Here is a 57,671-nt window from a genome sequence, read left to right as displayed (position 1 = left end):
GCCGGACTCACCGTCGCGAGCGCCCTGCTCGTCGACTACGTCCTCACCGTCGCCGTCTCGATCTCCTCGGGCATCGAGAACCTCGGCTCCGCCGTCCCCTTCGTCGTCGAGCACAAGGTCGCCTCGGCCGTCGCCGTGATCGTCCTCCTCACCCTGATGAACCTCCGGGGCGTGAAGGAGTCCGGCAGCCTCTTCGCCATCCCGACGTACGTCTTCGTCTTCGGCGTCTTCTGCATGATCGCCTGGGGCGCCTGGCGCGGGCTCGTCCTCGACGACACCATGAAGGCCCCCACCGCCGACTTCGAGATCAAGCCGGAGCACCCGGGGCTCGCGGGCTTCGCCCTGATCTTCCTGCTGCTGCGCGCCTTCTCCTCCGGCTGTGCCGCCCTCACCGGCGTCGAGGCCATCTCCAACGGCGTCCCCGCCTTCCGCAAGCCGAAGTCGAGGAACGCCGCCACCACCCTCGCGCTCATGGGCGGCCTCGCCGTCACCATGTTCTGCGGCATCATCTTCCTCGCCCAGGCCACCGACGTCCGGATGGCCGAGAAGCCCGCCGAGGACCTGCTCCAGAACGGCGTCCCGGTCGGCGAGGGCTACGTCCAGGACCCGGTCATCTCGCAGGTCGCGGCCGCTGTCTTCGGCGACGGAACGTTCTTCTTCATCCTGCTGGCCGCCGCCACCGCGCTCGTCCTCTTCCTGGCCGCCAACACGGCGTACAACGGCTTCCCGCTCCTCGGCTCGATCCTCGCCCAGGACCGCTACCTGCCGCGCCAGCTGCACACCCGCGGCGACCGGCTCGCCTTCTCCAACGGCATCGTGCTGCTCGCCGGCGCCGCCGCCCTGCTCGTCGTCGTCTACGGAGCCGACTCCACCCGCCTCATCCAGCTCTACATCGTCGGCGTCTTCGTCTCCTTCACGCTCAGCCAGATCGGCATGGTCCGGCACTGGAACCGGCACCTGCGGACCGAGCGCGACCCGGCCAAGCGCCGGCACATGGTCCGCTCGCGCGCGATCAACGCCTTCGGCGCCTTCTTCACCGGCCTCGTCCTCGTCGTCGTCCTCGCCACCAAGTTCACCCACGGCGCCTGGGTCGCCCTGCTCGGCATGGTGATCTTCTACGTGACGATGACCGCGATCCGCCGCCACTACGACTCCGTCTCGGCGGAGATCGCCGCCGCCGAGGAGCGCCCCGACGAGTACGTCCGCCCCTCCCGGGTCCGCTCGATCGTCCTCGTCTCCAAGCTCCACAAGCCCACCCTCCGGGCGCTGGCGTACGCGAAGCTGCTGCACGCCAACCAGCTGGAGGCGCTGACCGTCAACGTCGACCCGGCGGAGACCAAGGCGCTCAAGGAGGAGTGGGAGCGGCGCGGCATCAACGTGCCGCTGAAGATCCTCGACTCGCCGTACCGCGAGATCACCCGGCCGGTCATCGAGTACGTGAAGAACCTCCGCAAGGAGAGCCCGCGCGACGCCGTCTCGGTCTACATCCCCGAGTACGTCGTCGGCCACTGGTACGAGCACCTGCTCCACAACCAGTCCGCGCTCCGCCTCAAGGGCCGGCTCCTCTTCACCCCCGGTGTGATGGTCACCTCCGTCCCCTACCAGCTCCAGTCCTCCGAGGCGGCGAAGCGGCGGGCACGGAAGCGGCAGGACTGGAACGCGCCGGGAGCGGTCCGCCGCGGTCCGGTCGAGAAGGCCAAGAAGGAACCGACGGGGAAGAGCAACTAGACTGGTGGGCTGCTGTGCGAACAGCGGCCCCCTTCTCCTCCCTTCCCTCCCCTACTCGCCTACGGAGTCCCCGATCATGCAGAACACCCCTGTGAAGTCCCTGATCGGGGAGGAGTACGAGGTCGAGGTCGGCCCGGTGGCCCACGGCGGCCACTGCATCGCGCGTACGGAGGAGGGCCGCGTCCTCTTCGTCCGCCACGGACTGCCGGGCGAGCGCGTCCGGGCCCGCGTCACGGAGGGCGACGAGACCAGCCGCTTCCTGCGCGCCGACGCCGTCGAGATCCTGGACGCGTCCAAGGACCGCATCGAGGCCCCGTGCCCCTTCGCCGGCCCCGGCAAGTGCGGCGGCTGCGACTGGCAGCACGCCAAGCCGGGCGCCCAGCGCCGCCTCAAGGGCGAGGTCATCGCCGAGCAGCTGCAGCGGCTCGCGGGCCTCACCCCGGAGGAGGCCGGCTGGGACGGCACGGTCGTCCCCGCCGAGGGCGACAAGCTGCCGGCGGGCGAGGTCCCGCAGTGGCGCACCCGCGTCCAGTACGCGATCGACGCCGAGGGCCACGCGGGCCTGCGCAAGCACCGCTCGCACGAGGTCGAGGTCATCGACCACTGCATGATCGCGGCGCAGGGCGTCTCCGAGCTCGGCATCGAGGCCCGCACCTGGGAGGGCATGGCCGCCGTCGAGGCGATCGCCGCCTCCGGTTCGAACGACCGCCAGGTCATCCTCACCCCCCGCCCCGGCGGCCGCCTCCCGCTCGTCGAGCTGGACAAGCCGGTCTCCGTCATGCGCGTCGACGAGAAGGACGGCGGAGTCCACCGCGTCCACGGCCGCGCCTTCGTCCGCGAGCGCGCCGACGAGCGCACCCACCGCGTCGGCAGCGGCGGCTTCTGGCAGATCCACCCGAAGGCCGCCGACACCCTCATGAAGGCCGTCATGCAGGGCCTCCTCCCGCGCAAGGGCGACACCGCCCTCGACCTCTACTGCGGCGTCGGCCTCTTCGCCGGCGCCCTCGCGGACCGCGTCGGCGAGGCGGGCGCCGTCCTCGGCATCGAGTCCGGCAAGCGCGCCGTCGAGGACGCCCGCCACAACCTGGCCGCCTTCCCGCGCGTCCGCATCGAACAGGGCAAGGTCGAGTCGGTCCTCCCGCGCACCGGCATCACCGAGGTCGACCTCATCGTCCTGGACCCCCCGCGCGCCGGCGCCGGCAAGCAGACCGTCCGCCACCTCGCCGGCCTCGGCGCCCGCCGCATCGCCTACGTCGCCTGCGACCCGGCCGCCCTCGCCCGAGACCTCGGCTACTTCCGCGAGGCCGGCTACCGCGTCCGCACCCTGCGGGCCTTCGACCTGTTCCCGATGACCCACCATGTCGAGTGCGTCGCGATCCTTGAGCCCGCCGAAAAGGGCCGCTGACCTGCAAGTTTGACGAGTGTGCATTATGGGCGTTACGTGCGTTACGGGCGATATCTTGACGTATATCTGACGCACGTGACGCACGTTTGACGCACGGCTGACGCACGCCCCGCTCGTCCGCTGACGTCCTGTCAGCAGCGGAAAGCCGCCCTTCCAACCGGTGTAACAGTCCGGTCGGAAGGGCGGCTTTCTGCTGTACGCGCCCCAGAGCCCCATCTCCCTCGCCGCGTTTGCCTGCATCGGCGGTCGAGCACGCTCCGTAGCGGCACAACGGGCTGGAAATATGCCTGCAGCTTCATGTGTTGGAGGCGACCACGGAATGGGGAGGTGTCGGAACTGCGGTTGTTCCAGACCATGGACAGGGGCGTGAGCGAGCTCGCACCCCGGCTTGCCACGGCCGAAGCGGACGTGCAGCGCGTTGTCGAGGCAGACATGGAGGCGTTGTTGGGGGTCCGGTTCCTGGCATCCGAATACAGCACGGGCCCTGTTCACGCTGGCCGAATCGATTCGCTGGGGCTCGACGCGAACGGGGCGCCCGTCGTGGTTGAGTACAAGCGCGGCACGGATCCGGGTGTGATCAACCAGGGGCTCTTCTATCTGAGCTGGCTGGTAGATCACCGCAGCGAGTTCGAGCACCTGGTCCGTGACAAGCTCGGGGCGACCGTCGCGGCCCAGGTGCTCTGGAGCGGACCCCGATTGATCTGTGTGGCCGGCGACTACACCCGCTACGACCTCCACGCCGTACGTGAGCATCGGCGCAGCATCGATCTGGTCCGCTACCGCTTTTTCGGCAGGGACCTTATTGGCCTTGAGACTGTAGCCACGGCCGCAGGACGGCCAATGCGCGGCAGGCGGGTGCAGCACACCGGACTGGCTGGCATGGGACCGGAGCGTCTTGTGGAGCTGGCGGCAGCGGCGGATGAGGTGCTCCTCCGCCTTGGCGATGGCATCACCAAGGTGCAGCGCAAGCACTACAGCGCCTACCGGCGGCTGCAGAATTTCGCGAGCATCTGTCCTCCCCAGCGGACCAAGGTCCACGTGTACCTGTCGCTTGACCCGGCCAATATCGACCTTGTCCCGGACTTCACCAGGAACGTGACGGGCTTGGGGCACCATGGCACGGGCGATCTGGAGGTACGGCTGCGCACAGAAAGGGACCTTGAGCGTGCGCAAGACCTATTTCGCGCCAGCTACACGGCGGCGTGATAGTCCAGGCCACGTGCAAGCGAATCTGCAGTCGGATGGGCGTCATTCGGGGGCGTAGTCGTGAGTGTGCCTCTCGATGGGCGGGCAGATGGTGGCGGTGGAGATATCCATCTTCCGGAGATTCCCCGGTTAGGCTAACCGGGGAATCTCGGCTACATTTCGCCGCGCATGCCGTTCCGGCACCGTCTATCCGTACATCCAGGTCAGCCGTTTTCCGCGGGGACACCGTCCCGAGGCCGGTCGCGGGCTGCGGGTGGCGACCCGGCTTCAGCGGGAGTAAGCGTGGGGCGCGGGCGTGCGATCGAGGGCGGGATCAACCACCGGCTGCCGGTGTCGGCCTCTGCCAGTACCTGTGCGGATGAGGCGAGGTCTCGCCTACGGGGGATACGGCGAGACCTCGCAAAACGACGCTACGTCGTAGGCATTCTTCCGGTCCAGCTCTCCGAGGCGACGCTGTTCTCTGCTCGCAGAGCGGCGGGCAGCCAGGTGGGGGCCAGGCCGCGCCGTCGGTCGACAGGCGGGATCCGAGGCCGCCAGCGCGACCACCTCGTCCATGGGGTGGCCGAATCTGCACCTGACCAGTAGGAACCCGGTGATCACGCTAGAAGGGCAAAGACCTCCAGGATGCCCAGTTTGCCTCTTGCTGTCAGTCCTGCCCACTAAGATTCATTCAGCGGGGGCAGCCCGACGTTCCTGCGAACGGCGGCAGGATCGCGGTACGCGCAAATACGTGCAAATGGACACAGGTGGGGAGTCGCATGCTGGAAGGTCGGTGGACGACGGTCACCGAGTCCGAGCACGAGCACGAGCGCCGCGGCCTGGAAGCGATCCGCAGGCGTCTGCCGGACGAAGAGCCGTGGCGCGCCTGGTCGAATTTCACGTTCACCGCGAACAGCGGCCATGTCCGCGAGATCGATCTTCTGGTGACAGCACCGGCCGGGGTGTTCCTCCTCGAGCTAAAGGACTGGCATGGATCGGTACACGGCGGCGGTAACGACTGGGTGCAGACCACGCCCGGCGGGACCCAGCGGCGGCACGGCAACCCCCTGCACCTGGCGAACCGGAAGGCCAAGGAGCTGTCCGGCCTGATCAACGACATCTCCGGCCAGCCCGGAGGCCGGCCGAAGATCTGGGTGGGCGAGGCGGTCTGCTTCACCGATGACAAGCTCCGGGTGAACCTTCCGGCCACCGATCTGAACGGCGTTTTCACGGTCAAGCAGCTCGTGGACATGTTGGCCGAGCCGCCGGCAGACGCCCGGCGCCGGATAACGGCCGAGACGTCTCGCCGCGTCGACGTGGCCCTGAAGAAGCTCGGCATCGCACCGATCCGCCGCCAGCATGAGGTGGGCTCCTATCTCCTGGATGCGAAGGCGTTCGACTCCGGCCCCACCTGGGCCGACTACCTGGGCCGTCACTCCCAGCTGCACGATCTGGCACGAGTGCGGGTCTTCCTCAGCGAGCGCGGTGCTTCAGACGCCGAGCGGCGTTCCGTAGAGCAGGCCGCTGCTCGCGAGGCACTCGTGCTCAGCCGGTTCCGGCATCCGGGTGCGGTGCAGCTGAAGAGTTATCTGCCGTCGGGGCATCCGGCCGGGCCGACGATTCTGTTCAACTACCACCCGGAGACTCTGCGCCTGGACGACTTTCTGGTGCAGCACGGGAAGCAGCTGGACCTGCGGGGCCGCCTCGCGCTCGTACGGCAGCTCGCGGAGACGGTGCGCTCCGCGCACTCGCGCCGTGTCCATCACCGCACGCTGTCGGCGCACGCGGTGCACATCATTCCGCGTGATCGCGGCCCGCGCGGGCGGGAGCTCAGCGAGGAGCAGCGCTGGCTGGGTCCTTGGCCGCAGATCGCGGATTGGCAGATCGCTACAGGACAGAGCGCCAGCCGTGGCCGGCCCCTGACCCTGGCTCCTACAAATGTGTCCGGGTTCCACGTCTCGGAGCAGGCTGATCCGTATCTGGCGCCGGAGCTGAGGATCCCGAAGGCCGACCCGGTGCGTCTCGATGTGTACGGGCTCGGTGTCCTTACGTATCTGCTGGTCACCGGGCAGGCGCCAGGCGCAAGCCAGAGCGAGGTCATGGCCCGCCTGGAAGCCGGTGAGAGCCTGCGACCGAGTGCCTTGGTCGACGGACTCAACCCGGACATCGACGACCTGGTGGAGGCGTCCACCGCGTACGAACCGGGTCGGCGCCTGTCCACGGTCGACGACTTCCTGGAGATGCTGGAGTACGTCGAGCAGGCATTCACCGAGAAGGACTCCGTCGGCCCGGCCGCAGGCGCGGGCGGGGACGGCGGGTCGGGGTCGGAAGCGGACGAGGATCGGGGCGAGCCGGACAAGGACCCGCTGGAGGCCGTGGCCGGGGATGTACTGGCCGGGCGCTGGGAGGTTGTTCGCCGGCTTGGCACGGGTTCGACCTCTCGGGCGTTCCTGGTGAGGGATCTCGCGGGCGAGCCGCGGCGTAGCGGCACCCTGCCGGTGGCTGTGCTGAAAGTCGCGCTGAGCGAGGCCAAGCACGCGGTCCTGGATCGGGAGGCCCAGATCTTGGGCCGCATCCACCGGGATTCCAGCATCATCGCGCTGTACGAGCGGGAGCCGATCACTCTCGCGGGACGTCGGGTGCTCGCTCTCGAATACGTCGGCGACAGCCGAGAGCTGAAGGAGCAGGACCGTGGTGACGGGAAGGGACCGAGGCGGCGTGAGGACACCGTCGCGCGTCAGCTGCGGGACAACGGCCGCCTGGGCATGGACCAGCTGGAGGCGTACGGGAAGTACCTCTTCGGCGCGGTGGAGCACTTGGAGGCGGAAGGAATCTGGCATCGGGACCTGAAGCCGGACAACATCGCCATCCGGATCCGTCCCAACGGCACCCGACAGTTGGTGCTGATCGACTTCTCGCTCGCCGGGTACCCGGCGAAGGAGATCGATGCGGGCACCGAGGGCTATCTCGACCCGTTCGTGGGAGTCATCACGCGCGGCTCGTACGACGGTCATGCCGAGCGGTACGCGCTCGCGGCGACATTGCACGAGATGGCGTCGAACGAGTTGCCCCGATGGGGTGACGGTGCCGTCACAGCCCGGCAGACCGATCCGAAGGAGTGGCCGTACCCGCAGCTCGCCGCCGATGCCTTCGAGCCGGCAGTTCGCGACGGCCTGGTCGCCTTCTTCCGCAAGGCTTTGGCGCGGGACGTGAAGGACCGGTTCTCGGACCTGAAGCCGATGGAGCGTGCCTGGCAGGCACTCTTCCTGGATGCGCAGCGGACAACGGCTCCGAGCTCCGGGCACGGTACGGCGGAAAGCGCAGGGACCACGCAGGAAGCCCGGCCGCAGATCGGCCGCGAGGACGACGATGCCTCCGTCGAGCAGGTTCGTGACCAGCAGGCGGCCAGGGCTGACCGTACGACGCCTCTGTCCGTGGCAGGGCTGACGCTTTCCGCGCAGTCCCAGCTGTTCGCCATGGGTCTGAACACCGTTGGGGACGTACTGGATTACTCGGCGAGGAAGTTCCTCACTGCGCCGGGCATGGGCTCGCGTACTCGGGAGGAGATCCAGCGCCGGCAGAAGGAGTGGAACCTCCGACTCGGCAAAGCGGCCCCCGCACCACTCAGCGCGGAAGCCCGCAAGGCAGCCGGTCAGGAAATCACCGAGCTGGAGCAGGCGGTAGCCGAGTCGGTCGCTGCAGGCGGCGGAAATGTCACTGACCCGCAGCTTCTGGGCGCACTGAGCCTGGACGCGCTGGCTGCTCGCCTGGTCCCGAAGCCATCCAGCGGCAATGCCCGCTCCAACGCCAAGGAGCGCGAAGCGGTCCGGTTGCTACTGCGGCTGCCCAACGAGACCGGCAAGCTGCCTGAGGGCCTGGCGTGGGTTCGGCAGCGGGACGTCGCTGACGCGGTGGGCCTGACCGCGGGCCGTATCCCGCAGATCGTGAAGAAGGCGCGCGAGCGATGGTACGAGGACGCCGCCTTTGGACTGCTGCGCGAGGAGGTGGTGGAGCTTCTTGCCGAGCGCGGACGGGTGGCCCCGGTGATCGAGCTCGCCGACGCGCTGATCGCCCGGCGCGGCACCCAGCACGTGGAGCGTCGCGACCGGCGCGCGCTCGCACTGTCGCTCGTGCGCGCGGTGGTCGAGCGAGAGAGCTACAACAACGAGTCCCCGCCGCTCTTCCGCTACTTCCATGCCCGGATGCCCAAGGGCGCCGATCCGGTGCTCGGCCTGCTCGCCATCGATGTCCGGGAGGGCGTGGACGGCCCGGATACCCCGACGCTGCCCGCTCTACAGGAATACGCGCTCAACCTGGGCGCGCGAGCCGACCGACTCGCGGACCTGGGATCCCTGCCGACGGCCAGCACCGTCCTTACCGAGCTGGACGCGGTGCGACGGCCGCCGGGAAACCTGGGCTGGGACGAGCGGCGCACCGCCGAGATCGCGGTGGCTGCTTCCAACCGAGCCGCTCTCACCCCCCGACTGGAGATCTACCCGCGCGACCTGGACCTGGTTCGCGCGCTAAGGATCACCCAGGCCGGTGTGGTGGCCGTCCAGCCGGGCGTCGAGGAGGAGCGACTGCCGGGTCTCACGGTTGACGCCCTGCACAAGCGAGTTACGACCCGCTTCCCCGACCTGGGCACAGACCCGCTGGTGCCACGCGAATTGCCCACCGGCAGCGCACTGGTCCGTTACCTGAAGCAGGCCGGCTTCGAGCTGAAGCTGGCCACGCGTTACGACAAGGTGCTCCGCCTCATCCCGGACCGGCCGGCCGGGGACGCCACCGCCGGCCTGACCTCGGCGAGCTGGGGAGCCTCGGCGGCCCGTCGATCGGCCCCCACCCAGTACGACGCGGACGCGGCCGTCGCCGCCGCGGTCAAGGCCGAACAGCGGCTCAGGCACTCGGCGCGGCAGGACGGCTTCCGGGTCCTGACCGTGCCCCACCGGGGTGCTGAGGACGCGGTGCGGCACCTGGCGGACGAGCCGTACGGTGTGCGGCCGGTGTCATTGACCGGGCTCTTCGTGAAGGAACTGCGCGATGTGATCGGCGAGGCGGCCAGACCGACCTGGGAGACCGTCCTCAAGGCGGACGCCGCCGAACCCGGAAGCCGGGCCCACCAGCAGCTGCGCATCCGCACAGACAAGGCGTGGGGGCGCATCGAGCCGCAGCTGCGAGAGCGACTGAGGCAGGCGCAGGGACCGCTGCTCCTTACCGACACTGCGGTGCTCGCCCGGTACGACGCGCTGGACCTGCTCGTAAGACTCGCGGAGGAAGCGCGGCAAGGTGGCAGCCCGCTGTGGCTGCTCGTCGCCCAGTCCGACCCAGCGAAAGCACCACGGCTGGCCGGGCAGAGCGTGCCGTACCAGGCAGGGTTCGACGAGTGGATCGTCGTGCCCGATGCCTGGGTCGCGCGCAAACACCTCGCACCGGACGCCTGACCCTCTTCCTCTCCTGAACCGGCCTTCTTCCGCCCACTCCGTTTTCTCTACAGGAGCCGTTCCGTGATCGACCGCAAGAGCCTCCTCGCCGACCTGCAGAAGCAGGTCAAGGCGGCAGAGACCGACCTTGAACAGCAGGTCAAAGCTGTCCCCGAGGTAGGGACGCGGCTGCGCGGTGAGTATGAGCAGGCCCGGAAGCTGGGCCGTACGGCGGCGACGTGGAACGCCTGGGTCGGGGAGCGGATCACCCAGGTTGCGGTGGCCTGGGTGCTGGGCACCGTCTTCGTCCGCTTCAGTGAGGACAACCGGCTGATCGCTGAGCCGTACATCACCGCGCCGGATGTGGCTGGGCGCGAGACCGCGCAGGCGCGGTACGAGGAGTACCTGGAGAAGGACACCGACCCGACGTACCGAGGCTGGCTGGAGACGGCGTTCGCAGAGCTGGGCGCTGGGCAGGCCGGTCGACTGCTCTTCGACCGCGACCACAACCCGCTCTACCAGATCCCGCTTTCGCACGACGGGGCCGGCGCGCTGCTCGCGTTCTGGCGGGAGCAGCGTGCTGGCGAGGGAGAGCTCAGCGGCGACGGCGATGGCGGTGTCGGCGGCCCTGTTCTCGTACACGACTTCAGCGACCCGCTGAGCGAGGATGGCACCGAGGGCTGGGACACCCGGTTCCTCGGCGATCTGTACCAGGATCTGAGCGAGGCGGCCCGCAAGACGTACGCGCTGCTGCAAACCCCGGAGTTCGTGGAGGAGTTCATCCTCGACCGGACTATGACCCCGGCAGTGCGGGAGTTCGGCTTCGAAGAACTGAAGATGATCGATCCGACATGTGGGTCGGGGCACTTTGTACTCGGCGCGTTCCGGCGGCTGGTGCGGATGTGGGCATCGCAGCGACCCGAAGTCGGCCCGTACGAACGGGTGCGGGCGGCTTTGGAGTCTGTGCATGGAGTGGACCTCAACCCGTTCGCGGTTGCGGTGGCCCGCTTCCGACTGCTGGTCGCGGCGATGGCTTCGAGCGGCATGCGGACTTTCGCAGAGGCGCGGCAGTACGAGTGGCCGGTCCAGCTCGCAGTGGGTGACTCGCTGCTGCCGACGGAGCACCGACAGGAGGGACTCTTCGGCGACGAGCAGCTGAGCCTTGGTGACAGTGTGGAATCGGGCGATGCCGAAGACCCGTACTACGCCCTGAGCACGGAGGACGTGTTCGAGTACCCGCAGATCCTGAACCGGGGCCGTTACCACGTGGTCGTGGGGAATCCTCCGTACATCACGGTCAAGGACAAAACGCTCAACGAGCTGTATCGCAAGCTGTACAGCGCGTGCGCGGGTACGTACGCGCTGTCGGTCCCATTCGCGCAGCGCTTCTTCGAGCTCGCGGTTCGGGGCGACGGAAAGTCCGGGCTCGGCTACGGCATGGTCGGCCAGATCACGGCGAACTCCTTCATGAAGAGGGAGTTCGGTGCGAAGCTGATCGAGAGCTTCTTCCGGGATCAGGTCGAACTGACGGAGGTCATCGATACGTCGGGGGCGTACATCCCGGGGCATGGAACTCCGACGGTTATCCTTGTCGGCCGCCCGCTGGATTACACGGGCGCTCGCCGGGCCACCATCCGCACCGTCCGCAGCGTTCAGGGGGAGCCAGCGGCGCCGGAGAAGGCGGAGGATGGACTCGTCTGGCGGGCTATCACTCAACAGACCGACTCCCCGGGCTCCGAGAGTAACTGGATCAGCGTTCGCGACACGCGACGGGACGACCTGTCAAAGCACCCATGGAGTCTGACAGGAGGTGCCGCACCAGACATCCTGAATATCATCGAAAGTGCGGGAACGCGGCTGCGAACTGCGTCTAAAGAGCTCGGCTTGTCTATCGTTACTGGCGAGGACAACGCTTTCGGCTCGGTGAACACTGCTGCCGCCCGCCAGCGAGGTGCCAGGCCCACCGCTGTCGCTAATGGCGATGAGGTTCGGGATTGGGGTCTCGCCGGCGCGACCTGGCTCACCAGCCCGTACGACCAGGATATGAAGCTCCTTGAAGGCGCGGAGATCGAGGACTTGCTGCGCTTCATGTGGCCACTGCGTCACGTATTGGAACTTCGAAAGCGCTTCAGTATCACGATGCTAGACAGGGGAATCCCTTGGATTTCATGGCGTGAGGTTTACGGCTCCCGTGTCAAGGCGCGACAGTTGATCGTCTACGCAAAAGTGACGACGCACAATCACTTCTACCTGCAGACCGGCCGGGTTCCCGTGAAGGACTCGGCGCAGGTAATCAAGCTCCGTGAGGACGCCACAGCGGAAGAGCACCTGGCGCTGCTTGGGTTGCTCAACAGCTCCACGGCGGGATTCTGGCTCAAGATGGTTAGCCATGACAAGGGCATTCGTGGAGAGGGGGGCGGATTTACCAGCGATGATTGGGAGCGCTTCTATGAGTTCACCGGGACCAAGCTCCAGGAATTCCCCCTACCCTCCCGATACCCCACTGCCCTCGCCACCGAGCTTGACGCCCTCGCCCAGCAGCTCTCCGCGACGACCCCCGGCGCCCTCGCTACCGAGGGCGTCCCAACCGCTACGGCCCTCCGCGAAGCTCAAACCCACTACAACTCCACTCGCGCCCGCATGATCGCTCTCCAGGAGGAGCTGGACTGGCAGGTGTACTCCCTGTACGACTTGCACTCCGAAGATTTGCGCCTGCCCGAGCCCTCAGCTGTGCCCAAACTCGCCCTCGGCGAGCGGGCTTTCGAGATCGTCCTAGCGCGACAGGTTGCGGCTGGCGAGGCCAGTGGCGAATGGTTCAAGCGGCACGGCTCGACGCCAATCACGGAGATCCCCACGCACTGGCCCGCCGACTACCAGGCACTTGTCCAGAGGCGGATCGACGTCATCCATTCGAACCGCGCTATCGGCATGGTGGAGCGGCCGGAGTACAAGCGGCGCTGGGCCACCGAGGGCTGGGACGCGATGCGGCAGAAGGCGCTGAAGTCCTGGCTGCTCGACCGAGTTGAGGACCGCGCGCACTGGTTCGACGCCAGCGGCAACCCGACTGTCATCACCCTCGCTCGTCTCGCCGAAAACCTGTCCGCAAACGAGGACTTTGTGTCCGTCGCCGAGCTGTACGCGCCCCGGCAGGACCTGGCGAAGACCGTACGGGAGCTGCTGTCCGAGGAGCACGTGCCGTTCGTCTCCGCGCTGCGGTACAAGCCGACGGGGCTCAAGAAGCGCGCCGACTGGGAGTATGTGTGGAGGAAGCAGCGCGAGGAGGACGCCGCTCCTGACGAGCCGACCAAGCGGCAGATCCGCAAGGGGACGCCCGTGCCGCCGAAGTACACCTCGGCGGACTTCCTGAAGCCGAGCTACTGGCGAGCGCGTGGCAAGCTCGACGTGCCCAAGGAGCGCTTCGTGTCGTATGGCGCGGTCAACGCGCAGTCGCCGGAGCTGTACGGCTGGGCTGGCTGGGACCACTTGGAGCAGGGACTGGCTCTTGCCTCGCACATCCAGCAGGCGGGGCTCGGCGACGACGAGATCGTGCCGTACCTGGCCGGGCTGCTTGAGCTGCAGCCGTGGCTGGAGCAGTGGCATGGCGAGTACGACCCGGAGTTCGGGGCGTCGCCGGCCGGCGAGATCCTGGCATTCCGGCAGCAGAAGCAGGGCGAGCTCGGGCTGACTGACGACGCGCTACGGGCCTGGCGCCCGGTTGCGGCCACCCGCGGTGGCGCGAAGAAGGCAGCCGCGCCCAAGAGGCGAACGAGCACGAGGGCCGCCGTGCAGATGTCCGTCACGGACAACGTCACCGATGCCGTCGCCGGCGCAGAGTCCGACTGATCAGGGCGAGGAGCTTAAACACCATGGCGTTCATGAGTAGGAACAACTCTCGCCCTGAGGACCGGCCGCTTCTGCGGGAGCTGATCGACATCCCGGAGTCGGTGTCCACCTCCGACTTCGTGCTGAAGCTGAACGAGGCGGTCACCCCCGAGGGGGCTGAGGCGGCCCTGAAGGACTACGTCGTCACCGACCGGCTGCTGGGCAACTTCGACGAGGCCCTGGACCTGATCAAGTCGGCGCTCGACAGTCACTCGTCGAAGGCGGCATATCTGCACGGTTCGTTCGGTTCCGGTAAGTCGCACTTCATGGCGGTGCTTTACGCGCTGCTCTCGCGCAACCAGGCCGCTCGGAACCGTAGCGAGCTCGATCAGGTTCGGGCCCGGCACTCCTGGCTGGACGCGGACGATCGCAAGTTCCTGCTGGTGCCGTACCACATGCTCGGCGCCAAGTCTTTGGAGCAGCGGGTGCTCGGCAAGTACGTGGAGCACGTACGCAAGCTGCACGAGGATTGCCCGCTGCCGCAGGTCTACCGGACCGACGGGATCTTCGAGGACTTTGCCGAGCAGCGCCGCCGTAACGGCGACGACTGGGTGATCGCGCAGCTCGCCGATGCCGGTGGTCAGGAGGACGAATGGGGTGATTCTTTCTCCTGGACCAGCAGCCTTCTCGACGAGGCCATGGACGCGGTGGAGGAACACGAGAACACCAAGAGCCTCGATCTGGACAATCCCTCCACGCCGAGGGAACTGCGTGCCCGCCTCGTGCAGGACCTCACAAGAACGCTGTTCCCCGCCTTCGCGCGCAATGCTTCCGAGGACGTCAGCGGCTTCATCTCCCTCGACAGGGGGCTCAGCGTCATCGCGGCGCACGCCAAGGCGCTGGGCTACGACGGGCTCATCCTGTTCATGGACGAGCTGATCCTGTGGCTGGCCACTCTCATCCACGACCAGAAGGTGCTGGGCAGGGAATCCAGCAAGGTGACGAACTTCGTGGAGGGCGGTGACGAGCGGCGTGCCATTCCGGTGGTGTCGTTCATCGCCCGTCAGCGCGATCTGCGTGAGCTCGTCGGTGAGGAAATGTCGGGTGCCGCCGAGGCGGCAGTGCAGGACACCCTGAAGCTCAACGGCGGGCGTTACGACGAGATTGTCTTGGAGGACCGCAACCTTCCTCAGATCGCGCAGGCTCGTCTGCTCAAGCCCGTGCCGGGTGCCGAGGCGAAGGTGGACGCGGCGTTCGCCGAGGCCAAGAAGCTCGGTCCGGACGTGTGGGACACCCTGCTGGGTCACGACAAGTCCACCACCGGCGCGGACGAGGACGCTTTTAGGCGGACCTACCCGTTCCCGCCGGCGTTCATGGACACCCTGGTGCACATCTCTGCCGCGCTGCAGCGCTCCCGCACTGGCCTGAAGTTGATGAGCCAGCTGCTCGTCGACCATCGTGACGACTGGCGGCTCGGACAGCTCGTGCCGCTCGGCGATCTGTATCCGGCGATCGCGGGCGGCGGCGACAAGGCGTTCAGTGGGGAGACCAATGTCCACTTCGAGGCTGCCGACAAGCTGTACCGGGACAAGCTGCGCCCGTACTTGTTGAAGACCAACCAGGTCACCGAGGACCAGGTCGAGGCGTACCGACGCTCTCCCGAGAGCTTGGGCGACCCGCAGCTCGCGGCCCGTTGCCGCGACTTCACCGGCGACAGCCGGCTCCTGCAGACCCTCTTGCTGTCGGCGCTCGCGCCCAGTGTGCCCGCGCTCGCCGACCTCACGTTGGCGCGGCTGCACGCTCTCAACCACGGTTCCATCACCACCCGCATCGCGGGGACGGAGGTTGGCCGGCTGGAGCAGAAGGTGAAGGAGTGGGCGGCGACCTTCCCTGAGATCAAGGTCGCCGGTACCGGGCCGGGGTCGGTGGTCCGTCTGGAGCTCACCGGCGTCGACTTGGACGCCGTCCTCGCCAACGCACAGGTTCACAACAACCTGGGCAACCGGCGTGCCAAGATGCGCAGCCTGCTCAAGGACGCGCTCGGGGTTGGTGACGGGCCCGGCGGCTTTGACGCATACGACGTGCTGGACCTTGTGTGGAAGGGCACGGAACGACAGATCGAGGTGGTCTTTGGCCACGTCGCCGACGTCGACTCGCTGTCCGAGGCGACTTTGCGGCCCAGCCAGGACGACGCTTGGCGGCTCGTCGTCGATTTCCCTTATGACGAGGGCGAGTTCGGTCCGATGGACGACCTGCAGCGGCTGCGTGCCCTGCGGGAGAAGCCGGGCGGCGACTCGCGCACCCTGGCCTGGCTGCCCACGCACCTGACCGACGCCTCCCGCAGTGACTTCGAGCGTCTCGTCGTCATCGACAAGGCCCTCGCCGACGAGGCACGATTCGACTCCGAATTCGCACGCAGCCTCAACGCTGACGACAAGGCGCGCGCCAAGAGCATGCTGCAGTCACAGCGCAACATCCTCACCGAGCGCGTCACCCAGGCGCTGCGGCAGGCGTACGGGCTCGCACAAAAGCAGGAAGGGGTCGTCGACCTCGGCTTCGACACCCACTTGGTCGCCCAGCAGGATGTACCTGAGCTTCGGCTTCCGCTCGGTGCAGCGCTGGACGCTGCTGCCCGCGACCTGGCTGGCAGGCTGCTTGCCCACCAGTACCCTGCCCACCCCGACCTGGACCCCGATGGGGCCGGCAAGTCTGTGAAGCCTGCCGAGATCAGGACCGTCTTCGAGTACGTGCGCAAGGCTGCCGAGGACCGCGATGGACAGGTCGAGGTCGATGGCAAGGACCGCAAGATCATGGCGCGGATCGCAGGCGGCCTCGGGCTCGGCACCATGCGGGAGGCGTACTACCGGCAGTCCACCACCTGGCCTGACCACTTCACCAGCCAGGCCCGCCGGGACGGTACGGCCGAGCCGACTCTGGTGAAGCTCTCCGACTGGAGCGACCTTCCCGAGCCGCGCGGACTGTCCGAGCCGCTTCGCCGGCTGCTCGCCGCCGCCTACGCGGAGACGACCGACCGGGTGTGGGTTCGCGGGGGTGTCCCCGTCGAACCGGCGCCCGCACCACATGAGTTGAAGCGGGACTACGCCCTGCGTGAGCAGGCTCTGCCCAGCGAGGAGGACTGGACCGAGGCGCGCAAGAGGTACGAGACCGTGCTCGGGGACCGGGCGCCGCAACTGCGTCGCGGGCGGATCGTCAACCAGTTCGCCGGACAGATCAAGCAGGCCGCCACCGCGCTTGCCCAGGACGCAGGACGGCTCGTCGGGGAGCTGGAGAAGCACCGTTCCTTCCTGCGCCTCGATGACGCCTCGCCTCGCCTCGTCCTCGCCCGGCGGGCGCAGGAGCTGGTGAAGTCGGTGACGGAGGGCGGCATAGACGCCAAGAGCGTCGTTGACCGGCTCGCACGCTTCGACCTTGGCGACTTCACCGCACACCGCTACGCCATGTCCCTCAAGGGCGCGGGGAAGGTTGCTGCCGCGCTGCAGAACACCAGCTGGGACCAGCTGGGCCTGGCCGACACCCTCGGTGTGGACGGCGCGGCTGTCCTGGAGCGGGTGCGAGATGCCGCCGTCGGCGATCCGGGGGATTACCCCGACCTGCCGGGCGTGTTGCAGGCCAGTGGCCGGGAGGTGTTGTCCCTGCTGAGGTCCCGACAGACCACGGCCGAGCAGCCTCAAACCCCCGTTATCCCGTCGCCGAGTTCGGACGACGTGGACCTGATCGGCGGCTCCTCCCACCCACAGGTGCTGCCGGAGCCGGTGGCGCAGCCGGGGTCCCGCACGCCGTCTCGGTCCGTTGTCCGCTCCGGCGGTGGGCGGACCACCGCCGCCAGGGCTGCCGCCGAGTTGCAGGCGGAGATCGCGGCGCTCGCGGCCGAGAACCCCAACGCCACCGTCGAGGTCGTCTGGAAGGTTATCGACTGATGTCCGAGACCGTCACCACAGCGCCCGCGTCCGCTGGTCTTGCCCGGCTGCCGACGGGTACCGTGCGCCAGTACCTGGCCGCGCGCAGCCGGCTCGGTGACGGCACGGTCCGCGTCCTGCTGCTGCGGGCCGATCCGGTCTGGGACGGGCCCGCCGTGCTACAGACTGCGGGCGTGCTGCGGGCGCGCGTGGCCGTCGGTCCCTCGGTATTGGCCGTACATGAGCAGATCCTGGGCCACCTCGACGCGGCAACTGCCCCCGACCCCAAGGTCCTGGTCGTCCTCACCGACCGCGAGGACACCGACCTCGACCCCGGGCTGCTTGCCCGCGTCTACGGCGGCAGGATCCGGTCCGTCGACAACTGGGAAGTCGTGCAAGAGGCGTTCGACGCACGCGGCCTCGACGGGCGACTGCGCAGCGAGACCTGGGCGGCCGAAGCGCTCCTGGACGCGGCGGCCACCCGCGGCTGGCCCTCGTTGGGCAAGGGAGTGCTCTCCCGAGACGAGGCACTCACCCGACTGGCCAGGCGCCGTCTCAGGCTCGGCCGCCACGACACGGATGCGCTGGGCGGGCCGGCCGCACACGACGACGGAGACCGCATCGACCCCGTCGCCCTGTTCCGATGGGCCCTTACCCCTGGCGGCCCCGACCTCCTGCGCGAACTGCGCGGACCGGAACGGGCAGGCTTGGCCCGCTTCCTCGCCGAACCCGAACAAGGCGGCTCGACCGGAAAGATCATCACCGCCTTGGTGAACGCCGAACACGGGGCCGACGCAGCCGCCTACGCGGTCGTCTGCGCCGCCTTGTGGGGGCACGCGGAGGCCGACCACGACTTGTACCGGGCGCGAGGGCGCGCTGAGCGGTGGCTCGGTGAACAGCCTCCCGCCCAGGGTGACGACCTCGACAGACTTCTGGCCTCCTTCGGATCCAGTGGCGAGGTGTTCGTCCGCGGGCTTGTCGACCGAGGCGAGCACCGGCTCGCCGACCCGGTCCTGACTCGGGCCGCACAGCTCGTGGCACAGTTCGGGGCACAGGCTGCCGCGACTGCCAGCCCGCTGCTCGCGGCCGGACTCGATGCCCGCTTCACTGCGGCTGGTCGTGCCCTCGCGGACGGCGGCACCGACACGATCACCGCTGCCGTCACCGCGCTGGCGGACCATGCTCTGGCCGCCGACGGCGCTACCCGGGCCCGTATCGAGCGGGTGAGGATGGCGGCGCGGTTGCGGCAGTGGCTTGCCGGCTCGCCTGAGGCCGATATCGCCTCGGTAGCTGACGGCACCGCCCGTCAGATCTGTGAACTCGGCTGGGTGGACCGGGCCTTGGAACACCTCGAAGCGGGCGGCGACCCGGACGGCGTACTCGCCGGCGCGTACAGCCGGATTGGTGTGCAGGTGCGGGACAAGCGCCGCGAGCTGGACCGTGCATTCTCCGAGCGGCTTGCGGTGTGGACCGCGGATGGAACTGCTCCCGGCGCCATGCTCACCGTGGAGAGCTTGCTGGGCCGGGTTGTCGCGCCCGTCGTGGCCAGCCCCGGTCGACGGGTTCTGCTCCTGCTCGTGGATGGGATGAGCGCGGCGATAGCGGCGGAGCTTGGTGAAGAACTTCGCGGGCAGTGGGCGGAGTTCGACCCGCTGCCTGCTGCGACCGGAGCGCCTGTTCGGCGTGCCATGGCTGCCGCGCTGCCCACCCTCACGGCCGTATCCCGGACCTCGTTGTTCGCGGGCACCCTGATGAAGGGCGACCAGAGCGACGAGAAGCGGCTCTTCCCCCAGCACTCCTGCTGGAGCGGGGCTCCGGCGGTCGTCTTCCACAAGGATGACCTGCGCGGCCCTGACACCGGCTCGCCCTTCTCCACCGCTCTCACCGAAGCCCTCGCCGACGAGCGCACCCATGTCGCGGTCGTGCTGAACACGGTCGACGACCGCCTCGGCAAGGAGCAGAAGCTCGGCGACGGCGCGTGGCAGGCCAAGGAAATTGGCGGGCTGGAGCCGTTGCTGCGGGCTGCCCGCGCGTTCGGCATGACCGTGCTACTCACCTCCGACCACGGACACGTAGTCGAGCGGCGGGGCACCAAGCTCGATGCGGCCGGCGGCACGATCGGTTCGGCCCGCCACCGCACTCCTGGTGGCCCCGTCGCCCCGGCTGAGATCGGGCTGTCAGGACCTCGGGTGGTCTGGCCGGAGCCCGGATCGCAGATCGTCGCGCTGCGGGACCACGACACCCGGTACACCGCGCTAAAGGCGGGCTACCACGGTGGGGCGACTCTCGCAGAGTTCACCATCCCCCTCCTCGCCCTCCTTCCCTTCGGCGCTGAGCCGCCGATCGGGTGGCGGGAGCTGGGCGACCCGACACCCTCCTGGTGGACGGAGGACGCCGAGGACGGTGTCGTCGTCGAGGCAGGCACCAAGAACGAAGCGGGCACAGGTGGCGTGTCCGATGCCGCCGTGGCGAGCCCGCGCCGCAAGCAGAACAGGAAGGCTGCCCCGCCCGCCCCCGAGGGCGTCATCAGCCTGTTCGGCGAAGAGGAGGTGGCTCCCCCCGTACCGCAGGAACCCGCCGAGCTGGCGGCCGAGCCCGAGCCCGCACCCACCTCCAACCAGTCCGAAGACCCTGCTGTTGCCCTGGTCGAGCGGCTCATGGCGACCGAGCTGTACCAGGCACAGCTGGACCTGCTCGCCCGTAAGCCACGCGACAAGACCGTCCTCCCGAAGGCACTGGTCGCGCTTGTCGAGGCCGGCACCCTGCCGATGACCGCTCTTGCCGAGCGAGCGGGCCAGCCCGCCACGCGTGCACCCGGCTTCGCAGCGACCCTCGCCCAGCTCCTCAATTACGACGGGGCCCAGATCCTGGAGATCCTCCCTGACAACCGCACCCTTCGCCTCCACCGCGCCCAGCTGATCGAGCAGTTCGGGCTGTGAACCGGCGCAGCGCGCCTGCATCGGGCGGGCCGGTCTCCCGGCCCGCCCGGTCCGCGTGCTGGATGCCAGGCTTTGGCGTCGGAATCCGGCCAGGTGGGCGGCCGGATGGGAGACTGTTCGGGTGAACGCGTTTGGATCTTCAGCATCAGGGGCCGCCACCCCGATCGGCGTCGTGCGACGGCGCGCCGTGGTGGATGCGCTGCGGCGCGGCGCTGTCCCCGAAAGCGGCCTCGACCTGCTCGCGACCGGCCTGGGCCGCTTCGAAGGGGCAATCGACGAGGAACTGGACGCCGTCGCCGGCGGCGGCTCGGTGTTCAAGGCCGTGCGTGGCGAGTACGGATCCGGCAAGACCTTCTTCACCCGCTGGCTCGGCGAACGCGCCAAACGACGTACCTTCGCTGTGGCCGAAGTACAGGTGTCGGAGACCGAGACCCCCCTACACAAGCTGGAGACCGTCTACCGTCGGCTCACCGAACGCCTGACCACCGTGAGCTTCCCGCCGAGCGCACTGCGGCCGGTCGTCGACGCGTGGTTCTACGCGCTGGAGGAGGACGCACTCGCCGACGGCGCGAGCGAGACCGAGCTGCCGCAGGCCGTGGACCGGCTTCTCACTGCCCGGCTTGCCGAGGTCTCCCGGCATGCCCCCGCCTTCGCCACCGCCCTACGTGGATACAAGCAGTCCCTGGACGCCGGAGACGAGGCCACCGCCGCCGCGGTCATGGCCTGGCTCGGTGGCCAGCCGCACGTCGCCGCAGCCGCCCGGCGCAGCGCAGGCGTCCGCGGCGACCTGGACCACTTCGGTGCCTTCGGCTTCTTGCAGGGCCTGCTCACCGTGCTCCGGGACGCCGGGCACGCCGGACTCGTTCTCGTGCTGGACGAGGTGGAAACCCTCCAGCGGGTTCGTTCCGACGCACGCGACAAGGCACTCAACGCACTGCGGCAGCTCATCGACGAGGTTCACTCCGGCCGCTTCCCTGGCCTCTACCTCGTCATCACGGGAACGCCCGCCTTCTACGACGGACAACAGGGCGTACAGCGACTCGCGCCACTCGCCCAGCGCCTCGCCACCGACTTCACCACCGACCCCCGCTTCGACAACCCACGGGCCGTCCAGATTCGGCTGCCCGGATTTACCGAGCAGTCACTGACCGGCCTGGGCGCCACCATCCGCGACCTGTACGCGGACGGCTCCCAGTCCCCGGACCGGATCAAGCAGCTCGCCGACGACGCGTACCTCACCGACCTGGCACGGGCCGTGGGAGGTGCTCTTGGCGGAAGGGTCGGAGTAGCACCCCGGCTGTACCTGAAGAAACTGGTCGGGGACGTGTTGGACCGGATCGACCAGTTCCCCGACTTCGACCCGCGCACGCACTACAAGCTCACGGTCTCCAGCGGCGACCTCACCGCCACCGAACGGAATTTCGCCGCGCCCACGCCAGCCGCCTCCGCGGACGATCTCGACCTCGAGCTCTGAAGAGCCATTCCTCGAAGCCCCGACCTCTGACGACCAGCGCAGGAGCCATAGACGTGCAGGATCAGCCGCGCGCCACCGACCCGGTGGAACGCCTCGACCCGGTAGTCCTGCACCACATCGTCAACACACTCGGGTGGCCGGATCTGCGCCCCCTGCAGAAGGAGGCCGTACACCCGCTGATGGACGGCGAGGACGCGATCCTGCTCGCGCCGACCGCCGGAGGGAAGACGGAGGCAGCCACCTTCCCGATGCTGTCCGCAATGCGGGAGAAGCACTGGACCGGCACCTCCGTCCTCTACCTTGCACCGCTCAAGGCACTCCTGAACAACCTGGTGCATCGGGTCGACAGCTACGCCCAGTGGCTGGGCCGCCGAGCCGCGCTCTGGCATGGCGACACCCCGGAGTCCGTGCGCCGCCGCATCCGCACAGAGTCCCCCGACTTCCTGCTGACGACGCCCGAGTCCCTCGAAGCGATGCTCATCAGCGTCAAGACCGACCACACGCACATGTTGGGCCGCGTACGCGCCGTCGTCGTCGACGAGGTGCACGCCTTCGCGGGGGACGACCGCGGCTGGCACCTGCTCGCCGTACTCGAACGCCTGGAGCGACTGACCGGCCAACGGATCCAACGCATCGGCCTCTCCGCCACCGTCGGCAACCCCGACACCCTGCTCACCTGGCTCCAGGGCGCCAGCCCCGCCGACCGCCCCGGCCGAGTCGTCGCCCCCGGAGTGACCCTGCCCGCCAGCGGGACCGCATCGGCCGGCGCCGAAAATCTCCCGCGCCCCGCTGGAGAGGTGGAACTCGACTACGTCGGATCTCTCGCCAACGCTGCCAAAGTGATCTCCGCCCTGCACAAGGGCGAAAAACGGCTCGTCTTCTGTGACTCGCGCAAGCAGGTGGAAGAGCTCGGCGCGGCACTACGGGCGCGCGACGTCACCGTGTTCCTCTCCCATGCCTCCCTCGCCGCTGACGAACGTGCTCGCTCCGAGCAGGCATTCGCTGAAGCACGCGACTGTGTCATCGTCTCCACCTCAACCCTCGAACTCGGCATCGACGTGGGCGACCTCGACCGCGTCATCCAGATCGACTCACCCAGCACGGTGGCCTCTTTCCTGCAACGCATCGGCCGTACCGGACGCCGTGCTGGCACCTCCCGTAACTGCCTGTTCCTCGCCACCCGGCCCGACGCCCTCCTCCAAGCCGCTGGCCTCCTCACCCTGTGGACCCGAGGTTGGGTTGAACCCGTCACCCCGCCTCCCTCGCCTCGCCATCTCGTCGCGCAACAACTCCTCGCTGTCACCCTGCAGGAACACCGCCTCGGCGACCGCCTATGGCCCGAACAATGGAACGGTTTGGCTCCCTTCGACCGCTCCGCCGGCCCTCTCTTGTCCCACCTCGTCGAAGGCGGCTTCCTCGACAGCGACGGCGGCATGCTGTTCATTGGCACCGAAGCCGAGAAACACTTCGGCCGACGCCACTTCATGGAGCTGACCGCTTCCTTCACGGCACCGCCTGAGTTCACCGTGCTTGCCGGACGCAAGGAGATCGGGACCACCGACCCCACCGTCCTCACCGAGGAACGCACAGGCCCGCGACGCCTGCTCCTGGCCGGCCGCAGCTGGCAGGTCACCTTTATTGACTGGGCTCGACGTCGCGCCTTCGTCGAACCCGTCGAAAACGGGGGCATCGCCAAATGGCAGGGAAGCGAAGCCCGCGGTCTCTCCTACGCCCTCACCCGCGCCATGCGCGACGTCCTCCTCGGCACCGACCCCGACGTGCGCCTCACGCGCCGCGCCACCGCTACCCTCGCCGAACTCCGCATGGACCGCGCACCCCACGAAGTGCACCCTGCAGGCACCCTCCTCGTCCGCGACGCAGACGCCACCCGCTGGTGGACTTGGGCCGGCTACCGCGCCAACGCCACTCTCACAGCTTCCCTCGGAAACCTTGCTGACCCCGTTCAGCGCCCAACAGACACCCACGTCCGCCTGCGCCAGGACCTCAGTTCGAAGGACTGGAAGGTCGCCCGCTCCGAATTGGCCGAGTCCCTCACCCTGCCCACCGTTGATCCGCGTGCCGTCCGCGGCCTCAAGTTCTCCGCTGCACTCCCACCCCGACTCGCCTCCGCCACGCTCGCTGAACGTCTAGCCGACTTCGACGGCGCGCTTGGCACCGCCCGTGAGCCTGTACGAGTGGAATGGGGCAGCTGAACACCCCGGCGTTTGCGCCGCTGCGGTTAGCAACTGACCGAAGGAGCAGTCCGCACGCCACCCCCTCCGCGATCGAGCAGTCTGCGACAGCTCTGCGTGGGGTGTCTTGCTCTCGCTGCCAGGGCCGTTGAGGCTGGCGAAGGTCAAGGTCTCCGCCATCCCTCACGCCCCCTCATGGATCGGGGAGTCGACGACGGAGACGATGGCCTCCGTGTTCGTGGCGATGAACTCGGCCAGCTCGGGCGGCATCAGGTTCAGCTCGCGCACGGCCTCGGCGGTGAACGGTACCCGGACCACCTGGGTCTGCTGCAAAGTTGGGTGACAGGTTCGGTCACGCGGCCAGGGTGGCCGGTGTGGTCATGACGGTTTCGTATTCGACGGGGGTCAGTCGGCCGAGTGAGGTCTGTCTGCGGCGCCGGTGATAGGTCCGTTCGATCCAGGTCACGATCGCGATCCGCAGTTCCTCACGGGTGGCCCAGGTGCGACGGTTGAGAACGTTCTTCTGCAGCAGGCTGAAGAACGACTCCATGGCGGCGTTGTCGCTGGCCGCTCCGACTCTCCCTATCGAGCCGGACATCTGATGCCGTCCGAGCGTCCGGACGAACTTTCGGGACCGGAATTGCGACCCGCGATCGCTGTGCAGAACGCAGTCGGCGACGCTTCCTCGCCGGGCAACAGCGCTGTTCAGGGCAGCGACGGCCAGACCGGACTTCATCTGGGCGCCGATGGAGTAGCCCACGATCCTGTTGCTGAAGACATCCTTGATCGCGCAGAGATACAACTTTCCCTCTCCCGTGCGATGTTCGGTGATGTCGGTGAGCCACAGCCGGTTCGGGCCGGATGCGGAGAAGTCGCGGCGGACCAGGTCGTCGTGGACCGGTGGGCCGGCCTTCTTGGTCCTGCCGCGCTTCTTGCCGAACACGCTCCACCAGCGGTTGTCCCGGCAGATCCGCCACGCGGTCCGGTCCGCCATCACCGCACCGGTGCTGCGGGCTTCGTCGGCCAGGAAGCGGTAACCGAACTCAGGGTCGTCACGATGGGCGGTGAACAACGCGTTCGCGCGATACGCCTCCTCGAACTCAGCGCCGGTCACCGGCTCCTCGAGCCACCGGTAGTAGGGTTGTCTGGCGAGCTTCAACACCCGGCATGTCACCGCGACGGGCACCCCGTCCCCAGCGAGCTCCCTCACGAGCGGGTAGATCCTTTTCCCGGCAGGTTCGCCTGCGACAGGTAGGCCGCGGCCCGGCGCAGGACCTCGTTCTCCTGCTCCAGCAGCTTGATCCGCCGACGCGCTTCGCGCAGTTCCGCACTCTCCTGACTACTCACCCCGGGCCTGGCGCCCTCGTCGATGTCCGCGCGGCGCATCCACTTCCACAGCGTCATCGCGTGAACACCGAAGTCGGCGGCCACCTGCTCCACGGTCACGCCCGGTCCACGGTTCCTCGCGACCCGCACGACATCCTGGCGGAACTCTTCCGGATAGGGCTTCGGCACAGCGACATCCTTCCCACCTGCCCTACAGGGCAAGCCAGATCAGATGTCACCCGTTCGTGCGGCAGACCCCTCCCCCTCTGGGGCAGTCGATCGGTGGCTCCGCCTCAGCGATGGCGGAGTCGATCTCGGGGATGTGTGTGTCGAGCAGCTCACGGACGGTTACGCATGGCGGTATCCCACCGCCAGGACGGCCGGCACGTCGTAGAGCTCGTCCTCGCCGCACAGCTGTTTAGCAAGCCTGTGTCCGCTCGACGGCGGGCAGCTTCGATTCGCCGACGAGGGTGATGGACGCGACCCACGGCCGCTCGCCGGCAGTCCCGCCGAGCGGCACCACTCGTGACTCGTCAGTCACCATCCGCAGGCATCAGGAAACCGTCCGCTTCACGGACCGCCCCCTTCGCGACGAGCTCGTCCACATCGCGCGTGAGCGCATCCCTGATATCAGGACCCAGCCGTGTCCACCCGAAGAAGCGTGCGACCTCGCGGAGCAGCTCCTCTCGGTGGACGCCCGGACTTTCCTCGACCACATGTCCCACGACGAGCCGCCGCTCGACCGACGGGACCTGCCCCACCTTGCGCGCCACGGTTGCTGTCGGAGTGCGAGCGAAGGCCAACTCCCGGCCGGGAACGTCGTACGCCTCGCCGACTCGCACGATCTGGCCCGCGGAGGAGATCCTCCGCAGCGCTCGACGAACCGAGTCCCGGACCACCGCGCCCGCCCTTGAGATGCCCCAGGCCGAACGGACCCGGGTGAAGATCAGGTCCTCCGTCATCGGGCCCTCAGCCTTGATCACGGAGAGGGCGACGTCGGCGACAACTCCCACGGCGTCCGGGTCTTGCAGCTCCGCATTCCGCATGCCGCGACGCTTGGCGGACGTGACCCGCAGGTTGACCAGTTGAACGTCGACGACCTCCTCATACACCCGGCTCCATGCGGGGGGCCCGTCGTCCACCGCCACGAACGTCACCGACGGCCCCATGTCCACCGCCGTGTCCGGCGTGGCAGATCCCTTTGCGGGAGCCTCCTCGCCGACCGGCTCCTCCGGTGTCACCTGAAACGGGTCCCGCGCGCACGCCTCCTCCACCGCGGCGCGCAGGCGGGCCATCGCGTCCCGGCGGTTGCGGTACCAATCCGTGCCCCAGATGCGGTGCAGATTCCAGCCGAGGTCGCGCAGTACGGCCTCCCGCAGCCGGTCGCGGTCACGGGCCGCGCGCGAGGAGTGGTACATGACGCCGTCGCATTCGATGCCGAGGGCGTAGCTGCCTGGGGCGGCGGGGTGCCTTACCGCCATGTCTACGCGGAAACCGGCGACGCCGACCTGGGGCTGTACGGAGTAGCCCCAGTCGCGCAGGACGCCCAGGACCTCTTCCTCGAACGGGCTCTCCGGCACGGCGTCCGGGTCGGCCGCAGCCGTCTCCAGGACGTGGGGGCCGTGCTCGGCGTACTGGAGGTAGCGCTTCAGGTGCTGGACGCTCTTATTGCTGCTGTCGGCCAGCTCGGAACCATGGAAGGAGGCGACGACCTCCATGCGTCGCCGGGCGCGTGTCACGGCGACGTTGAGACGGCGCCAGCCGCCGTCCCTGTTGATGGGGCCGAATGTCGAGAGCAGCTTGCCCCGATGGTCCGGACCGTAGCCGACGGACAGGATGATGACGTCGCGCTCGTCGCCCTGGACGGTTTCCAAGTTTTTGACGAAGAAGCCGTCGAGACGATCTTCGGTGAAGAAGCGATCGAGGTCGGGTCGGGCGGTTCGTGCCTTCTGGACGGCTTCCTCGATGGCCTCGGCCTGTGCCTTGGACAGGGCGACCACACCCAGGCTGAGCCCCGGCCTGGTGGCGAAGTGGTGGATCACCCGCTGTGCGACCGCCGCCGCCTCGCCCGGGTTGTTGCTTCGACCACCCCGGTCGTAGACACCGTCGGCCTTGAAGAACTCGACGCCGAGGTCCGGACTCTGCTCGTACGCGCCCGGGAAGGTCACCATGGTGTTGTCGTAGAAATCGTTGTTGCTGAAGGCGATGAGGTTCTCGTGGCGGCTCCGGTAGTGCCATCGCAGCGGCAGGCCACGCAGCACGCCACTGGCCTTGCAGGCGTCGAGCACGGACTCGAAGTTGTCCGCGCCCTCCTCGTCCCACTCGTCGTCGTCGCCGTCGCCGCCGGCGCTGAAGAACGAGGTCGGCGGGAGCTGCTTCTGGTCGCCCGCCACGATGAGCGCGCTGCCGCGGTAGACGGAGTTCACCGCGTCCTGCGGCAGCACCTGGGACGCCTCGTCGAAGATGACGACGTCGAAGCGGAAATCCGGCGGCAGGAACTGGCTCACCGTCAGAGGGCTCATCATGAAGCAGGGCTTGATGAGTCGCACGACATCCCGCGTCTCACCCAGCAGCTGCCGTACCGGCTTGTGACGGCGTTTCAATTGCGACTGTCGGCGCAACTCAGCCGCGGGGCCGATGTTGGTCCTCCGCGGGCGGCGGGCATTACACGCCGCGATGACCTCAGCGTGGGCAGCCTCCACAAGGGCGCGATCCGCGTCTCGGAATCGCTCGACGAGCTGATCGCGGTCCGCCGCGCGCATGGGCTTGAGCCGGGCGTCGAGCCCGAGGCGTCGCTCGATCCAGGCGGTAAGGACGGCGCGTTCGACGGAGGCGGGGAAGTCGGCCGCGGACACGCCGCGCTGCGCGAGCTGGGAGGGCAGCCCGTCCAGGCCGTACCGTCGCAACTGCTTGAGAGCCTCGGAGCACGTGGTCCATGCCTCGGGGCCGAAGGGGTCGTTCTCCAGCTGGGACAGACAGGTCGCGGCAGCGGGCAGCGACTCCCGGAGCTCGCGCTGCAGAAGGCGGCTGCGTTGCGCGTCGAAGTGGGCGACGAGGTTGTCCCGCTGGCGCTGCCAGTCGTCGTGGCGGTCGGCCACGGACGTGTCGGCGGGGGCATCCAGCATCAGCCGGGCTGCCGGGGCGGACAGCGGAGCTCCGTGGCCTCCATGTGCTGTCCTGCGTACCTGCTGGGCCCAGTCCAGGGCGTCGAGCACAGCTCCCTTGTCGGTCGCCGCCCCCTGGTAGAGGTCACCGAGCAGCTCCTCGTTGCGTGGGGCGTCCTCGGTGAACCGCGCAACGACCGCCCGCGCGTCGACCACCGCCGTCACTGCCTGGCGAGCCCGTGAGAGGGACAGCCCGCTGTCGGCGTCGGCGACGCGCCCCACAGAGCGGAGGAGGTCGGCCGCGTCCTCGAAGGGTTCGACGTGGGCGCGTAGCCAGCGCGCCGCGTCGTGCAACGGGCCGGCCAGCAGCTGCGCGCCTGCGGCTGCCAGGTGCGGCTGACCGGCGTACTCCTGCCAGGCGCGCAGGTCGGTACGGAGCTGTGGCTCCGTCCGTCGCACAACGGCGTGCGGAACGGGCCGTTCGTCCGCGAGGAAGCCGATAAGACGTGCCCGTCGGGCGGGGTCGGCGAGCGTGTCCGGCGCCAGCCGCTCAACGGTGTGCGCGGTTTCCAGGGCGTCCTGCAGTGCGGCAGTGTCGACGCCGCTGTCCGGTGCGTACTGACCGAGCAGCCTGCGCTGCTCCTCGTCGGCGCGGGTGCCCGGGGTGGATTCGTGGATGGTCCAGGCGCGGTGCAGGAGTTCGAGGATGTCGCTCGGCACCTGCTCTGCACCGAAAGAAAGTGCACGCAGTTCGGCGGGGTCGGTGTCCAGCCCCTGGTACCAGGAACCGCAAAGACGACGGTGAGTGTCCTCCTCGGACGCGAACCTGGCGGTCTCTCGCCGGCTCTCCTGTGCGGCGCCGACCGCCGCCCGGGCGCCTGCGAGCGTGTACGCGAAGTCAGGTCCGTCGTCGCGACGGCCGACGGAAGCGACCGTGTCGATGACGTCGACGGCCCGAGCGAGTGGATCCAGGTGGGCGCGCAGCCAGCGGGCGGCGTCGGACAGAGAGCACTTGGCGAGCTCGTCCGCGACGGCCGCCAGGCGGGGACGTGCCAAATCCTGCCGCCAGGTGTCCAGATCCTCGCTCAGGGCCCCGCAGTGCTCCAGCAGTTCCGGGGCAGGAGTACGACCGTCCGCGACCTGGGCGGCCATCAGACCGCGACGATGCGGGTCCAGGACCGTGTCCGGCGCGAGCCGGTGCACGGAACCGGCGTGCGCCAGTGCCGCCTCTAGAGCAGGCACGTCGGGCAGTTCCGTCCCCGCGTAGCGTCCGAGAAGAACGGCATGCCTACGGGTGAGAGCCCGCAGGTGGTCGTGGGCCGTATGCCAGGCCAGGGCGTGCGGCAGCCGGGCGTACAGCTCATTGCGCCACGAGCCCGCGATCGTCAACGCACCGAGTGCCTTGCGGTCTGCGCGTACCGCGCTGGACAGCAGGCCGCCAATTCCGCGTGAGCCTTCGGACAGGCGGCCTATCAAGTCCGGCAGCCCGGGGGTGACGGCGGTCTCGGGCCTGAAGACGTCCTGCGCAGCCTGCTCGGCCTCAGCGAGCCGGCGCGCGGCGTCGGTGATCTCCCCGCAGGCTTCCCGCACCTGAGACATCACCTCAGGGGCGAGCCACGTGTCCAGCATCCGGTGGGGGGCCGTGGCCAGCTTCACGAGGACGAGCAGCTCTTCGGCCTCCTGCATGCTCCTCGGCCGGTCACGCCCGAGAAGCCTGGCCGTAGCTGCGGCATGCCGCTCTGCGGATTCGAGGGTCGCCCCCAGGTTCGCGAACCAATCGGAGAGCCCCGCAGCCTGTGTACGTGTCAGAGGGCTCAGGTCCAGGCCGGCCGGCTCCAGTCCGGCAAGGTCCTGCTCGGACGCCGGTGGTTCCGTGTCGAGCGTGGCGGGAATCGAGGCCCAACCAGGGCCAGCCTCTACGATCGCGTGTGCCTGTGCGGACAGAACCGTGTCACGTCGGGCGAAGAACGTGCGCAGACCGTCGGCGACGACGTTGACTGCCGCTCTGTCCGCCTCGGATGCTCCCCCGGGCACTAGCCACTGCTCGAGGGGTCGGTGGTCGGCTCCCGCCAGTGCGACGACGTCGCAGAGATCTTCCGCTGCCGCAGCGCTGCCCGGGATGTTCAGCCCCAGCTGCTGCGCAACCTCGGCAAGGGTGCGGTGCGTACGCTCAAGACTGTCCGCGGTCGTCTCGAACTCGTGGGCCAGCTCGTTCGCGTGCTCCTCCGACAGTTCGGAGGGATCGATACCGGCCGGAGAGAGAGTGGCCAGGGCGCGCTCGGCTTCGCTCGGCGCGGGAGTGAGACGCGGTGAGAGTTCCTCCCAGCGGTCCCCTGCCACGGAGCGGGCCGTGGCCTGCGCTCTGACCACCTTCTTGAGAGCGGAGACGAAGTCGTCGACCGGGCTCTCCACCGTGTCGGCGAAGTCGGCACTGGTCAGCCATGTCTCGGGCACCGGGCGGCGTGACTCGATCAGCGCGAGGAGGTCGATGAGCCGACGGACGCCACCTTCCTCATCGATCGGCTCGCCGTCTTGCGAGAGATCCTGGTAGTGCGCCACCGCCGCGGCAAGCCCGTCCCGTGCGGCCATGGCCTGGTCGAGCGCCGGGCGGGGATGGGGACTTCCGGCCTTCAGGTCACGCCAGGGAAAAGACGGATCGGCGACCGCCTGCCAGGCACCGGCAATGGCCTTCGTCGCCTCGATGACGAGGTGCAGGTCCTGTCCGCTGATTGCTGCGGCGTCGAACACCTTCTGCTTGCGGGCACCGCCGTCCGCATCCGAAGCCAGGAAGGCCACATGCGCCTCGGACAGCTGCCCGACCCTGCCGATCACATCGTGCAGGCTCTGGCCGAGTGGCTGGCTGATCTCGTTCATCGCCTCGGCATAGGCGCTGAGGGCCTCGCGCGCCTCGCGGGCTCGGGCGACCGCCTCCTGAGAGAGCCGTGGGGCTCGCGGCTCCTCTTCCAGGGCCCTTCCCAGCTCCTGAGCGACGGCTCGGCGGCTGGTGTTGTGGCTGTGAAGAGGAAGGGCGTACGAGTCGAGACCAACGGATTTCAGCCGATCCAGCACCACGTCGAGCGCGGCAGCCTTCTCACTGACGAACAGCACGCTGCGTCCCGCGTGCATCAGACCGGCGATCATGTTGGTGATCGTCTGGCTCTTGCCCGTACCTGGCGGGCCGTCGAGCACGAAGGACCGCCCTGCGACAGCGGCCGCGACGGCCTGCCGCTGCGACGCATCGGCATCGAGGACGAGCGGGCTGTCCTCCGGCGGACTGAGCTCGTCGATCCGGTCGGCGTCGATCTCTTCGAAGTCGAAGCGGTCTGACGCCAGTCCTGCCTTGGGACCGAGCGCCACTGCCCGTACGAGATCGCTCTTCAGGATACGGGCCTCGTTGTCCAGCAGGTCCTGGTACATCGACTCCTTGTGGGAGGCGAAGAGCGCCAGAACCACGCGCCTCGAAACCTCCCAGCCCGATTTCCCCGCCACCGCGGTGTTGACCGCGTCGATCACGGCGTCGAGGTTCGTCGGATCCTGTTCCGTGACGGGCGACCAGTCGATGTGGAACTGCTCCAGCTTGACCTTGAGCGCAGGGTTGAGACGCGGTTCCTCGTCGTCGTTGGCCACCAGGCGGATACGTCCGTTGGCCAGTCGCTCGATACGCACGGGAAGAAGGAGGAGGGGCGCATCGCTGCTCGTCGACGCGCCGTCCTCACGCCAGCGGAGGATGCCGACACCCAGCTGGAGCGTCCACAGACCGTAGTCGTTGAAGAGTTGGGTGGACTTGCTGCGCAGGCTTGTCAGCGCACGGAGGAGCGCCGGGCCCGTCGTCTTCTGGGTGACGATCCCGTACGCGGCACCATGCCGTTCGGCGAAGCGTGTTTGCGCCTGGCCCCCCTCAGAGTCCTCGGTGGCGGGCTCCTCGTCGGGCAGCGGCGCGAAGTCCCAGCCGCGTTCCAGACCCTCGATGAGTTCCTCAGCCGACGGATGCGCGATCTCCAGGGTCGCCGCCTTGGTGTGCCTGAAGTTGAGGAGCCGATTGCGGCCACTCAGGTCGACGAGCGACGTCCGCCAGTTGGCCAAGATCGCTTTGAACCGCTCCAGCTCTTCACCGCCACCAAAAGCACTCGGGTTTGCCACACTCGTCCTAGCTGCTCGTGTTCTCTCACTGGGCCTCCGAGAAGCGATGTGCCCTAATGAAGCCGCACAAGCCCAGGGCGAAGCCGCTCCCGAGAGAGTGGTGCCCTCCGGCTGCTCCAGTCCCGCCGACCCCCTGATTGGAGAATCCTATGACTCGGGCCCTATGGCGTGAAGAGCGGTGCCCCCTGGCTCCGCCGTCAGCGACGCGGCTTCTCACGTGTTAACTCACCGCACGCGGAGCATCTCCCGGAACCAGGAGTCCAGCGCCGCTCACTTCGTGTGCCCGGTCGACGACTTGCCGGCGCGCCTGTGCTTGCAACCCGGGTGTCGGTGGCTGCACGTACGGTTTCCGCATGTCTGATGAGTGGTGGGTAGGCGTGCGTCGGCGGGTTGAGGCGGCGGGTGCGGCACCTGGGGGCAGCGAGGTGTTCGGGGCGTCAGGGCACAAGTGGGTCGTGGAGGAGCCGCTGACCCAGGACGAGCTTGCCGAACTTGAAGCTCAGATAGGCGTGGGGCTGCCGGAGGAGTACCGGGGCTTCCTGCTTTATGTGGGTGCGGGTGGCGCCGGCCCCGCGTACGGCCTGTTCCCGGTTCGGCGCGTACAAGGTCGCTGGCGTTGGGAAGGCGACGGCGCGGATCTGGCCGACCTGTCGAGGCTTGCCGAACCATTTCCCGACCAGGGCCCGAGCCCGAAGCTGCTCGCCGATCTCCTTGCTCAACGCCCAGAGGAAGAAGACTTCGATGACATCGAGGACTTCGACGACGCCATCGAGGCGTGGGACGAGCGATGGGAGGCTGTCATGTTTGCTTCGGAGCGCACCGTCGGTGCCATCGCGATCTCCCACCTGGGCTGTGCCCAGAGAGAGTGGCTGATCGTCAGTGGCCGACACCGCGGCACGATCTGGTCCGACAGTCGAGTGGACGATGTCGATCTCACCCCGCTCCTCGACGATGACGGTATGCCGGTGAAGTTCGCTCGCTGGTACACCGACTGGCTGGAGAAAGCCGAGAGTACGGCCCCGTAGGCCCGTCGCCTTGTGTGGAGCTATGAGGGGCCGTCCGGGGAAGTCGGCCACGGCAGCCTGTCCGCTCCGAGTAGAAGGGACGAACTGGGCCGTGACGCTCGTTTGACGCTCTGGGCGCCCACCAGTAGGGCGATGAGCAAAGAACGTGGCTCTGACCTGGGATTTTCCGAAGATCGCTCAGGCCGACATCTTTCCGATGACGCACCACGTGGAGTGCGTGGCGATCCTGGAGGCGGTGAAGAAGGACGCCTGATCTGCGGTCTCTTCGGGGGACTTGTGCGCGACCACGGTCCGCGGAGGTCCGTCGTGACGGCTCTGGTCTCGTCGATCCCCATGTCGACACCGGCCGCGTAGCCCGCTCGCCGTGGGGCTTTCCGTAAGGTCCCCCCGTGCCTCGCCGGTGGGTGGGGGGAGTGCAGGGCAGGCCGCGTGTTCGTGGGGACCGGCCGGGGCGCCTCTGGGGAGGTGCTGCCGGCCGGTTTTCGGGGGTGTGGGGGAGAGGGGCTATCGGGGGTCGATCGTGTAGGTGGATCCCGGGGTGGTGTTCCAGCTGATGACGCCGCCGGTCAGCTTCGAGGACACGCTGTTTCCGTTCAGGCGGACGCGGACGTTCCTGCCGGGCCAGGGGTTCTGCAGTCTGGCCGTCGCGCCGGCCTCGCTGGTGATCGTCACGCCGCCGACCGTCCCCCCGGTGCGAGCGGCGCTCACCTCGAACGCGCCCTTCTCCCGGAGGCGGACGAAGTTCGCGTTCACCCCGCTCGGGTACCCCGGGAAGAGGACCATGACTCCGCCGTCGCTCTGGAGGAGCATGTTGTTGATCGCCTCGATGGCGCCGGCCTTCTCGATGCCGTGGTGGTTGTCCGAGACGCGCAGGTTCTGGACCATCTGGGCCTGGATCCGGGACTTCAGGATGTCGACGAGCCGCTGCGCCGGGTAGCCGACCCGCGCCGCCTGGGTGAAGCTCTTGGGGAACGTGTTGTCGTTCGCCCAGCCGTTCATGGCGTCCAGGGTGTCGATCGCCTGCTGACGCATGGTCGGATCGCTCCGGATCCCGATCAGCTCTCCCGGGTGGACGAATTCCAGGTTCACCGTCTGCCTGCCGATGTTCATGTCGTCGCTCTCGCCGGTGCCGGTCGTCGTGCCGGGGTCGGCCAGCGTGAACACGGTCTTCCCGTTCAGCACCTTCGTCGGCTGGGCGGGGAGGCGGCCGAGGATGTACTTCCACGTCTCCTGGTCGGGGTCGTCGATGCCGAGCGTCGTGTTCGCCTCGATCAGCGTCTTCAGCACGAGCTTGAGAACGCCGAGGTCGGGACTGGAGTTCCGCGACCACCCGCCCTCGTTGTGGCCCGTGTAGAGGACGTACTGGCCCTTCGTGGCGTCCCAGCGGAGGTAGGTCTTGAAGAAGACGGCGAGCGGGCGGATGAACGGGACGACCTTGTCGCGCAGGAAGGTCCGGTCCTGGGTGTAGGCGTAGGAGGAGATGAACGCGGTCGCGCTGAACAGCCCGTTCATCGTCTGCTGGTAGTAGTACGGGTTCGAGGTGTCGCCGAAGGCGGTCATGCCGACGGGGAACAGGGCTCCGCCGTCGATCCCGCCCTCCAGGCCGTTCTCCCGGATCCAGGTCGGATTGAGGGCGACCAGGTCCTCCCTGCTGCGGCGCTTCGCCTCCGGGAGGTAGGCCATGAAGGTGTCCGTCATGGACCTGGCCAGCTGGGGACGGTTGCTGGAGTACGCGCCGTACAGGGGCGCGATCGCGTTGTAGTTCAGGTGGAGGTCGCCGGCGTAGGACGTGTCGTCACGGGTCGTCCAGATGCCGTACAGGCCCGAGGGCGTCGTGGTGCCCTCCCCGAACGTGGAGCCCAACTGGTACTGCGCGCCGTAGTAGTAGCGCTCCAGGAGCGGATCGTTCAGGTTGACGTACGACTTCAGCCAGTACTCCTTCCACCACTGCCGATGGGCGGTGAACAGCGAGTCGAGCTCGGTCCGGGTGGTCCGGTCGGCGATCGCCGTGGCACCGGGACGCGGGTCGGCGGGGTTCTTCCCGCCGCCCTCGACCGCGGTGACGATGTCGACGGTCGCGCCCGGATCCACCTGGATCGTCATCGTCGCCCTGTTGCCCGTGGCCGTCGGGGCGGACAGCGGGACGGCCCCGATCACGCGGGTCGCCAGCGCCGCCTGGGTCACCCAGGCGCGTCCCGCGGGGGTCTTCCGCAGTGCCCAGACGGTGTCACCGGTGACGCCCGCGCTGTTCTGCATCGCCGGGTCCTGGCCCGCTGTGGTGCCGGACCAGGCCGAGACGTTCAGGGTGACGGGCTTCGAGCTGTTCGACGTGAGGGTCGTGACCACCCGGTTGCTCTTGGCGCCCACCCATGTGCTCATCCGGACCGGGGCCTCGTCGATCATCATCTCGGTGTCGATCTCACCGTTGAGGATGTCCTGCCGTTCGCGGAAGGCGACGGGGGTGTCGGGCGCGTCCGGGTCCGCGTAGAGCGAGAGCCGGGGGATGCGCGCGCGGGGGTTGTCGATGGTGTCGGGTGTGGATCCCTGAGTGGGTTTGGTGATGTTCAGCCGTACGTAGCGCGCCTGGGTGGGGGTGAACGAGCGATCGGTCCTGTCGGCGGTGTTCCCGGTGACGGTGTCGACATCGTTCCACGTGGTGCCGTCCGCACTGGTCTGTAGCGTCCAGTCGCGGGTGTTCATCGCCTCCTGGCCCGGGTCGGTGAACGTCGCCCCGCGGTGCTTGACGACGTAGCGCCCGATCTGCCGGGGAGAACCCAGGTCGACCTGGAGCCAGTGCTGGCTGCCGATCGCCGAGACCCACCCTTCGCCCGTCGGGTCCGTCCCACTGATCGCGTTCTGGGCGGCGAAGTCGTCGTGCACGCTGCTGGCGGTCGCGGTCCCGCCCGGCGCGAGGTTCCGGCCGGCGCCCGCGCTCTCGATGGTGACGCCGCCGAGCGCGATCGGGCCCGGGGATCCCAGCCGCTGGTAGTCGGCGGGTTGACCGTCTCCCGGGCTGATGAAGTCGCCCTTGGTCACGATGAAGGTCTTGACCCCCGGTGAACCGGACGACACGACACCGACGTCACCGTTGCCCAGCAGCGCCGTGTCCGGCTGCGTCGTGGTGACCGAGTTGCGGTAGTCCTCCGTGGTCCACGAGCTGTCGATGGCCTCCAGCTTCGAGCGGATCGTCGCCCACTCGGCTTCCGTCGCCGCGGCCGCGGTGCCGGCCTGGGTGGCGGGGAGCGCGAGGGACGTCAGGGTGATCGCGGCGACCGTGGCGACGGCGCGACGGCGCCGGCGTCGTGGGGACCCTCCTTCGGAGCGACCCCACCGCGCGGCGTAGCGCACAAGGGCATGACTCATGAACGAACCCTCCAACGGATGTGACCGGGCCTTGTCGCCGAGGTCGCGTGGTGTGTGTCCGACGGTGGCGAGCCTCGGGGCAGGTGGTCGACTGGCGTGTGGGATCAGCGGGCGAGCACCCGTTCCGGGGTGCCGGCACGGACCGTTGCCCGTGTCGGCGCGGTGGGCGTACGACCGCCTGACAGGTGTGCGCGCCTCACTCGCAGCCGGGATGGCTGGGTCGAGTCGGACTCCGTGTGCGGAGGTCGTCCGTGGCGGATGCGCGGGCACCGGTGAACGGCGTGGGGTGGTTACCAGCCGGGTAATTATGAAGACTGTGTTCATAATTACCCGGGGCGGACGTTAGGTGAGGCCCGCTCGGCGCGTCAAGAGGTCCGGGGCCTCCGGTGGTTCACCCGCGCCGGGCGGGCCGGGGTCGGCGGTCGCCGTCGGTCGCCGGTTCCGGCTCGGGCGGTGTCCTGACGCCGGTCGCGGGGGTCAGTCCCGGGCGGACACCTCGAACAGCCGCTGTTCGACGAGGTCGAGGGAGAGCCGGACGGCGCCGAGGGCCACCGATCGGTCGCCGAGCGCCGAGGCCACGATCTCCACGGGGAACAGGCAGTGGTCGGCGAGCCGGCCGCGGAGCGGGTCCAGCAGGAGCCGTCCGGCCTGGGAGACCCCGCCGCCGAGCACGACCAGTTCGGGGTCGAGGGTGAGGACCATCGCGGCGATCCCCTGCGCGAGGTCGTCGGCGTACCGCTCCAGGGCTGCCAGGGCGCGGGGATCGCCCTGTCGTACGGCGGTGAACAGGCCTTCCGCGTCGCCCCGCCCCTCGCCCGACCAGCCGAGCAGGCGGCCGGGGGCGGTGGGCCAGCTCGATGCCGCCAGGACGCCGATCTCCCCCGCCGCGCCGTGGCGGCCCGCGTGCACGCGTCCGTCGATCAGCACTCCCGCCGAGACGCGCCGGCCCGCGTGGATGTAGAGCACGTCGCGCGCCTCGGTCGCCGAGCCCCGCCAGCGCTCGCCGAGAGCGGCCAGGTTGGTGTCGTTGCCCACGGCGACGGGGGCGTCGAAGGGCTCCCTCAGGGCGGCCGCGAGGTCGACGCCCGTCCAGTCCGGGACCAGTTCGCTGAGCCGTACGACGCCCGAGGCGTCCACGATGCCGGTGGTGCCCACCCCCACCGCCTGCACGTCCGTCGCCCGCAGGCCGGCGCCGCGCAGGGTGCGGTGGCCCAGCGTGCGGGCGGCGGTGATCCGTTCGGCCGACGGCAGCTCGGGGGCCACGGCGGTCTGGCGGCTGCCGAGCACCTCGCCCTTGAGGTCGGTGACCACCGCGAGGATCTTGTTCGCGCCGATGTCGAACCCCAGGACGCAGCCCGCCTCCGCGCGGAAGCGGTAGCGCTTGGCGGGGCGGCCGACACCGCGGGCGCGGTCCGTCTCGGGTGCCACCTCCTCCACCCAGGACTGCTCGACGAGCCCGGTCAGGGCGTTCTCCACCGTGGCGCGGGCGACCCCGATCGACCGGACGAGCTGCGTGAGGGTGAGGCTCTCCGCCTCGTGGAGCACGCGGAGCACGGCGGCCGCGTTCAGGCGGCGCAGCAGGGAGGAGTCTCCCCCGGTAACAGTCACGTTTCCCTCTTCCCGGCTCTTGACTCGGCCGCTCGACGCGTCCCACCATCAGTCAACATTATTTCAGAAGGTAGCAAAATAAACAGCTCGTCTGCTGGCCTTCCGGATCGAGGAGCACCACGTGAACCGTCTGGCGCGCGCTTCCTTCCCCGTCCTCGTCGTCGCCCTGGCCGCCGGGGCGTGTTCGCCCGCCGGCACGGATACCGGCGGCAGCGGCGAATCCGGCAAGAAGGAGATCACCTTCCTCACCTTCGAGACCCCGAACCTGGACGCCGCGTACTGGGACGACGCCATCGCACGGGCGGAGAAGAAGGTCCCGGGCCTGAAGGTCAAGAAGCTGGTGGCCCCCAGCATCGATCGCACCGGATACGCCAAGCAGCTCCTGGCCTCGGGCCAGTTCCCCGACGTCTTGGTCTCCGTCTCGCCCGTCGGCTTCGGCGAGGCCGGCGAGATGGTCGCGTGGACGGACCGGGAACTGGAGCCGTTCACCTTCCCGCGGTCCAACCCCATCGGCGGCAAGATCTACCAACTGCCGTACAACACCCAGCCGATCCCTCTCGTCTACTACAGCAAGAAGCTCTTCGCGAAGGCCGGCATCACGGCGCCGCCGAAGACGTACCAAGAGCTGCTGGACGCCTCCGAGAAGCTCAAGGCACAGGACATCGACCCCTTCGTCGTCGGCGGCGGCGGCAAGGACGCCGTCGCCTCCTCGTACCTGTGGACCGCCCTGGTCGGCACCGACGTCTACCGGAAGACGCCGGACTGGATGGAGCGGCGCCGCGCCGGCAAGGTCTCCTTCGGCGACGCCGACTTCAAGGGCGCGACGGACAAGTTCGTCCGGCTGGCGCAGAAGGGCTACATCGACAAGGCCGGACTCTCGCGCGACTACGCCAACACCGAGAAGGCCTTCCTCGCCGGCAAGGGCGCGATGTACCCGATGGGCAGCTGGTTCGCCACCGCCGGCGACAGGAGCCCGATGAAGGACGACATCGGCGTCTTCGCCTTCCCGACCGACGACGGCACCCCGGCCCTCCCCTCCTACACCGGCGGCGGCATGTCGGTCTCGGCGAAGTCCGCGCACCTCAAGGAGGCGAAGGAGTTCGCGCTCGCCTTCCAGCAGGACAAGGCCACCCTCGACGCGGTGGTCAAGGGCGACGGCGCGATCATCGCGATGAAGGGCTACACCCCGCCGACCGGCATGGGCCCCGTCTACGGCGCCACCGTCCAGGTGTACGAGGACGCCGTGAAGAACGACGGCATCGTCAACTCCTTCCTCGTCGAGACCGGCGACGACGCGCTGCTCCCCGGCCTCGTGGAGAAGTCCTACGCCCTCGCCCAGGACATCATCGCCGGACGCAAGAACGCGGACCAGGCGACCAAGGCGCTGGACGAGGACTGGGCGAAGGCCGACACCAAGTGACCACCGGGCTCAGGACATCGAAGGAGAGCGGCGCGCTCCACGGCGCGCCGCCGGCCCCCGGGCCCCGGTCCGCGGTCCGCCGCGGACGACCGGGCGCCCTGCGCCACTTCCTCGGCTTCGGCGCACCGGGACTGCTCGTGTACGCCTGTTTCGTACTCGCCCCGATCGCGCTCAGCGTCGGCTACAGCCTCACCAACGCCGACCAGTTCGCCCCCACGACCGAGTTCGTGGGCCTGGACAACTACACCCGGCTGCTCACCGACGACGCCTTCCTCACCGCGCTCAAGGTGACGACCGTCCTCACCCTCATCGTGGTCGTCGTCCCCAACGTCCTCGGGCTCGCCGTCGCCCTGCTCCTCGACCGGAGCGGCCGGCTCTACCAGGCACTGCGCAGCGTCTTCTTCGTACCCGTCGTCCTCAGCTCGGTCGTCGTCTCCGTCGTCTGGCAGGCCGTGCTCACCGACGACGGCCTGGTCAACTCCCTGCTGCGGTCGCTCGGCGTCGACAGTCCGCCCGGCTGGCTCTCCGATCCCGACCTGGCGCTGTACTCCGTCGGCCTCATCATCAGCTGGCAGCTGCTCGGCTTCTGCGCCGTGGTCTACCTGGCCGGGCTCCAGGGCGTGCCGCAGGAGCTGCACGAGGCCGCCGCCATCGACGGCGCGGGACCCTGGCTGCGGTTCCGCAAGGTGACCTGGCCGATGCTGGCACCGGCCCTGACCATCAACACGGTGATGCTGCTGATCACCGGGTTCAAGGCCTACGACCACATCCAGGTCCTGACCAGCGGCGGCCCCGGCACCGGCACCACCGCCACCCTCGCCTTCTCCGTGGTCCACACCGGATTCACCGCCAACCGCACCGGAGAGGCCTCCGCCATGGCACTGGTCATGCTGGTGATCGTCGCCGTCGTCTCCAGCGTCGCGCTGCGCTTCCTGCAGCGCCGGGAGGTGAACCTCTGATGCGGAACACCCCGCGCGCCCCCTGGGTACGTCCCGTGGTGGCCCTCGCCGTCACCGCCGTCTTCTTCCTGCCGCTGTACCTCGTCCTCGCCAACGTCTTCAAGCGGGGCGAGGACATCGACGACTCGGCGGTCTCCCCGCCGTGGCCGCCGACCCTGGACAACATCTCCCAGGTGCTGAACCGTCCGGACCGGCTGTTCTGGAACGGCCTGGTCAACAGCGTCACCATCACCCTGCTGTCGATCGTGCTGCTCACCGTCTTCTCCGCGATGCTCGGCCACTACCTGTGCCGCAGCCGCCGCAGGGCCGCCCGGGTCACGCTGCTCGTGCTCCTCGCCGGACTGATGATCCCGCCCCAGGTGATCCTCGTCCCGGTCACCGACATGCTCCAGCTCACCGGGATGATGGCGACCCTGCAGGGCATGGTCGCCTTCAACGTCGGCTACTACGTGCCCTTCGGCGTCTTCGTCTTCTCCGGCTTCATCCGCTCCATCCCCCTGGAGCTGGAGGAATCGGCGGCCATGGACGGCGCGAGCCGTCACCGCGTCTTCTGGCAGGTCGTCTTCCCGCTGCTCCGCCCCGCCACGGCCAGTGTGCTGATCTTCCTCGGGGTGTGGATCTGGAACGACTTCCTCAACCCGCTCATCATCCTCGGCCCGGCCGGCGGCACCACGGTGACCGTCGGCGTCTACCGGGCCATCGGCGAACACCAGCAGGACTTCGGACAGCTCTTCGGCCTGATGTTCCTCGCCGCCCTGCCCGTCCTGATCTTCTACATCGTCCTCCAGAAACACTTCGTCAAGGGCCTCACCGGAGGGGCTGTCAAAGGATGACCATGACCAGCAGCACCACGCGTACGGCATTCGCCAACCTGCGTACCCACCCCGGTCGCCCGCTGGACCGTCCGCTCGCCCTGGCGCTCGCGGGCGCGGGCGCCCGCGGCACCGGCTACGCGGCCCTCGCCGCGGCCGGCGCCACCCCGGTGACGCTGACCGCGGTCGCCGAGCCGCGCCTCGGGCGGCGCGACGAACTCGCCGACCGGCACGGCGTCCCCGAGGAGCACCGCCACACCGACTGGCGTGACCTGGCCGCGGGTCCGCGGGTCGCGGACGCCGTGATCATCGCCCTGCAGGACGCGGAGCACCTGGAGGCCGCCGAGGCGTTCGCCGCCCGTGGGTACGACATCCTGCTGGAGAAGCCGATGGCCCTCACCGCCGAGGAGTGCGACCGCATCGCCGCGGCCACGGAGGCCGCCGGGGTGTCGCTGACGGTCTGCCACGTCATGCGCTACTCGCCCTACACCGTGCGCCTCAAGCGGCTCGTGGACTCCGGGCGGATCGGGAACGTCGTCAGCGTCGAGCACCTGGAGCCCATCGGCTACTGGCACTACGCGCACTCGTACGTACGCGGCAACTGGCGGCGCGAGGACCTCTCCAGCTTCGCGCTCCTGACCAAGTCGGGTCACGACATCGACTGGCTCGGCCACGTCATCGGCCGCCCCGTCACCGCCGTCTCCTCCTTCGGTTCGCTCAGCCACTTCCGTCCCGACCAGGCGCCGGAGGGCGCCGGCGAGCGCTGCGTCTCCTGCGCCGTCGAGACCCACTGCCCCTACTCCGCGCGCAGGCTCTACCAGGTCGGCCTGCGTGAGGGCGGCGTCAAGCGGTACTTCACCCGGATCGCCGCGGACGAGCTGACCGAAGAGTCGGTCGAGCGGGCCCTGGCCGAGGGGCCGTACGGGCGCTGCGTCTACCGGAGCGACAACGACGTCGTCGACCACCAGGTGGTCAACCTGCAGTACGAGGGCGGCGTCACCGTCGCCTTCACCCTCACCGCCTTCACCCCGCAGGAGAACCGCCACACCAAGATCTTCGGCACCCGCGGCCAGATCACCGGCGACGGCCGCACCCTCGAGATCTACGACTTCGTCACCGACGAACGCACCGTCATCGACACCGACAACGGCGGCGCCTCCGCGGCCGAGGGCCACGGAGGCGGCGACGCCGCACTGGTCGACGCCTTCGTCCGCGCCCACCACGGCGGCCGTCCCGAGCTCCTGCTCTCCGGTGCCCGGGAGAGCCGCGACAGCCACCGCGTGGTCTTCGCCGCCGAGCGGGCCCGCCGCACCGGGCAGGTCGTACGGCTCTGATCCGTATCTGAGGAGACCAGCCGCCACTCGGGCCTGACGCGGCCCGTGGGGCGGCTTCCTGCTCTGCCCAAGCTCCCATGATTGCGCAACCATTGACGTATCGCCAGAGGGGGCGCGGAGACGCTCCCCGCAGTTTCCCGCGCCGGCGCCGAGACTCCGCCCACCGTGAAGCTACGGCGGAGTAAGCCTTGACGCACCCTTTCCCGCACTGTCACGGTTCGTTTGAAAGTGATGGAAAGTAGCCCTGTGCGTGCATGAAGCCGCACTTTTTATGCTCTTGGCTGTCTGCTTCCTTTTTTCGCCACGCTCCTGGCGGGGCGGCCTGCCCGGCCGCACCCGCAGACGTGTATCCCCTTCACCGAAGGAGTCACCCATGCGCCCGACGCGCCCACGGGGCAGAAACCTCGCCGCCCTCGCCGCGCTCACCCTCGGCCTCGCTCTCGCCTCGCTCGCGCCGACGACGGCCACCGCCGCCCCGAAGCCGCCCGTCAAGGCTCCCGCCCCGGCCGTCGTGCCCCAGCCCGTGGCCCAGACGAGCCTGAGCGGCAGCGGCTTCACCGTCACCGCGCAGACGCCGGTGAACGTCATCTCCTCCGGTGACCCCGACGCGGCGGGCGTGGGCACCTACCTCGCGGGGCTGCTGGCCCCCGCTACCGGCTACACACTGCCGGTCACCACCACCTCCCAGCCCGCGGGCCAGGCCATCGTCCTCGACCCCAACGGTCCGGCCGACCTGGGCGCCGAGGGCTACACCCTGTCCTCGACCGGCACCGGCGTGACGGTGACCGCGCACGGGGCGCAGGGCCTGTTCCGCGGGGTGCAGACCCTGCGGCAGCTGCTGCCGGCCGCGATCGAGTCCACTTCGGTCAAGCCGGGCCCCTGGACCGTCGCCCCCGTCCAGATCTCGGACAACGCCCGGTACTCCTATCGCGGCGTCATGGTGGACGTGGCCCGGCGCTACGTCCCGATGCCCCAGCTCAAGCGGTACATCGACCAGGCCGCCATGTACAAGATCAACACCCTGCACCTGCACCTGACCGACGACCAGGGCTGGCGCATCGCGATCGGCGCGCTACCGAGCCTGACGACGATCGGCGCGAGCACGCAGGTCGGCTTCACCGGTGGCACCGACTGGTACTACACCGCGGCCGAGTACCAGGAGATCGTGGCCTACGCCAAGTCCCGCTTCATGACCGTCGTCCCGGAGATCGACGGCCCCGGCCACGTCACCTCCGCGCTGGCCTCGGTCCCCAACCTCAACTGTGACGACCAGCCCAGCGCCCTGTACACGGGCTCCGCAACGGGCATCAGCCTCTACTGTCTGAGCGACTCGCAGCACGTGGCCAACGTCAGTGACTTCCTCACCACCGTGATCGACACCGTGGCGGCGATGACGCCCGGACCGTACGTCCACCTCGGCGGCGACGAGACCCCGGCGGCCACCCCGGCCCAGTACTCCGCCTACGTCTCCGCCGCCAGCTCGGCCGTGACCGCTCAGGGCAAGACCGTGATGGGCTGGCACCAGCTCGGACAGTCGACGATCCCCGCGAACAGCATCATGCAGTGGTGGGGCGGCGACGGCGACCGGGGCACGATCGGCACGAACCACGAGAACGAGAACGTCCACTTCGTCCGCGACGCCGTCCAGCAGAACGCCAAGTTCGTCATGTCCCCCTCGGACCACGCCTACCTCGACATGAAGTACGACTCCTCGACGCCGTACGGGCTGGACTGGCAGGGCCACGTCTCGCTGAGCAGGGCCTATGACTGGGACCCCACCACCTCGACGGCCAAGCTCGACGGCACCGGCTCGCTCGTCCCGGCCGACAAGATCGCCGGTGTCGAGGCGGCGCTGTGGGCCGACCGCGCCTACGCGGGCAGCCACCGGCCGGACCCGTCCACGAGCCAGTTCCCCGAGCCGTACGCGTACGCCGAGCACATGAGCTTCCCGCGTCTGCCCGCCATCGCCGAGATCGGCTGGTCGCCGCGGTCCACCCACGACTACGCCGACTTCAGCCGCCGTCTGGGCACCCACGGAGCGCGCTGGACCGCCGCGGGGATCGAGTACTACGCCGCCCCCGACGTACCCTGGTCCACTCCCCCTTCCGGCAACAGCCTGATCGGCGTCCGCACCCTCACCACCGGCGGCAAGGCCCTCGACGTGCCCGGCAGCTCCGACGCGCCGGACACACAGCTCAACACCTGGACCGCGCACGGCGGCAACAACCAGAAGTGGACCTTCGTCGAGCAGCCGGACGGCTCCTACATCCTGGTCAACGTCGCCTCCGGACTCTGTGCCGACGTCAGCCACGGTTCCCTGTCGGCAGGCGCCCCCGTCATCCAGTGGACCTGCGGCGGGACCACCAACCAGCGGTGGGAGGTCACCCCGGCCGCCGGCGGCGGCTCCACCCTGACCTCGGTCGGGAGCGGCCTCCTGCTGACCACCGCCTCGACCGCCGACGGCGCCCTCGTCACCCAACAGCCCGCCAACGGCTCGGCACTGCAGCGCTGGACCATCGGATGACACACCGGGCCTGACGGTCCGACGACACGACACAACACGACAGGGCGCCGGGCCACGTGCCGGGCGCCCCGGGTGCCACGGATCCCCTCCGCGCGTGACGCCTTCTTCCGAAGGCGCGGGACGGTCTTCTCCTCCACCGCCCTCCGGCACGAACGGTGCCGGAGGGACGCCTCTCCGAGCGACCGCGAACTTCCTGTCGAGGCCGAACGGCGGGAAGCGGCTTCCGCGCTCGTCCTCCTCGGCCGGTACGTCGCGGCGTCGGGCGGTGGGCGGCTGCCGTCGGCTCCGGCCGCCCGCGTCGGGAGGGCCACGGCCGGTGCCGACCGTGAACACGGGGACGCGGGCACGCCACGGAGGTCGGGGACCTCTTCCGGGGCCGTACGACCGACCCGGCGGTCATGCGCGCGGGCCGCGGCGTACGAAGGGGCGCGGATCCCGCGACGGCTCTCAGCCGGCCGTTTCCCCCGGGTGCGACGACCCGTCGGGATTCCGGAACGGGGCGTCGGGGGGGAGGGAACCGGCCCGCAGGTGCTCCTGGAGGCCCTGCTCGGTGCTGCTGACGTGCATCAGGGCGGCTGCCTCGCTCAGGGAGGCGTCCCGCCTGGACAGCGCCCGGTAGATCGCCTCGTGCTCCGCGAGGGTGCGGTCCGCGGCGTCGGCGTCGATGAGCCCGCGCCAGATACGGGCCCGCAGGGTGCGGCCCGAGATGGCTTCCAGGAGGGTGAGCAGCGTGTCGTTCCCCGTCGCCGAGACGACGGCGCGGTGGAAGGCGGCGTCGTGGGTGTTGAGCTGTTCGACGTCGTCGCGGGCCTCGCGCATCGCGTCCAGGCGCCGCTTCACCTCGGCGAGCTGTTCGTCGGTGATCCGCGTGGCGGCCAGCGCGGTGGCGGCCGGTTCGAGCAGGCGGCGGACCTCCATCAGGTCCCGCAGTGCCCCCGAGTCGCCCTGGAGCAGTTCCACCGCCCCGCCGAGGCCCTCGAGAAGGAGGGTCGGCTGCAGGCTGGTGACGTAGGTGCCGTCGCCGCGCCGGATCTCCAGGATCCGCGCGACGGAGAGCGCTTTGACCGCCTCACGGGCGAGGTTGCGCGAGAGACCCAGCTGCGCGGCCAGTTCCGGTTCGGGGGGCAGCTTCGACCCCGGGGGCAGGACCCCGGTGCGGATCAGCTCACGGATCTGCGCGATGGCCTTGTCGGTCAGGGACAACGCGAACTCCTTCGACGACCGTACTCGGCGGGAACGTCCGGCCTGATCAGTCCCTGGGAGCGGAGGTCGTCCCAGAGGTCCTCGGGAACGGGCCGGCCGTGCAGCTCCGCGTTGCGTGTCGCCTGTTCGGCACTCCGCATCCCCAGGGTGACGTTGATGATACGGGGGTGGCTGTGGGGGAAGGCGATGGCGGCGGCCGGAAGCGTCGTACCGTGCGCGGCGCAGACCTCGGCGATCGCCCGCGCGCGGGCCACCAGCGCGGAAGGCGCGAGCCGGTAGTCGTACGTCATGCCCTCCTCGGGCCGTTCCCGCGAGAGCAGCCCCGAGTTGAACACCCCGACCGCCACCACGCTCTTGCCGAGTTCCTCCGCCGCGGGCAGGACGTCGTCCAGCGCGGACTGGTCGAGGAGGGTGTAGCGCCCGGCGAGCATGACCACGTCGGCGGCGGTCTCGCGCAGGAAACGGGCGAGCATGGCCGACTGGTTCATGCCGGCCCCGACGGCTCCGACGACCCCCTGGTCGCGCAGGTCCGCCAGGGCCGGCATGGCCTCGTCGGCGGCCTGCCTCCAGTGGTCGTCCGGGTCGTGGAGGTACACCACGTCCAAGCGGTCCAGGCCCGTGCGCTCCAGGGTGGCCTCGATGGACCGCAGCACGCCGTCCCGGCTGAAGTCCCATTCCCGGCGCAGGTCGTCCCGGACGGCGAAGCCCTCGGTGTCGACGCCGCGCGGGTGCTCGTTGGGCACGAGCAGACGCCCGACCTTCGACGAGACGGTGTACTCGGCGCGGGGCCGGTGGCGCAGGGCCGCTCCGAGCCGGCTCTCCGACAGGCCCAGCCCGTAGTGCGGGGCCGTGTCGAAGTACCGGATGCCCGCCTCCCAGGCCGCCTCGACCGTGGCGGCGGCGTCCTCGGCCGGGGTGGCGCGGTACAGGTTGCCCAGGGCCGAGGTGCCGAAGCCGAGCTCCGTGAGCTCGACGGCCGTGTGGGGGATTCTTCGCTGTCTCACGATGTGCTCCAAGGGAGAGGGGCCCGCGCACGCGGCGCGTCGGGTGTCGGCGGCTCACCACGGCCGAGCCGCCGACGACGGGCGCATCGACCCCGCGGGCGCGGACGGGGCCGGCAGGAGCCCGGCGTCCGACGGCACCGACGCGAAGTCGTCCGTCATCGGCCCAGCCATCCGCCGTCGACGGGCAGGACGGTGCCGTGGACGTACGCGGCGGCGTCCGAGGCCAGGAACACGGTGGCGCCCGCGAGGTCGTCGGCGCTGCCCCAGCGCCCGGCCGGGATGCGGTCGAGGATCGCCGCGCTGCGGGCCGGGTCGTCCTGGAGCGCCCGGGTGTTGTCGGTGGCGATGTAGCCGGGGGCGATGGCGTTGACGTTCACGCCGTGGGGCGCCCACTCGTTGGCCAGCGCCTTGGTGAGGCCGGCGATGCCGTGCTTGGCCGCCGTGTAGCCGGGGACGGTGATGCCGCCCTGGTAGCTCAGCAGCGACGCGGTGAAGACGATCTTTCCGCGGCGGCGGGCGACCATCCCCGCGCCGACGGCGCGGGTGAGGGCGAACTGGGCGCCGAGGTTGACCTGGAGGACCAGCTCCCAGTCCTCGTCCGTGTGCTCGGCGGCGGGGGCCCGCCGGATGGTGCCGGCGTTGTTGACCAGGATGTCCACCGGCCTTTCGCGACCGGCGAGTTCGGCGCCGAGGGCGCGTACGGCCGCCGGGTCGGCGAAGTCGGCGCGGATCGCCTCGAAGCCGCGACCGGCCGCCAGGACGTCCTTCTCCACGTCGCTGCCGGACTCCTCCAGGTGGGCGCTGACGCCGATGACGTCCGCGCCGGCCTCGGCGAGCGCGCGGGCCATGGCCCGGCCGATGCCCCTCCGGGCGCCGGTGACGACGGCGAGCCGTCCCGTCAGGTCGAATGCCGTCATGCCGTGCCTCCGGGGGTGTCGCCGCCGCAGTCGACGAGGATCTTCATCACGTCTCCGCCGTCCTCCAGCGCCTTGAACGCGTCGGCGGCCTCGACCAGCGGAACCACCTTGCTGATCAGCCGCTCCACGGGGACGGTCCCGTCGGCCACCAGCGCCACCGCGCGTTCGAAGTCCGCGCGGTTGTAGAGACGGGCGCCGACGAGCGTGAGCTCGCGCCAGAAGAAGCGGTGCAGGTCGACCTCGCGGGGCCGGGGGTGGATCGCCACGAGGCAGAGCCGCCCCCGTACGCCCAGGACGTCGACGGCGGTCGTCACTCCGCCGGCCGCGCCGGAGACCTCGAAGGCGACGTCGGCGCCGGCGCCGCCGGTCCACCGACGGACGGCCTCGGCCACGTCGACGGCGGCCGGGTCGAGGGTGACGAGTCCCAGTTCCCCGGCACGGCGCCGTCGGTGGGCGCCGAGTTCGACGAGTCGGATGTCCGCGCCCGCGGCCTGTGCCACCAGTGCGATGAGCACCCCGACGGGTCCGCCGCCGACCACGACGACCTTCTCCCCGGCGCGGACGTCGGCCCGGCCGACGTCGTGCACGGCGACCGCCGTGGGTTCGACGAGCGCGGCCCGGTCCAGGGGGAGCGAGGCGGGAAGCGGGACGAGGGTGTCCGCGGGGACGGTCCACCGCTGCTGCATCGCGCCGGGGGAGTCGATGCCCATGAAGTCGAGGTGCCCGCAGACGTGTCGGTGTCCGGCGCGGCAGGCCGGGCAGGTGCCGTCCCAGCGCAGCGGCATCACGGTCACCGCGTCCCCGGGCCTGGGCCCCGTCACGTCCGGGCCGACGCGTACGACGCGGCCGGACATCTCATGGCCCAGTACGGCGGGCCTGGCGACCCGGGCGTCCATGTCGCCGTGGAAGATGTGCAGATCGGTGCCGCAGACGCCGACGAAGGCCGGGGCCAGTTCCACCTCGCCGGGGCCGGGGGCGGAGCTCCGCGCGGGTGCCGTGCCCAGAGTCCGCGGGCCGGTGTAGTGGACTGCGAGTGTCATGGTGGGGTCAGGGTCCCTTCCGGGCGGACGCCGATGACGAGGAGGAGGTTGGCGTAGGTGCGGACGTCGGCCGTGACGATGGTCAGGGCGAGGTCGGGGGAGCGCGCGGCGTCGTAGAAGTCGAAGCGCCCGAGTGTCTCGACGGGGACGTGGGCCAGCCGCGAGCGGTACGCGGCGATCGCCGGCGGTTCCGGCGTCCCCTCCGGAGGCGTCATCACCCACGCCGACTCGACGGGGAGTACGGGCAGCAGCGCGTCGAGCACGGTGGTGACGTCGAGCAGGCCGGGCGTCAGGTTCAGATGGACGGTTCCGGCCCGCTCGCCGACGGCGGTGCTCGCCGGGTAGTGCCCGTCGGCGATCAGGACCCGGGCTCCGTGTCCGGCGCCGGCGAGCGCTCCGAGGACGCCGGGGTGCAGCAGGCCGGTCAGGAGCACGGCGTCCGCTCCTTCCGGTCGGCGGGGGCGAGGCGGTAGAAGTCGGCCGCGGTGCCGGCGAGGATCGCGGACGCCTCGGTGGGCGTGCGGTCGGCGAGGAGTTCCCCCACCGTGGCGGCCCAGCGGTCCCAGCCGCCGGCGAGGACGCACACCGGCCAGTCCGAGCCGAACATGAGCCGGTCGGCCCCGAAGGCGTCCAGCAGGACGTCCCACACCGGGCGGATGTCGGCGGTGGTCCACGTGGCGTGATCCGCCTCGGTGATCAGGCCCGACACCTTGCACCGCACCTGGGGGTGCGCGGCGAGCCGCCGCACGTCCCGCTCCCATCCGGCGAGCGGGCCCCGGGCGAGGGGCGGCTTGCCGGCGTGGTCCAGGACGAGCGGCAGCTGGGGCAGCCGCTCCGCGAGCCGGACGGCCTGGGGGAACTGGTCGCTGCGGATCAACAGGTCGTACGCGAGGCCGCGAAGGCCCACGGCGCGCAGTCCCCGCTCCACCTCCGGCCGCTGCAGCCAGCGGGGGTCCGGCTCGTCCTGGACGAGATGGCGTACGGACCGCAGGTAGGGGCCGCCGCGGTCGGTGAGCAGGGTGTCGAGGACGTCGCCGATCGACGGGGAGGCGAGGTCGGCCCAGCCGACGACCGCGCGGATCAGCGGGTCCCTGTCGGCCAGGTGCAGGAGTTCGCGGGTCTCCGTCACGGACGGCACGCACTGGACGACGACCGTGCCGTCCAGCCGTCGGCCGGCGAGGGTCCGGGTGGCGGCCGCACGCAGGTCCCCGGTCGTGAAGTCGCGGCGGATCGGTGCGTGGCCGGGCGCGTCGAGCCAGGGCTGGGGGCGGCGCCGGAGGTCCCACACGTGGTGGTGGGCGTCGACGAGGAGCGGTGTGTCAGACACGGGTGGTCCAGGTGGGGCCGTCGGGGTAGACGTACTCCTTGAGGGACGCGGGGTGCATTTCGGCGCTCAGCCCCGGTGCCGTCGGCGCGAGGTAGTGACCGTCGGCGATGCGCACCGGGTCGACGAAGTGCTCGTGGAGGTGGTCGACGTATTCGAGGACCCGGTCCTCGACGGTGCCGGAGACGGCGACGTAGTCGAACATCGACAGGTGCTGCACCATCTCGCACAGGCCGACACCGCCGGCGTGCGGGCAGACCGGCACGGCGAACTTCGCGGCGAGCAGCAGGATCGCGATGTTCTCGTTGACGCCTCCGACGCGTGCGGAGTCGAGCTGCACGATGTCCACCGCGCCTGCCTGGAGCAGCTGCTTGAACACCACCCTGTTGGCGACGTGCTCGCCGGTCGCGACCTTGATGGGGTGTACCGCGTCCCGGACGGCGGCGTGGCCGAGGATGTCGTCGGGCGAGGTCGGTTCCTCGATCCAGTACGGGTCGTAGGGGGCCAGGGCCCGCATCCACGCGATGGCCGGCTGGACGTCCCATCGCTGGTTGGCGTCCACGGCGATGCGGATGTCGGATCCGACCGTCTCGCGGGCGGTGCGCATGCGCCGTACGTCGTCGTCCAGGGACGCGCCGACCTTCAGCTTGATCTGGGTGAAGCCCTCGGCGACGGCCTCGCGGGCCAGGCGGGCCAGTTTCTCGTCGGAGTAGCCGAGCCAGCCGGGGGTGGTGGTGTAGGCCGGGTAACCCTTCTCCAGCAGGCGGGCGACGCGCTCCTGGCGCCCGGGCTCGGCGCGGCGAAGGATCTCCAGGGCCTCCTCGGGGGTGAGGGCGTCGGTGAGCCAGCGGAAGTCGACCTGGGCGACCAGCTCCTCGGGCGTCATCTCGCCGAGGAGGCGCCAGACGGGCTTGCCGGCGCGCTTGGCGGCGAGGTCCCAGGCGGCGTTCACGACGGCGCCGGTGGCCATGTGGATGGCGCCCTTCTCGGGTCCCAGCCAGCGCAGTTGGGGGTCGTGGACGAGGGTGCGGGCGAAGGAGCCGAGGTCGGCGCAGAGCTCGTCGACCGGGAGGCCGACCACGTAGGGGGCGAGGGCGGCTATGGCGGCGGCCTGGACGTCGTTGCCGCGGCCCGTGGTGAAGGCCAGGGCGTGGCCTTCCAGTTCGTCGTCGGCATCGGTGCGCAGGACGACGTACGCGGCCGAGTAGTCGGGCTCGGGGTTCATCGCGTCGGAACCGTCGAGATGCTCCGAGGTGGGGAAGCGGACGTCGAGCACGTCCAGGGCGGTGATCCGGGCGGACGCGGGCAGGGGTGAGGACATGGTGGCTCTTTCGGAGGGCAGGGCAGGGCCTGCGACGAGTGGGGCGGCGGCGCGCGGGCGTCCGGCGGCGGTGCGGCGGATCGTGGCACCGGCACCGGCACCGGCACCGGCACCGGCACCGGCGGCGGATCGCGGTACCGGCGGCGGCCGCCGGGTTCATTCCTGTGCCTTGCCGCCCGTGATCCGGGAGAGGGTGAGGGCGACCAGGATGATCAGGCCGTTGAGGGCGCCGATCCACTGGGCGGGGACACCGGCGAGGGTGAGCACGTTCTGGATCATGAAGAGCAGGAGGATGCCGCTGAAGGCCCCGAACATGGTGCCCTTGCCGCCGTTGAGGCTGATCCCGCCGATGACGGCGGCGGCGAAGACGGTGAAGATGTAGCCGTCGCCCTGGGCGGAGGCGACGGAGGCGAGGCGCCCGGACAGCATCAGGCCGGCGAGGGCGGCGAGCACGCTGCCGACGACGATGACGATCCACAGCACCCGGTCGGTGCGGATGCCGGCGGCCTTCGAGGCGTCGACGTTGCCGCCGATGGCGTACAGCGAGCGGCCGAAGCTCGTCCAGCCGAGCACGACGACGGCCACGGCGAACAGCGCCAGGCAGATCCAGATGGAGGCGGGTACGCCCAGCCACTGGGCGGTGCCGAGGTAGAGCATCGACGGCGGGAGCTGGAAGAACGTCTGCCCGCCGGAGACGCCGGTCAGCACACCGCGGAGCACGATGAGCATGCCCAGGGTGACGATGAAGCCGTTGAGCCCGAAGCGGATGATCAGCAGGGCGTTGAGCACGCCGACCAGGGCGCCCACGACGAGCGTGACGGGGACGGCCCAGGCGCCCGGCAGGAGGCCGAGCCCGTGGCCCGCGCCGACCGGCACCACCAGCCAGGCGGCGATCCCGGGCGCCAGCCCCATCGTGGACTCGAGCGACAGGTCCATCTTCTTGACGATCAGGATCATCGTCTGCGCGAGGACCAGGAGGGCGATCTCCGACATGGTCTGCAGCACGTTGATCAGGTTGTCCGGCTGGAGGAAGACCGGGTTGACGATCTGGCCGACGATCGCGATCACCACGATCGCGGGGACGAGGGCGAGATCGCGCAGCCGGGCCAGCGGGATCCGGCCGCCGAGCAGGCCGGGCCGCGGGGAACGGGCCTCGGTGTCCTTCGGCGAGGGGGTGTCCTTGAGGACGGTCTCAGGCATGGAGGTCCACTCCTTCCATCGCGGCCACGAGGTCGTGGTCGTGCCAGCCGCGGGCGATCTCGGTCGTGACCCGGCCCTGGAACATCACCAGGACCCGGTCGCACAGGCGCAGGTCGTCGAGCTCGTCGGAGGCGATGAGCACTCCGGTCCCGGACTCGGCCGTCTCCTCGACCTTGCCGAGGAGGAACTCCTTGGATCGCACGTCCACACCCGCGGTCGGGTTGATCAGGACGAGCAGCCGGGGGTCGTCGGCCAGGGCCCGGGCCATGACGACCTTCTGCTGGTTGCCTCCGGACAGCGCGGAGACGGGCAGGTCGGGGCCGGGGGTCTTGACGGCCAGCTTCTCGATCATGGCCGCGGCGAGCCGGTCCCGGCGGGCGCGGCTCAGGAATCCGTGGCGGCCGAGCCGGCCCGGTACGGACAGGGTGGCGTTGTCCGCGATCGACATGTCGGGGACGAAGCCCTCGTGGTGACGGTCCTGCGGAACGAACCCGACACCCGCGGCCAGTGCCGCGGGCACGCTGCCGGGGCGGGGACGCCGGCCGGCGACCTCCACCTCGCCGCCGGCCGCGGAGCGGAGGCCCACGACGGTCTCGGCGACCTCCGTGCGCCCGCTGCCGGCGGCGCCCGCGAGGCCGACGATCTCGCCGGCGCCCACCCGCAGGGTGACGTCGGTGTACGTGGCGCCCCCGAGTCCCCGGACGCTCAGCGCGGCGGGCGCGGTGGTGTCGAGCGTGCTCCGCCGCTCCCCGCGCCGTTCCCCCGCCGCCTCGCCCGTCATGGCGGCCACGAGGTCGGTGCGGGGCAGGTCGGACACCGGTGCGGTCAGGATGTGACGGGCGTCCCGGAACACCGTCACCGTGTCGCAGATCTCGTAGATCTCCTGGAGGTGGTGACTGATGAAGAGAAACGTCACGCCCTGGTGCTGGAGGTCCCGGATGCGGTGGAAGAGCCGGTTGATGGCGGCGCCGTCCAGCTGGGCCGTCGGCTCGTCGAGGATGATGAACCGGGCCCCGAAGGACAGGGCGCGGGCGATCTCGACGAACTGCCGCTGCTCCACGTCGAGATCTCCGGCCGGGGTCTGCGGATCCACGTCCACCGACCAGGTCGACAGCAGGTCCCGGGCCTGCCGGCGCACCTCCCGCCAGCCGATCAGGCCGCCTCGGGCCCGGTCGTACCGGTTGAGGAAGAGGTTCTCGGCGACGGTCAGGGAAGGGATGATCGTCGACTTCTGGTAGACGCAGGCCACGTGGCGGCGCCAGCCGTCCCGGTCGGGGGGCGGGGGGGCCGGGGCGCCCCCCAACGGCCCCGCCCCCACCGGCGGTGGCTGGAGGGGGGGGGGTACCGACACCAGGGTCGACTTGCCGGCTCCGTTGCGTCCGACGAGGGCGTGGGTCTCGCCCTGCCGGACGGTGATCCGGGCGCCGTCGAGGGCGACGGTGGGGCCGAACCGTTTGACTACGCCCGTCGCCTCGACGACGGGTGGGGCGGTCCGGACCCGCCCCCCGTCCCCGGGGACGGGCCCGGGGGTGATGACGCGCTCCCCGTCACTCATATCAACCGCCTCGTACTCGTACTCGTGATCGTCGGAACCGCCTGCGTGCCGTCAGCCGCGGCTGTTGCCCCAGAGGGACGGGTCGTCGCTCTTGAGGCTGGGGACGCCGCCGTAGGTGCCGCCGTCGGCGGTGACGAGGGGGGCGGAGAGCTGGTCCTCCAGGAGGCCGTCGCGGACCTGCACGATGGTGCTGTCGTGGTCGGTCTTTCCGGGCGCGAACGTCTTCCCGTCGATCGCGGCCTTCAGGTAGTACAGGGCGTACTTCGCGTAGAGGTCGGCCGGCTGCGAGACGGTCGCGTCGATCCTGCCCTCGGCGATGGACTTGAGCTCCTCGGGGATGCCGTCGTTGGAGACGACGAACACGTGCTTCTCGTCCTCCGGGGCGACCAGCAGCCCCTTCTGCTTCAGCACCTGGAGCGTCCCGGCCAGGGCGAAGCTCGACTGCATGTAGACGCCCTTGACGTCCGGGTGGGCGGTGAGGTCCGTCTGCAGCTTCTGGGCGGCGACGGCGCCGTCCCAGTTGGTGGCCTCGCCGAGGACGGTGATGCCGGGGTAGTCCTTCTTCATGCAGGCGTTGAACGCCTCGGTGCGGTCGCGGCCGTTGATGGAGGCGAGGTCGCCCTGGAGCATCACGACCTTGCCCTTGCCGCCGAGCTTCGTCCCGAGGTACTGGCAGGCCTTCTCGCCGTACGCCCGGTTGTCGGCGCGGATGACCATGAAGACCTTGCCGCTGTCGGGGCGGGTGTCCACCGTGACGACGGGGATCTTCCTGGCCTCCAGCTGCGCGAGGGTGGGCGCGATGGCGGCGGTGTCCTGGGGGGCCATCGCCACGCCCTTGACGCCCTGGCTGATGAAGGTCTGGGCGTTGGCGGTGAGCTTGGCGACGTCGCTCTGCGAGTTGGTGGTCTTGAGCGAGAGACCGAGCTCGTCGGCGTACCGCGGCGTGTACGTGATGTACGAGTTCCAGAAGTCGGTGTCGGAGCGGGGGTAGTCGACGCCGACGAGCGGTTCGCCGCTCTGTGAGGCGGTCGTGCCGGCGCCGCCGCAGGCGCTGAGCAGCGCGAGCGCGGACAGGACGGAGCTGGTGGCGATCAGGGTGCTTCTGAGCCGCATGGGTTCTTCCTCGCACTGGTCCCGAAGGAGGGATTCCGGAGAGGCGTCGCCCTCGCGACGCTCCCTCCGAGAGATGGGATGAATGTAAGTGGCTCAAAGGGGCGGGTGTCTAGACCCGTGAGCAGAACTCGTCGATATATCCGATAGCTGAGTGTTCAATCAAAATGCCCGCTCGACCTGGCGATCGAGGACATCCCATCAATCGACGCCTCCGTGGGAGCGGTCCCGCTCATTCCGCGCCACGGGATGGCGAGATCGCACGCTTATTGACGCCTCGCCGCGGCCCGTGCTGCACTGGGCCGGCACGCCAGCAGTGGTCTATCACGAAACGCATGTTTGCGTTCACACGGAGGGTGAGTCGCAGCCGACGGGACCCGGCTCGACCTCACGCCCGCCCCCCCGCCCGCTCGTCCGGCCGCTCGCCCGGCCGCGTCGGCGTGCCCTCCTCCTCCCGCCCTCCTTTCATCGAAGGAGTCCTGTCATGCCTTCCCCCGACGCCCCTCTCGGCCGCAGAGGGTTCATCACGGCGGCCGCCCTGACCACGGGGGCGATCGCGCTCCCCGGCGCCCTCCTCGCACCGACCGCCTCCGCCGCCGTGCCGCCCCAGGTCACGCTGCCGCAGCGGGGCATGTACGACACCGTGCCCGCGTGGTCGTGGACGGACGGATTCGTCACCGGCAACGGTGAGTACGGCGCGGTGCTCCACGGGACGCCGCAGTTGGAGAGGATGGTCCTCAACCACCACCGCTTCGTGCTGCCCAACGGCACCCGCGACGTGACGCCGCCCGTGCTCGCGGACCGTCTGGAGTCGGTGCGGGACAGGGCTCTGGCCGGTGACTACTGGGGAGCCGCGGGGGAGTTCGCGGAGGGCTGGGACCTGCGCTGGACGCAGACCTTCCATCCGGGGTACGAACTGCAGCTGAGCACGCCGGGCGCGACGACGTCCAACAACTACGCGCGGGTCACCGACTTCCGCACCGGCGAGGTCACGCACTCGTGGTCCGACAGCGCCGGGGTCTGGAAGCGCCGCGCCTTCGTCTCCCGCGCCGACAAGGTCGTCGTCCACGAGCTGCTGCCCGCCGCCGGCAAGACCGTCGAGACGACGGTCAAGGTGAGCACCGCGCTCGAAGGCGTACCGGGCGATGTCGGCTTCACCACGATCGCCACGGTCTCGAACGGCGCCGGCTACCTCAACCTGCGGGGGACGTACCCGTCGGGCCAGGGGGCGTTCGGATACGAGGGCGTCACCCGGGTCGTGGTCTCGGGCAACAGGGCCTCGGTGTCGGTCAGCGGCAAC

30 protein-coding genes and 1 pseudogene (2 of these 31 cut by a window edge) are annotated in these 57,671 nt (G+C 69.6%); 16 read left to right on the top strand and 15 right to left on the bottom strand.

Annotated elements, in window-relative coordinates:
* The 9 genes from ACFQ8C_RS02275 to ACFQ8C_RS02235 form a co-directional block, all read left to right on the top strand.
* Nucleotides 1-1,728: the 3' portion of an APC family permease gene (locus ACFQ8C_RS02275; protein ID WP_383451392.1), read on the top strand. The gene continues 324 nt to the left of window position 1, outside the view; only the last 1,728 of its 2,052 coding nucleotides appear in the window; its start codon lies beyond the left edge, outside the window; its stop codon occupies nt 1,726-1,728.
* 76 nt (nt 1,729-1,804) lie between these two features.
* Nucleotides 1,805-3,133 (top strand): class I SAM-dependent RNA methyltransferase, encoded by a 1,329-nt coding sequence (locus ACFQ8C_RS02270; RefSeq protein WP_383451390.1) that lies wholly within the window; start codon nt 1,805-1,807, stop codon nt 3,131-3,133.
* 327 nt (nt 3,134-3,460) lie between these two features.
* Nucleotides 3,461-4,339 (top strand): transporter, encoded by an 879-nt coding sequence (locus tag ACFQ8C_RS02265; protein ID WP_383451388.1) that lies wholly within the window; start codon nt 3,461-3,463, stop codon nt 4,337-4,339.
* 758 nt (nt 4,340-5,097) lie between these two features.
* Nucleotides 5,098-9,759 (top strand): BREX system serine/threonine kinase PglW, encoded by a 4,662-nt coding sequence (gene pglW, locus ACFQ8C_RS02260; protein ID WP_383451386.1) that lies wholly within the window; start codon nt 5,098-5,100, stop codon nt 9,757-9,759.
* Between the two features lie 63 nt (nt 9,760-9,822).
* A complete protein-coding gene (pglX, locus tag ACFQ8C_RS02255) occupies nt 9,823-13,581 on the top strand; it encodes a BREX-2 system adenine-specific DNA-methyltransferase PglX (protein WP_383451384.1) in 3,759 nt (1,252 codons plus the stop codon).
* A gap of 23 nt (nt 13,582-13,604) precedes the next feature.
* Complete coding sequence (locus ACFQ8C_RS02250) at nt 13,605-17,498, top strand: phage resistance protein (RefSeq protein WP_383451382.1); 3,894 nt, start codon at nt 13,605-13,607, stop codon at nt 17,496-17,498.
* Nucleotides 17,498-20,416 (top strand): BREX-2 system phosphatase PglZ, encoded by a 2,919-nt coding sequence (gene pglZ / locus ACFQ8C_RS02245; RefSeq protein WP_383451380.1) that lies wholly within the window; start codon nt 17,498-17,500, stop codon nt 20,414-20,416. Before ACFQ8C_RS02250 ends, pglZ begins: the two co-directional genes overlap by 1 nt.
* Nucleotides 20,417-20,537: 121 nt before the next feature.
* Nucleotides 20,538-21,890, top strand: coding sequence for a BREX system ATP-binding protein BrxD (gene brxD / locus ACFQ8C_RS02240; protein WP_383451378.1), 1,353 nt, complete (start codon nt 20,538-20,540; stop codon nt 21,888-21,890).
* Nucleotides 21,891-21,943: 53 nt separating this feature from the next.
* Nucleotides 21,944-24,103, top strand: coding sequence for a DEAD/DEAH box helicase (locus ACFQ8C_RS02235; protein ID WP_383451376.1), 2,160 nt, complete (start codon nt 21,944-21,946; stop codon nt 24,101-24,103).
* Nucleotides 24,104-24,265: 162 nt separating this feature from the next.
* Here ACFQ8C_RS02235 and ACFQ8C_RS02230 read toward each other — a convergent pair.
* The 3 genes and pseudogenes from ACFQ8C_RS02230 to ACFQ8C_RS02220 all read right to left on the bottom strand — a co-directional run.
* Nucleotides 24,266-24,403, bottom strand: a pseudogene (locus tag ACFQ8C_RS02230) (NUDIX hydrolase); the annotation flags it as partial.
* A gap of 31 nt (nt 24,404-24,434) precedes the next feature.
* A protein-coding gene (locus tag ACFQ8C_RS02225; RefSeq protein ID WP_383451374.1) for an IS3 family transposase occupies nt 24,435-25,597 on the bottom strand; the annotation gives its coding sequence in 2 pieces (ribosomal slippage) (nt 24,435-25,310 and nt 25,313-25,597; 1,161 coding nt in all).
* A gap of 344 nt (nt 25,598-25,941) precedes the next feature.
* Nucleotides 25,942-32,652: a DUF3320 domain-containing protein gene (locus ACFQ8C_RS02220; RefSeq protein WP_383451372.1), complete on the bottom strand. Its 6,711-nt coding sequence runs from the start codon at nt 32,650-32,652 to the stop codon at nt 25,942-25,944.
* 353 nt (nt 32,653-33,005) lie between these two features.
* Between ACFQ8C_RS02220 and ACFQ8C_RS02215 the strand changes: the two genes are divergently transcribed.
* Complete coding sequence (locus tag ACFQ8C_RS02215; protein ID WP_383451370.1) at nt 33,006-33,677, top strand: SMI1/KNR4 family protein; 672 nt, start codon at nt 33,006-33,008, stop codon at nt 33,675-33,677.
* Between the two features lie 504 nt (nt 33,678-34,181).
* Here the strand turns inward: ACFQ8C_RS02215 and ACFQ8C_RS02210 are convergent.
* Nucleotides 34,182-37,040 carry a discoidin domain-containing protein gene (locus tag ACFQ8C_RS02210; RefSeq protein WP_383451368.1) on the bottom strand — a complete coding sequence of 953 codons (2,859 nt, stop codon included), beginning with the start codon at nt 37,038-37,040 and terminating at the stop codon, nt 34,182-34,184.
* Nucleotides 37,041-37,517: 477 nt separating this feature from the next.
* The gene (locus ACFQ8C_RS02205) at nt 37,518-38,648 is read right to left on the bottom strand and encodes an ROK family protein (protein WP_383451366.1); all 1,131 of its coding nucleotides are present in this window, start codon (nt 38,646-38,648) and stop codon (nt 37,518-37,520) included.
* Nucleotides 38,649-38,769: 121 nt separating this feature from the next.
* Here ACFQ8C_RS02205 and ACFQ8C_RS02200 point away from each other — a divergent pair, with 121 nt between their 5' ends.
* From ACFQ8C_RS02200 to ACFQ8C_RS02180, 5 genes are all read left to right on the top strand, one after another.
* Complete coding sequence (locus tag ACFQ8C_RS02200) at nt 38,770-40,068, top strand: ABC transporter substrate-binding protein (protein ID WP_383451364.1); 1,299 nt, start codon at nt 38,770-38,772, stop codon at nt 40,066-40,068.
* Nucleotides 40,065-41,027 (top strand): carbohydrate ABC transporter permease, encoded by a 963-nt coding sequence (locus ACFQ8C_RS02195; protein WP_383451362.1) that lies wholly within the window; start codon nt 40,065-40,067, stop codon nt 41,025-41,027. The genes ACFQ8C_RS02200 and ACFQ8C_RS02195 overlap by 4 nt, the downstream gene beginning before the upstream one ends.
* A complete protein-coding gene (locus ACFQ8C_RS02190) occupies nt 41,027-41,860 on the top strand; it encodes a carbohydrate ABC transporter permease (protein ID WP_383451360.1) in 834 nt (277 codons plus the stop codon). Before ACFQ8C_RS02195 ends, ACFQ8C_RS02190 begins: the two co-directional genes overlap by 1 nt.
* Before the next feature lie 2 nt (nt 41,861-41,862).
* On the top strand, nt 41,863-43,173 hold the full coding sequence (locus ACFQ8C_RS02185; protein ID WP_383451358.1) for a Gfo/Idh/MocA family protein: 1,311 nt from the start codon (nt 41,863-41,865) through the stop codon (nt 43,171-43,173).
* A 373-nt stretch (nt 43,174-43,546) separates the two neighbouring features.
* Nucleotides 43,547-45,697 (top strand): family 20 glycosylhydrolase, encoded by a 2,151-nt coding sequence (locus ACFQ8C_RS02180; RefSeq protein ID WP_383451356.1) that lies wholly within the window; start codon nt 43,547-43,549, stop codon nt 45,695-45,697.
* A gap of 447 nt (nt 45,698-46,144) precedes the next feature.
* Here the strand turns inward: ACFQ8C_RS02180 and ACFQ8C_RS02175 are convergent, their stop codons facing one another.
* From ACFQ8C_RS02175 to ACFQ8C_RS02130, 10 genes are all read right to left on the bottom strand, one after another.
* The gene (locus ACFQ8C_RS02175; RefSeq protein WP_383451354.1) at nt 46,145-46,900 is read right to left on the bottom strand and encodes a FadR/GntR family transcriptional regulator; all 756 of its coding nucleotides are present in this window, start codon (nt 46,898-46,900) and stop codon (nt 46,145-46,147) included.
* A complete protein-coding gene (locus tag ACFQ8C_RS02170) occupies nt 46,891-47,904 on the bottom strand; it encodes an aldo/keto reductase (protein WP_383451353.1) in 1,014 nt (337 codons plus the stop codon). The genes ACFQ8C_RS02175 and ACFQ8C_RS02170 overlap by 10 nt, the downstream gene beginning before the upstream one ends.
* 155 nt (nt 47,905-48,059) lie before the next feature.
* Entirely contained in the window at nt 48,060-48,821 is a 762-nt protein-coding gene (locus ACFQ8C_RS02165; protein WP_383451351.1) for an SDR family oxidoreductase, read from the bottom strand.
* Nucleotides 48,818-49,861 (bottom strand): zinc-binding dehydrogenase, encoded by a 1,044-nt coding sequence (locus tag ACFQ8C_RS02160; RefSeq protein WP_383451349.1) that lies wholly within the window; start codon nt 49,859-49,861, stop codon nt 48,818-48,820. The genes ACFQ8C_RS02165 and ACFQ8C_RS02160 overlap by 4 nt, the downstream gene beginning before the upstream one ends.
* Nucleotides 49,858-50,295: an RbsD/FucU domain-containing protein gene (locus ACFQ8C_RS02155; protein WP_383451347.1), complete on the bottom strand. Its 438-nt coding sequence runs from the start codon at nt 50,293-50,295 to the stop codon at nt 49,858-49,860. Before ACFQ8C_RS02155 ends, ACFQ8C_RS02160 begins: the two co-directional genes overlap by 4 nt.
* Nucleotides 50,286-51,188, bottom strand: coding sequence for an amidohydrolase family protein (locus ACFQ8C_RS02150; RefSeq protein WP_383451345.1), 903 nt, complete (start codon nt 51,186-51,188; stop codon nt 50,286-50,288). Before ACFQ8C_RS02150 ends, ACFQ8C_RS02155 begins: the two co-directional genes overlap by 10 nt.
* Nucleotides 51,181-52,506 carry an L-fuconate dehydratase gene (locus ACFQ8C_RS02145; protein WP_383451343.1) on the bottom strand — a complete coding sequence of 442 codons (1,326 nt, stop codon included), beginning with the start codon at nt 52,504-52,506 and terminating at the stop codon, nt 51,181-51,183. Before ACFQ8C_RS02145 ends, ACFQ8C_RS02150 begins: the two co-directional genes overlap by 8 nt.
* Nucleotides 52,507-52,662: 156 nt before the next feature.
* Nucleotides 52,663-53,706, bottom strand: a complete 1,044-nt coding sequence (locus tag ACFQ8C_RS02140) for an ABC transporter permease (RefSeq protein ID WP_383451341.1) — start codon at nt 53,704-53,706, stop codon at nt 52,663-52,665.
* Entirely contained in the window at nt 53,699-55,261 is a 1,563-nt protein-coding gene (locus ACFQ8C_RS02135) for a sugar ABC transporter ATP-binding protein (RefSeq protein ID WP_383451339.1), read from the bottom strand. Before ACFQ8C_RS02135 ends, ACFQ8C_RS02140 begins: the two co-directional genes overlap by 8 nt.
* 51 nt (nt 55,262-55,312) lie before the next feature.
* Nucleotides 55,313-56,374 carry a sugar ABC transporter substrate-binding protein gene (locus tag ACFQ8C_RS02130; RefSeq protein WP_383451337.1) on the bottom strand — a complete coding sequence of 354 codons (1,062 nt, stop codon included), beginning with the start codon at nt 56,372-56,374 and terminating at the stop codon, nt 55,313-55,315.
* A gap of 481 nt (nt 56,375-56,855) precedes the next feature.
* On the opposite strand from ACFQ8C_RS02130, the gene ACFQ8C_RS02125 reads away from it, so the two are divergent.
* Nucleotides 56,856-57,671, top strand: the start of a protein-coding gene (locus tag ACFQ8C_RS02125; RefSeq protein WP_383451335.1) for an RICIN domain-containing protein. Its footprint extends 2,085 nt past the window's final position; only the first 816 of its 2,901 coding nucleotides appear in the window; it begins with the start codon at nt 56,856-56,858; its stop codon lies beyond the right edge, outside the window.

Origin of the sequence: Streptomyces sp. NPDC056503 (assembly GCF_042794995.1) — a bacterium.
Classification (GTDB): Bacteria; Actinomycetota; Actinomycetes; order Streptomycetales; family Streptomycetaceae; genus Streptomyces.
This window is presented reverse-complemented; position numbering and strand designations above follow the sequence as displayed.

Bases quoted from the DNA above. Each gene is read 5' to 3' on its own strand.
- ACFQ8C_RS02180 (WP_383451356.1), top strand. From the start codon at position 43,547: ATGCGCCCGACGCGCCCACGGGGCAGAAACCTCGCCGCCCTCGCCGCG.
- ACFQ8C_RS02215 (WP_383451370.1), top strand. From the start codon at position 33,006: ATGTCTGATGAGTGGTGGGTAGGCGTGCGTCGGCGGGTTGAGGCGGCG.
- pglZ (WP_383451380.1), top strand. From the start codon at position 17,498: ATGTCCGAGACCGTCACCACAGCGCCCGCGTCCGCTGGTCTTGCCCGG.
- ACFQ8C_RS02250 (WP_383451382.1), top strand. From the start codon at position 13,605: ATGGCGTTCATGAGTAGGAACAACTCTCGCCCTGAGGACCGGCCGCTT.
- ACFQ8C_RS02165 (WP_383451351.1), bottom strand. From the start codon at position 48,821: ATGACGGCATTCGACCTGACGGGACGGCTCGCCGTCGTCACCGGCGCC.
- ACFQ8C_RS02210 (WP_383451368.1), bottom strand. From the start codon at position 37,040: ATGAGTCATGCCCTTGTGCGCTACGCCGCGCGGTGGGGTCGCTCCGAA.
- ACFQ8C_RS02135 (WP_383451339.1), bottom strand. From the start codon at position 55,261: ATGAGTGACGGGGAGCGCGTCATCACCCCCGGGCCCGTCCCCGGGGAC.
- ACFQ8C_RS02270 (WP_383451390.1), top strand. From the start codon at position 1,805: ATGCAGAACACCCCTGTGAAGTCCCTGATCGGGGAGGAGTACGAGGTC.
- ACFQ8C_RS02145 (WP_383451343.1), bottom strand. From the start codon at position 52,506: ATGTCCTCACCCCTGCCCGCGTCCGCCCGGATCACCGCCCTGGACGTG.
- ACFQ8C_RS02190 (WP_383451360.1), top strand. From the start codon at position 41,027: ATGCGGAACACCCCGCGCGCCCCCTGGGTACGTCCCGTGGTGGCCCTC.
- ACFQ8C_RS02185 (WP_383451358.1), top strand. From the start codon at position 41,863: ATGACCAGCAGCACCACGCGTACGGCATTCGCCAACCTGCGTACCCAC.
- ACFQ8C_RS02140 (WP_383451341.1), bottom strand. From the start codon at position 53,706: ATGCCTGAGACCGTCCTCAAGGACACCCCCTCGCCGAAGGACACCGAG.
- ACFQ8C_RS02160 (WP_383451349.1), bottom strand. From the start codon at position 49,861: ATGACACTCGCAGTCCACTACACCGGCCCGCGGACTCTGGGCACGGCA.
- pglW (WP_383451386.1), top strand. From the start codon at position 5,098: ATGCTGGAAGGTCGGTGGACGACGGTCACCGAGTCCGAGCACGAGCAC.
- ACFQ8C_RS02130 (WP_383451337.1), bottom strand. From the start codon at position 56,374: ATGCGGCTCAGAAGCACCCTGATCGCCACCAGCTCCGTCCTGTCCGCG.